Genomic DNA, 57,671 nt, shown 5'->3' on the forward strand with positions numbered 1-57,671 from the left:
GGCGCGGTGTGACGATCACCAGTTGCTGGAAACCCTGCAGACCCATCTGGCGCAGCCGGCCGCGAACGTGGAGCAGCTTGCCGAAGAAGATCGGCTCCGGCTGGCCCTCGTCCACAGCACCCTATGGGGCAAGACGCGGCCGGGGGGCGGGGACCTATCCGCCGTGGACGCCTTCGTCCGCGAACAGCGCCCCCTTTACCGGGATCTCCAGGAAGTCGCCGCCTGGAGACACGAGCGTATCGTCCCCGCCAGCGGCATCACCTTCCCGGAGCAGACGGGGCCACTGGAACTGCACGCGTCCTACACCCGCGAGCAGATCCTGCTGGCGCTGGGACTTGGCAGCCTGGAGAAGCCGATCACCCAGCAGGAGGGTGTGCGGCACGTACCGGAGCGGCGGGTGGATGCGTTGTTCGTCACCCTGGAGAAATCCGAGCAGGAGTTCTCCCCCACCACCATGTACGAGGACTACGCCCTCAACGAGCGTCGGTTCCACTGGCAGTCACAGTCCGGCACCTCCCCCACCTCGGAAACCGGGCAGCGCTACATCCACCACGAGGCACGTGGCTACACCCCCATGCTGTTCATTCGGCGGGCTAAGCGTGATGCGACGGGCCTCAGCGAGCCTTTCACCTTCTGCGGCCCGGTGCGTTACCAGCACCACGAGGGCAGCAAGCCGATGAGCATCGTCTGGGAGCTGGATTACGAACTGCCCGCGCGGCTCCTGCACCTCGCCCGCCGCACGGTCCTGTAACGCGGCTGGGGAAACGCGGATCAGGCGGTCTGTAGCGCGGTCTTCTGTTCCCAGGCGAGGGCGTGGCGGACGATCTGGTCGAGGTCGTCGTATTGCGGCTCCCAGGCGAGGGTCTGGCGGATGCGGCGGGCGTCGGCCATCAGGGCGGGCGGGTCGCCTTCGCGGCGCGGGCCGAGGGTGACGGGGAAGTCCACGCCGCTGGCGCGTTTCACCGCGTCGATGACCTCGAGCACGCTGTAGGCGTGGCCGTAGCCGCAGTTGAGCACCTGAGAGTCGCCGCCGCCGTCGAGGTGTTCCAGGGCGCGGACGTGGGCGGCGGCCAGGTCTTCCACGTGGATGTAGTCGCGTTCGCAGGTGCCGTCGCGGGTGTCGTAGTCGGTGCCGAATACGGTGATGCCGTCGCGCTGGCCGGTGGCGGCCTGGCAGGCGACCTTGATCAGGTGGGTGGCGTCGGGCGTGGCCTGCCCCAGGTGGCCGTCGGGGGCGGCGCCGGCCACGTTGAAGTAACGCAGGCTGACGTAGCGCAGGTCCGAGGCGGCGCCCAGGTCCATCAGCATGCGCTCGGACATCATCTTGGAGGCGCCGTAGGGGTTGATCGGCTGCAGCGGTGCGTCCTCCGCAACCGAGACGGTGTCGGGGATGCCGTAGACCGCGGCGGTGGAGGAGAACACGAAATCGCGCACGCCGGTGTCGGCACAGGCCTGCAGCAGATTGAGGGTGTTGCGGGTGTTGTTGCTGTAATACTTGAGCGGGTCGGCAACCGACTCGGGCACGACGATATGCGCGGCGAAGTGGAGCACGCCGTCGAACCCGCGTTCTAGGGTGTCGCGCAGGCCTTCGGTATCGGCCAGGTCGCCGACCACCAGCTCGGCATCCCCCACGGCCCAGGCGTGGCCGGTACTGAGGTTGTCGTACACGGTGACCGTGTGCCCCGCCCTGCGCAGGTGCTGCAGGACATGGCTGCCGATGTAGCCGGCCCCGCCCGTTACCAGCAGTTTCATCCATCGCCCCCGGTCGCTGTGGGTTGGGGCTGGCGGGGCGCGTCAGGGGTCGGGTGGTGCCGGGTGACGGCCGTATTGCCAGCGATACCACAGAATACCGAGGTACTCGTGCATGGCGAGCCAGCTCGTGCGCATGGCGTTAGCCTGGGGTTTGAAGGCGCCTAACGACAGCCGCGTGTCATGCGCGACGAACGCCCCGGTTGGCGCCGGGATGGGCTCCAGCCCGGCGCGTTCGAACGCGGCCGTGGCGCGCGGCAGGTGGTGGGCATGGGTGACCAGCAGCACGCGTTGCAGGCCGTGTTCCTGCAGCAGCGCGGCCGAGTGGCGGGCATTGCCCTGCGTGTCGCGCGCCTGAGGTTCCTGCCACACCGGCGATACCCCGAACTCCTCCAGCACCTCGGCCATCCAGCGGGCCTCCGGTTCCCGATCGTCCGGGCCGCCGCCGGTGGCGACCACCGGCAGGCCGGTGCGCCGGTGCAGGGCCGCGGCATAGCGCAGGCGCACCAGGGCCAGGTCGTTCACCGTCTCGCCGGAGAACTCGACGGCACCGCTGCGGTAGCCGGCGCCGAGCACGACGATCGCCTCGGCGCGTTCCAGCGCCGCCGCGTCGGGGGGTGACCACGGCGCCTGCAACGGGGCCATCAGGGCGTGGCTGACGGGCGGGAGGCTGAAGGCGTAGGTCAGCAGGAGCCCGGTGATCAGCAGCGCCTTGCCCGCGAGGGTGCGCATCAGCAGAAGGCCCGCCAGGGCCAGCAGCAGCGGCCCGCTGGGCGGGAGCAGCAGCCAGTCGGCCAGAAAACGCAGCGACAGAAAATCCACGGGGCACCCTTGTTGGCGGTAGCAGGACGGCCCGGCGGCGCCGTAACGCGAACGTTAGTCAGGAGCCGGCGGGAATGAAGGCCTTACGTGGACTCTGTTCACAACCGGGGCCTAACATCAAGTTGCTTGTGGAATCCGGTATTCCCGGTAAGCGTAGCCAGGTATCGCGGCCTTCGGGGTGCGGTGCGGGCCCGGTTCCCGGTCGGGTGAAGCCTCCAAACAACCGCCAGAAATGTCCAAGGGGGAGTCGCGATGTCCCTGATCCATGCTTCAAAGGTCGGGCCGAAGTTCGGGTTCGCCTTCCTGCTGCCGGCCCTGATCCTGGGCGGCTGCGCCACGACCGATTTTCCGGATGCCCCGACCTCCATCGAGCGCACGGTGATCGAGCAGTACATCATCGGTCCCGGGGACTCCCTGCAGGTGTCTGTGCGCGGCAACCCGGATCTCTCCACCAACGTGTCTGTGCGCCCGGACGGGCAGATCACCACCCCGCTGGTCGAGGATGTCCAGGCCAGCGGCCAGACGCCCACCGAACTGGCGCGGGCGATGGAAGAGGAGCTCTCCCGGTTCCTGCGCGATCCGATCGTCACGGTGATGGTGACCGGCTTCGCCGGGCCCTACAGCCGCCAGATCCGGGTGATCGGGCAGGCCGCCGAGCCGCAGGCGCTGCAGTACCGCGAGGAGATGAGCGTGATGGATGTGATGATCGCGGTGGGCGGTATCACCGACTTCGCGGCCGGCAATCGCGCGGTGATCGTGCGCAACGAGGACGGCGAGCGCAAGCAGTACCGGGTGCGCCTGGACGACCTGGTGAACGGCGGCGACATCTCGGCCAACGTGGACATGCTGCCCGGCGACACGCTGATCATTCCGGAACGACGCTTCTGACGAGCCCGGGGCGCGACGCGCGGCTTCCGGGCGCGCGGCGCTGAGGCGCCGCCGGGGAACCGTCGCCGCCACGCTGCGGGATCGGGGACGGTAGACATGGACCCCCTGACAAGGACGCACAACCCCGCTGCGCAAGCGCCTCGGCGAGAGGGCTAGTTGTGCGCATCTTCGGTCACTACATACGCCGCCGCGTGCTGATGCTCGCGGCCGCCGAACTGCTGGTGGCGTATCTGTGCCTGTACCTGGTGCTGACCTTGCCACCCTTTCAGCCGGAGGCCCTCAGCCTGCTGGACCCGGAGCTGGTGGCGGCGACGCTGGTCGTCCTGCTGGTGCTCACCCTGGCGGGCCTGTACGAGTCGGACTATCTGGCCACCCGCAGCACGCTGCGCTCCCTGTTGCGCCTGGTGCCGGCGCTGCTGTTCGTGGGCGGGCTGCTGCTCCTGTATGGGGCCCTGGTGCCGGCGGCGCTCTTTTCGCCAACGGCGGTCGGCGGCGGCGTGCTGCTGTTGCTGACCGGGCTGGTTGCCGAGCGCACCCTCTGGTGCAATTTCTCCGACGCCGACGCCTTCAAGCGCCGCATCCTGGTGCTGGGTACCGGCAGCCGGGCCCGCGCGATCGAGACGGTCCACGCGGACAAGGCCCCGGACGACCTGCCGTTCCGGGTGCTGGGCTACATCGCCACCGAGGGCGAGAAGGACTGCGCGCAGGATCCGGCGCGCCAGTTACAGCTGGGCTGCGATGCGAGTCTGCTGGAGATGGCGCGCGAGTTTCGGGCCCACGAGATCGTGGTCGCCATCCGCGACCGACGGGGCAACCTGCCCGTCCGGCAGCTGCTCGAGTGCAAGCTGAACGGGGTGGCTGTCACCGATGTGTCCAGTTTCTTCGAGCGTGAACAGCAGCGGGTGCAACTGGACTCGCTGAACGCCAGCTGGCTGATCTTCGGCGAGGGGTTCCGCCAGCACTGGTCCCGCAACGCCATCAAGCGGACCTTCGACGTGCTGGCCAGTTCGACGCTGCTGCTGGCCACCCTGCCGGTGATGCTGGTCACCGCCCTGGCCATCAAGCTGGAAAGCCGCGGCCCGGTGTTCTACTGGCAGACGCGCGTGGGGCTGGGGAATGTGCCATTCGAGGTCTGCAAGTTCCGCAGCATGCGCGAAGACGCCGAAGTCGATGGCGTGGCGCGCTGGGCGGTGCGCGACGACGACCGCGTGACCCGCGTGGGGCGCATCATCCGCAAGCTGCGTATCGACGAGCTGCCGCAGGTGATCAACGTGTTCCAGGGCAGCATGTCGTTCGTCGGGCCGCGCCCGGAGCGGCCCGTGTTCGTCGAGCAACTGACCGAGCAGATCCCCTATTTCCCGGCGCGCCACTCGATCCGCCCCGGCATTACCGGCTGGGCGCAGGTGCGCTACCCCTACGGGGCCTCGGTCGAGGACGCGCGGCAGAAGCTGCAGTACGACCTGTACTACGTGAAGAATCACACCCTGTTCCTGGATGTCCTGATCCTGATCGAGACGGTCAAGGTCGTCCTGTTCGGCCGCGGCGCGCGCTGATCCCGTAATGACCAGTGTTCCCCTGGCCGCGATCGGCTACCTGACAGCGGCACTGGCGTTCCTGGTGCTGGCGGTGGTGACGCTGGTGCGCTGGCGCAACCGGCCCTCGGGCCTGTGGGTGGTCCTGGCCGCGTTGCTGTCGGTGGGCTGGGCGGGCTACCTCGGTTTTCTCGCCTGGCAGTACGGGACCAGCGCGGCGATCTCCGGCGGCGTGATGGAGGTGGCGCGCAATGCCGGCTGGTTCGCACTCCTGCTGGCGTTGCTCGCGGGCAGTGGAAGCCGCCCGGGGGTCGATCCGCGCGCCCTGCGCTGGTGGGCCAGTGGTGTTGCGGCCTTTCTGCTGTTCATCCTGGTGCCGATGCTGTGGCCGCAGTTGCTGGGCGCGATCTGGCCGGGGCTGGCCACATTGCTGATGGCGATCGCCGGGCTGGTGCTGGTGGAGCAGGTCTACCGCAACACGCCGCCGCAGAATCGCTGGGAGATCAAGTTCCTGTGCCTGGGCCTGGGCGGCCTGTTCGCCTTCGACCTGTTCCTGTTCGCGGACCTGGTGCTGTTCCAGACCATCGACAGCCCGTCCTGGCAGGCCCGCGGGTTCGTGAATGCGCTGGTGGTCCCGCTACTGGCAATTTCGGTGAGCCGGCGCCTGCCGCAGCGCGAGGGGCCCACGGTTTCGCGCCACCTGCTGTTTCACACCGCGTCGCTGATCGGGGCCGGGCTGTACCTGCTGGCGGTCGGCGGCGCGGGCTACTACCTGCGCCACCACGGGGGCGACCTGGGTGCCCTGCTGCAGGTGACCCTCCTGTTCGGGGCGGTGCTGCTGCTGGCGGTGGTGCTCTTCTCCGGCAGCGTCCGCGCCCAGCTGCGGGTATGGCTGGCCAAGCACTTCTTCAACTACCGCTACGACTACCGCCAGGAATGGCTGCGCTTTACCGGAACCCTCGCGCAGACCGATGACGAGACCCCGTTCCGGCAGCGGGCGATCCAGGCCATCGGCGAGCTGGTCGAGAGCCCCGGTGGCCTGCTCTGGGTCCATCGCGACGACGGCCGCTTTGCCCTCGACGGCGTGCTGAACCTGGGCGAGCCGGAGTACCCGGCGCTGGAACCGGACGATCCCCTGGTGGTATTCCTGATGCGCTCCGGCTGGGTGATCGACATCGACGAGTTTCGCCGCGATCCGGCGTTCTATCACGGGCTGGAGCTGCCGGCCTGGCTGGTGGACAACCCGCGCCACTGGGCCGTGGTGCCGCTGCTGAAAAGCGATGGCCTGGAGGGGTTTGTCGTGCTGGCCCAGCCGCGGGCGCGGCATCGCATCGACTGGGAGGAGCGCGATCTGCTGAAGACCGCGGGTCGCCAGCTCGCGGTGTACGTGGCGCTGGTCCAGACCGACGAGGCCCTGCTGGAGGCACGCCAGTTCGAGACCTTCCATCGACTGGCGGCGTTCCTGGTCCACGACCTCAAGAACGTCTCCGCCCAGTTGTCCCTGATCAGCGCCAACGCCGAGCGCCACCGCGACAATCCCGAGTTCGTGGCGGATGCCTTCCGCACCGTGGGCCATGCCCGCGAGCGCCTGGAGCGCACCCTGGCCCAGCTGCGCAAGGCCCAGCCGGGGGCCGACAGCCCGCGTCAGGCGATCGAGGTGGACGCCCTGCTGGAGGAGGTCGCGCACGACAGCCGCGAGGTTCGGCCGGTGCCCCGGGTCACGGTCGAGGCCAGCGCCGGAGTCCTCGGAAACCGCGACGCACTGCGGAATGTGCTGCTGCACCTGGTGCGGAATGCACAGGAGGCCACGCCGGATAACGGCGATATAACCATGACCCTGAAAACCCGGGATCAATGGGCCATCATCGAAATCGAGGACAACGGGGCGGGCATGGACGAGGACTTCGTCCGGCGGCGGCTCTTCCGCCCCTTCCAGACCACCAAGGGAAACGCCGGCATGGGCATTGGCCTGTACGAGGCCCGGGACCTGGTGGTCCGGATGGGTGGGCGGATCGATGTATCCAGCCGCGTTGGCGAGGGGACCGCCTTCACGCTGCGTCTGCCACGGTACGGCACATGAGGCGTCTTCGTGCCGTTCACCATCACGTCCTCGCGGGGCCGGGTGCAAAGTAATGGAGTCGATGCTCAAGCTGCTGATTGTCGAGGATGACGCCGGCCTGCAAAGCCAGTTGCGCTGGTGCCTGGACGGCTACGAGATCCTGCAGGCCCAGGATCGCGCGAGCGCGATGGCGCACATGCGCCGGCACGAGCCCGAACTGGTCACCCTGGACCTCGGCCTGCCCCCCGACCCGGCCAACGCCACCGAGGGCCTCGCGCTGCTGGAGGAGATCCTGGCGTTCAACCCCGGGGTCAAGGTGATCGTGGTCACCGGCAATGACGATCGCGAGAACGCGCTGAAGGCCGTCGCCCTGGGGGCCTACGATTTCTACATCAAGCCCGTGGATGCCGAGCTCCTGCGCCTGATCGTGGACCGTGCCGCCCGGCTGTACGAACTCGAGGAGGAGAACCGCCGGCTGGCCCGCGGCAGCACCTCTTCGCTGTCCGGGATCATCACCTCGGATCCGCAAATGCTGCAGGTCTGCCGCATGGTGGAGCGCGTGGCGCCCTCCGACGCGACCGTCCTGCTGCTGGGCGACAGCGGGACCGGCAAAGAGGTCCTGGCGCGCGCCGTCCACGACCTCAGCAACCGTGCGAAGGAGCGCTTCGTCGCGATCAACTGCGCCGCGATCCCGGAGAACCTCCTGGAGAGCGAACTGTTCGGCTACGAGAAAGGTGCCTTCACCGGCGCCACGCGCCAGACCATTGGCAAGATCGAGCATGCCGACAAGGGCACGCTGTTCCTCGACGAGATCGGCGACCTGCCGCAGAGCCTGCAGGCCAAGCTGCTGCGCTTCCTGCAGGAGCGCACGGTCGAGCGCTTGGGCGGGCGCAACGAGATCCCGGTGGACGTCCGCATCATCGGCGCCACCAATCAGGACCTCCAGGCCCTGATCCGGGCGGGCGACTTCCGCGAAGACCTGTTCTATCGCATCAGCGAGATCAGTATCGACATCCCGCCGGTGCGCGAACGCCAGGGGGATGCGACCCTGCTGGCCCACGCCCTGCTGGAGCGCTTCGCGCGCGAGCAGGGCAAGCCGCGCCGCGGCTTTACCGCCGACGCGCTGCGCGCGATCGAGGGCCACCCCTGGCCCGGCAATGTGCGCGAGATGGAAAACCTGATCCGGCGCGCCGTGATCATGGCCGACGGCAACCTGGTGACCGCGGAGGACCTCGGGCTCGAGGACCACGACCAGGAAGCGCCGCCGGAGCGTCTGCGCGAGGCCCGCGACCGGGCCGAATACCAGTCCGTGATCAAGGCGATGGGCCGCTGCAACGGCAACATCGCCCAGGCGGCCGATACCCTCGGCATTACCCGTCCAACGCTCTACGGCCTGCTCGACAAGTACGGGCTCAGATGAGGCACACCATGGTGACTACCCGATACACGAAACAAGCATCCGGCCCGGCCCGGCCCCGTCACAATGGGATACTGCCGGGACGCCTGAAGCCGCTGGCACTGGCGGTGGTCCTGGCCACCGGCGTGGGCCTGGCGGGCTGTGACCAGATCGGGACGGCCAGCGAACAGGACTACCTCGACCGTGCCCAGGCCCTGCAGGAACAGGGGGACTACCGGGGCGCCCGCATCGAGTATCGCAACGCCCTGCAACTGAACACCGATGCCCCGGCCACGCGCCGCAGTCTCGGCGTGGTGTATCTGCAGCTGGACAACCCGGAGGAGGCCCGCCGCCAGCTGGAACGGGCGCAGTCGCTCGGTATCCCGGAGGCGCAGGTGGCGCTGCCGCTGGCCGAGGCGTGGTTCGCGACCGACCGCTTCGCGCGGATCCGGGCGCAGTCGGTGCCGGAGGATCTCGCCGCCGAGGAGCGGCCACGGCTGCACGCGCTGCGGGCGGTCGCCTTTGCCGCCGTGGGCGAGCGCGACGCCGCGGAGGCCGAGCTGGCACAGGTCGATGCGGCCGAACAGGCGCCGCTGCAGGCCCTGGCGCATGCCCATCTGGCGATGGCCGAGGGTGATGCCGAGCGGGCGATGGCGTCCCTCGAACAGGCGCTCGATCAGGACCCCGAGCTGGCGCATGCCTGGAGCCTGCTGGGCGAGTACCGCCGTATCACCGGCGATTCCGAGGGCGCGGAAGAGGCCTTCACCCGGGCCATCGAGGTGCGCCCGGCTTCCGGACGTGACTACATGGCGCGCGCGATGGTGCGCCTGAATGCCGGCGATTATGAAGGGGCGCGGGCGGACGTCGACGGCCTGATGCAGGGTGGCTCGTCGCATCCCGGCGTGCATTACCTGGACGGGATGCTCCTGATGCAGGAGGAACGCTACAGCGACGCGCGCGCGAGTTTCGAACGGGCCGTGGCCGGCAATCGCACCTACAGCCCCGCATTACTGGGGCTTGGCCTGGCGCATCGCAGCCTGGGCAATCTGGAGCAGGCCGAGCACAACCTGAACCGCCATGTGCAGGAGAGCCCGGGATCGCTGCAGGGCATCCGTACCCTGACGGCGATCTATCTGGAACAGGATCGGGTGGAGGATGCGCTGCGGTTCGTGGACCGGGTCAGCCGCGACTACACCGGCGATCCCGCCGACATGGCGGAGCTGCGCGGGCGCCTGCTGCTGGTGGCCGGCGACTCCGAAGCCGGGATCGAAGCCTTGCGCGATGCCGTGGCCGCGAGCCCCGGCTCTCAGGGCCTGCAGGAACTCCTGGCGGTGGCGCTGCTCCGGGGTGGCGAGACCGAGGAAGGCCTGGACGTGATGCGTGCCGCCGGTGGCGGCGAGGTTACGGCGCAACAGGTCGATACCACCATGGTGCTCTACCTGCTGCAGGCGGGTCGCTATGACGAGGCGCTGGAACGCGCCCAGCGCCTGCAGGAGCTGGAGCCGGAGGCCGCCGGACCGCTGAGTCTCCAGGGCGCCGCGCTGATGGGACTGGACCGGACCGACGAGGCGCGCGCCGCGTTCCGCGAAGGGGTCGAACGTGACCCGGACGATATCTCCGTGGCGATGAACCTTGCCAGCCTGGAATTGCAGGCCGGCAACCGTGGCGCGGCACGGGAGGTCCTGGAAGCGATTCAGGATCGCCACCCCGGGCATGCCCGCTCCGCGCAGCGCCTGGCCAATCTGAGTCTCCAGGACGGGGACCAGCAGGGCGCCGCCCGCTGGTTTCGGGTGGCGATCGAGTCACAGCCCGAGATGCTGCCACCGCATCTCGCGCTGGCCCAGATCCAGCTCCAGGGCGGCCGCCCCGAGCAGGCACTGGAGACGCTCGAGGCCGCGAGTGAACATCATCCGGACAATCCCGACCTGCTGTATGCGCTGGCCGATGTCCAGCAGACGCTCAATCGGCCCGATGCCGCGGTCGCCAGTCTCGAGGCGGCCGTCGAGCAGGCGCCGGACAATGTGAACCTTCGGCTTGCCCTGGCCCGCGCGCATGCGCAGGCCGGTGACGAGGCCGCCACCGAGGCCACGCTGCGCGAGCTGCTGGAACGCCAGCCGGAACATTACCGGGCCCGCGTGCTGCTGGCTCGAGGGCTGGTCAACCAGGAGCGCACGGAGGACGCCCGGCCGCATCTGCAGCGGCTGGAAGAACGCTTCGAGGATCGCAGCGAGGTCCAGGCCCTGCTGGGACGTGCGGCCCTGCAGCGGGATGATCCCGCGGCCGCCGTGCGGCACTACCGGGCCGCGCTGGCGGACCCGGGTGGCCAGCGCCGGGACTGGGTCCATGAACTGGCCCGCGCGCAACGGGAATCCGGCGAGTTCGAGGCCGGCCAGGCCACGCTGGAAGGCTGGCTCGACGAGCACCCGCAGGACCTGGCGACCCGGCACATCTATGCGGCGCAGCAGATGGGGGCCGGCGACGAGCCGGGCGCGGTGGCCTCGTACCGCCGCATCGTCGAGCAGGATGCGGACGACGTGATTGCCCTCAACAACCTGGCCTGGACCCTGCGTGAACGCGAGACCGAAGAGGCGCTCGGACACGCGCGCCGGGCCGCCGAACTGGCCCCGGAGGCGCCTCCGGTGCTGGATACGCTGGCCGTGGTGCTGATCCACGCGGGCGAGCCGGCCGAGGCCGCGGATATCCTGGGTCGCGCGCACGAGCTGGCTCCGGAGGATCCGGGCATCCAGTACCACCTGGCCTGGGCGGAAAGCGAACAGGGCGCACGCGACGCCGCCGCCGACCGCCTGCGGCAACTGCTGGAGGCGCACGAGGCATTCCCGCAGCGGGCAGACGCCGAGGCCTTGCTCGACCGCCTGTAAGCCCGAAGACGTCCGACGTTCGAAGGGGCTGCCACAGGCAGCCCCTTTTTTCATGCCTGCCCGCACGCCTGCACGGCCGGGATGACGGTGTGTGGGGGTATGAGGCCGGGAATCTGGATGCCCTGTTCCGCCCCCTGTGGGAGCCTGCTCGCAGGCGAATGCCCCTGCCCGCGTCCGGCTCTGGCAGGAGCTTCGCCTGCAAGCAGGCTCCCACAAGGATGTTTCCACCGCGCACCCCTCTGTCGTCATCCCGGAGACCGCGCAGCGGTTATCCGGGATCTGCCGGGATCTGCCGGGATCTGCCGGGATCTGCCGGGGGCTGGCGCGGCGTCGGTGGCGGGGGTGGGAGATCCCGGCTCTTCGCTTCGCTACGGCCGGGATGGCGGAGTGTGGGGGAGTGCAGCGGTGGGGAATCCGGATGTCCTGATGTGACCCCTTGACCCCTGTGGGAGCCTGCTCGCAGGCGAATGCCCCTGCCCGTGCCCGACTCTGGCAGGGGCTTCGCCTGCAAGCAGGCTCCTACAAGGATGTTTCCACCGCGCACCTCCCTGTTCGTCATCCCGGAAACCGCGTAGCGGGTATCCGGGATCTTCAGGGCTGGCGTGGCGTTGGTGGCAGCGTCGGGAGATCCCGGCTCTTCTCTTTGCTGCGGCTGGGATGACGAGGTGTGGGGGAGCGCTGGACCTGGGGTGACGCGGGTGTGTGGGGGGCGTGGTGTCCGGGGCGGATTGAAGGGCGTGGGGGAAGGCTCTGACTGGGGTGTAGATGATGGTGGTGCGTGATGGTTGGTATGCCCAGGGCTGGGCGTGGGGTTGCCGTATGGGCCGGGGCCGGGCAGAAAAAAGGGCTCCGCGGAGGGAGCCCTTAACTCGGTGACCCCACAGGGGGGAGTGGGTCACCAAGGCTGTTGGTGGTGCGTGTTATGCGGCCTGGCGGTGGGTGCTGTTGGAGCGGCGGCGCATGCCACCGACGCCGATGAAGCCCGCCAGGATCAGCAGGGACAGACCCATCAGCGCCAGGGTACCCGGCTCCGGCACCGCGAAGCGCAGGCTGCCGTCATGGGTGGACTGGGTTTCGCTGAACAGGCTTTGCCCATCGCGCTCGTCGCCGTAGACATTGTTGGCATCAGCACCGAAGAAGGTCTCCGGCGGCGGTTCCTGGATGGTGCCCGCGCTGGCAAAGGCCGAGACGATGAACGTCGGGGCGCCTTCTTCGTCTTCGATCAGGTCTGCGAAGTCGATGCCGTCAGCGGTGAACCAGAAGCCCGGCAGCACGCTGGCCACCTGGAATTCGAAGGTGAAGGTCCCTTCGATGAAAGCCCCGCCCTGGCTCTCGAATTCCAGGATGCTGTTACCCGATTTCAGGGTCATCTCCATGACCTGTTCGCCAGCGCTGAAGTGGGCCTGCGCCGCTTCATAGTCTTGGCCGAAACCGGGGTTCGGGTCGGCCATGAACAGACTAAAGCAGCACCCGACCCCGGTATAATTGGCGTTGACGACATAGTTTCCGCCCACGGTACCGGTGCCGGTAATCACGCCGCGGAGCTCGTCCCAGAGCAGCCCCATAGAGTATGTACCGCCAAGGAAGTCGGGGCCGGACTGGGGTGCGGCACCGCCAGCGGAGGTCCGGAAGGACCCGGCATCGCCGTAGCCACGGTCATAGAACACATCGCCAACCTGAACCGGGTCCAACGGATCCTGAACGTATTGGAAGGTCTGGGTGTTCAGGTCGAACTGGATACGGCGGACGTTTTCGACCGAACCGCTGTAGTTCGTGGTGGCGTCGAGGTTGATGTCGAAGTCAATGACTTCCGCTGCCGTCGCCGTACTCGCACTGGCGGCGATCATGCCGACACAGAGCGAAGCGAGAAGTACTTTTTTCGCGTTCATGGGGCTCTCCTGATGCTCAATTTACAGCGATTCAACCATCGCCGGGGTCTGGCCTGGTGGCCGTGTCTGTTGCTTTCGGTTGAATACAAAGCAGGCTCCGTGCCAATTTCCCGGCTCGGGGTGGAGGCCTCTCAAGACATTGAAAATAAAGGAGGAAAGTGGGGGTCATGTGCTGGGCCATGGGCCGCGTGATCGCAGGAGGGTCTTGTGGCCGGGGAACTGTAAAGGGTGTCGACGAGCGGGCCGGCTGGATGAGGCCGTCAGGACGCCCGAAACCGCAGAAACCGGTAAAGAATCTGCAAAAACAAAGGGTTGTGCGGATTACTTGGCTTGTAAAGCATCTCGACAGGCCGGTCGCCAGAGGCGCGGCCGGGGCGCGGTCAGGCCGTGCGGGCCCGCGCGAGCCGGTGCCCGACGACCAGCAGGGCCGGTAGTACCAGCAGGTCGAACAGCAGCGCCGCGATCAGCCCGAAGGCGGTCAACCAGCCAAAGGCGGCCGTGGGCTGGAAGTCGGACAGGGCCAGCAGCAGGAACTGGCCCACCAGCACGATGGTGGTGGCGGTGATCGCGCGCCCGCTGCGGCGGAAGCTGCGGGCGAGCGCCCAGGCAACCGGGCTGCCCCGCCCGCGCCGCTGACGATAGTTGTGCAGGATGTGGATGGTGTCGTCCACGGCGATGCCGATGGCGACACTGGCAATCATGGCCGTGGCCATGTCCAGCCAGATGCCGAGCAGGCCCATCAGGGCGAAGATCATCGCCACCGGAGCCAGGTTGGGGATCATGCTGAGGACGGTCAGCGGGATCGAGCGCCACATCAGCAGCATCAGCAGCGTGATCATCGCGGCCACGGCATACAGGCTGTGTAGCTGCCCCTCGATCAGTAACCGCTCCTGGTCCGCGAACAGTCGGGCCATCCCGGCCATGTCCCATTCCAGGTCGGCCGGCGGGTTGGCTTCCAGGTGGTCGCGCAGATCGTCCATCAGTGCGTTGATGGCCCGCGCCCCGTGGGCGTTCAGGTTGAGCAGGATGCGGCTGCGTTCGAAGTCGCGGTCGACGGCATCGAACAGGTCGCGGCCGTCGTAGATGAACAGGTACTGGGCGACCAGGTTGGGGTCGTCCGGGATGCGCCGGAAGGCCGGGTCTTCCTCGTTGAAGGCCCAGTGCATCTCGGCGACGAGATCCGGCAGGGACAGGCTGTAGTCCACCTCGGGGCGCTGGTCCAGCCAGTCCTGCACGCGCTGGATGGCCAGCATCCGTTCCGGGTCCTGCAGGCTGTCCCAGTCCGGCCCGTCGAACACCACCTCCAGCGCCATTACCCCGGAGAGTTCGTGCTCCACCGCGCGGGTCGCCTGGGTGATCGAGTGGTCGTCGTCGAAGAAGGCGTAGAGATCGGTCTCGACCTCGACATGCCGGATCTGCGGGATCGCCAGCGCCACCAGGATGGCGGTGGCCAGCAGGACCCAGCCGGCGCGGCGGATCGCCAGGTGTGCCGCCAGCGCGGTGAAGCGGTCGAGCAGGCGCAGGCCGCGCTGCGGGGCGAGCCAGTCGCCGCGATCCCAGCGCACCATGATCGCCGGCAGGAGCAGCAGCACGACCGCCGCGGCGAGCAGCACGCCGAAGGCCCCGATCAGACCGAAGGTCTCGATCGGCCGGATGCTGCTGACCTGCAGCGACGCCAGCCCCGCCGCGGTGGTCAGCGCCATGAACGCGGTGGGACGGGCCACGGCGGCCAGCGCCGCCTCCACGCGGGCGCGTCCCCGGTGGCCGCGCTGCGCGGCATGCAGCAGGGCGTTGAAGAAGTGCATCAGCATCGCCACCGTCAATGCGGTCAGCAGGGGCGGCAGGATGGCGGAGATCAGTGTGAACGGCCGGTCGAGCAGGATCAGCAGGGCGATCGCGGGCCCGGTGACCGCGCTGATTGTGGCAGCGGACAGCACGACCACCAGCGGGCGCCGGAACAGCCACCACAGCAGCAGGAGGCTGATGGTCATGGTGCCCGGAACCAGGAAGGCGAGGTCCTTGACCATGGCCCGGAGCTGCGCGACATCCAGGGCGATATGGCCGGCGATGGCGGTCAGCTCGCCTTCCAGGTCGTGCTCGGCGATCCGGTCGCGGAGCAGGCGTTCCAGCTGCAGGCGCTGCAGGCTGTTTTCCAGCGCGTGCGGGCGCACGACCACCGCCAGGACCTCGCCGTCGGGGCCGGCTACCAGGCCGGGGGCGAAGCGGTCACGCAAGACCCGCTCGCGCCATTCATCGGCCGTGCGCTCGTCCAGCGCGCGGCCGTCCACCAGGCGGTCCACGGTGAAGCCGTCGGTCGTGGCCCGGATGTGGTCCAGGGTGGTGACCGACAGGACCCGTTCGACGCTCGGATCGGCCTCCATGTCGCGCACCAGCGCGTCGATGCGTTGCAGGAAATCGGCCTCGAACAGCTCGCTGCCGGTAAACAGGCCGACCAGTACCTGATCTTGAGGGAAGCGTTCGCGCAGTTCGCGATCGAAGGTGACGGCGGCGGCGTCCTCGGGGAAATAGGACTCGGGGGCGTTATCCAGGTTGACCTGCAGGAGAACCGGGCCGGGCAGGAAGAGCAGCAGGGCCAGGATGCCCAGTGCCAGTCGCGGGCGCCCCAGCAGCCAGCGCATCAGAACTGCCCCCGCCAGCCGGTGACGAGTATGCGGTTATCGCGGTAGAAGCCCCCGGCCGTGCCCTCGGCCCCGTCCAGCCAGTGCAGGCCGATATAGAATTCCATGGGTTCGCGGGCGATCCATGCCAGTTCCGGGTTCAGATAGACGTCGCGCCGGTTGAGCCCGATCGAATAGCGCAGGCGGGCCCGCCAGTTGTAGTCGGCAAACGGGCTCTCCAGTTCTCCGGTCAGGAAGTAGCTTTCGCGCGCATCCAGCATGTCGCCGGCGTTCAGCAGGTGCTGGCCCGCCAGCTGGGTGGTCATGCGGAAGTCCCCGTCTCCGGGGAAGCCTTCGGCGCCGACCACCCAGTCGACCCCCTCCACCGTGGTCTGGCGCAGGTCATCCGCGCGAGTCACCGGTACGTCGCTCAGCCAGGCGGCCTCGGCGCGCCAGGTCCAGGCGCCAGTGGCAAAGGCGGTGTCGCCGCCCACTACCCAGGTCCGCGGGTGGACGGCCTCCAGCGTCGGGTCCCCGGGTGGCTGGCCGGCCAGGATGGCCTGGCGGGTCTCGGTATCGAAGCGGTAGTAGGGCTGCGAATGCCGGGCCCGCTGGACGGTGACGGCGAAATCGGCGCCGCGGCCGGAGCGCCCCAGGCGCACGCCGGCGCCGCCGTTGCCGGAGACATCGTCGTCCAGCGCGGCCTGCTGGATCACCGGCGCCAGCGCCGGGTCCTGTGGAAGCCCCAGCAGGCGTCCGCGGTTGCGGTCCACCGGGTGCCAGAGGTTGTCACGGTCGGGTAGCTCCGCCGGCCGGAACAGGGGCAGGAAGACCAGGTCCGCATGCCACGGCCCCTGGAAGAATTCCGCGCGGATCGCCGGGTTCGCGCGGCGCCGTTCGCCGTACGGGTCCAGGCCGAAGCGGGTCAGGTCCTTGGTGCTGAGCCGGTCGGTGGGCGGGATCTCGTCCACCCGTCCCCACAGGATGCGCTGGGTGCCCACGGTGACGCGCGTACGATCGCCCCGGTAGCGCAGGAAATTTTCGTCATAGTCGGCGCGTGCGCGGGTGGTGCTCGGGTAGTCGCCGCCCTGCTGGGCCTGGATGTCCGCGCGCGCGCCCAGGCGCAGCTCCCAGGCCTCGTTCAGGTCGCGGCGGGCACTGACCACGCCGCGACCGTGCTGCACATGGTCCACGGGACGCCCGGATGTGCCCAGCACGCCCAGTTCGATGCGGGCGTCCTTTACCCGCAGGTCCCAGGCGGCGGCGCCGGTCTGGGTGTCCGCGTCCGCATCCTCGGCCGACTCCTCGCCGAATACGAACGCGCGCTGTGCTTCGTCTTCGGCATCGTTGTTAGTGTCGCGTGACGGCGCCGAGGTGTCAGGCGCGGCGTCGTCTGCGGGAGCAGGGGACGCGTCGGCGACGGCGACGGGCGCAGCGGCGGGCCCAGCCGTGGGCATGTCCGGGACCCGCAGCACCGCGCCGGCGCGCAGGGAATGCACGTCGCCGTCGAACGCGTGCGGATTGTGTTCGAACAGGCGCTGGACCATCTCCCGGGTGGGGATGCGCGGGTCCGGGCGCAGGCGCTCGGCCACGCTCCACAGGGTGTCGCTGGCGCGCACCGTGTAGTGGTTGCCGGCGCTCGGGATGGGCGAGGGTTCGGTGCGCGCAAGCTCGTCCGGCGCGGGCGGCTGGAGCGTCGCCCCGGCCTTCAGGCCCTCGGGCCCGCCGTCAAAGGCATCCGGGTTGCGGGCATACAGCGCCTGCGCCATGGCCTGGATGCGGACGGACGGGTCGGGGCGCAGATCGCGGGCGATGCTCCAGAGGGTGTCGCCCGGCTGCACGGTATAGGGGGCCGGCGCCGCGGCGGCCAGCGGCATTGGCCCCAGCACCAGCAACCCGGCGAGCACCGTGGCGCGCCATCCCCCGGGCCGGGGCGTGGGCGCTTCATGGGCGATAGGGGCGCGCAAGGCTCGGGTCCGACAGGCCGCGGAGGGTGAATAGCTCGTCCGGGAGGCCGCTGTTGTAGGTCACGTCCTCGACCTCGAGGATGGTGGTGCGACCGCTGGCAAGATCGGTCATGGAGCTGCGGGTTACCGTCCAGTAGCCCTGGATCTCCTCGATCCGCTGTACCTCCAGGCGCTTCGCGGGCTCGTCGCCCCCTTCGTACAGGTCGATACGCAGCGGCAGGAGGGTCTCCTCGTGGATCCAGCTGACCCGCTTGCTGTAGACGGAGTTGCCGCTGTCCACGGGCACGCTCTCGAGCACGGTGACCGGGGTGCCCTCGTAGGTGTCCTCGCCCAGGATGCGATGGTGGTCCTTGTGCGGTTCGCGGTCTTCCAGGTCCTCGAAGTAGAGCTCGGACTGCACGAAGCTGCCGCCCCGGTTCTCGCTGCTGATGCGGCGCTCGCGCTGGATCGCGGGCAGGTAGAGCCACTGGTCGACATCGCCGCCCGGGTGGTTGTGGACCAGTATGGCCGTGTCGGCAATGTTGCGCGGCGACGTAAAGCGAATGAGGTTGCGGCTGGCACCGGGCTCCTCGCCATCCAGCCGATATTCGTAGCTTTCGCGCACACGCTCGCGGCGGCCGCCCCCGGTGAGTGTCATGATCCCCCGGGTGACGGCATCGTCCCCGTCCGGGCGCTCGTGGACGGCGCGTGCCAGCTCGCGCGCCGCGGATTCCTCCGCCAGCGCCGCGGCGGGCAGGGTGGCGACCGCGAGCAGGAGGCCCGCGCCGAGGAACATGGCGGTGCGGTTCATCATGGCGTCATTGTACCTCCGGGTTCGCGGCCCGCTGGTGCGCGCGCTGAGCGCGCAGTCGCCGGCGGGCGATCCGGATCAGCAGGCGGTGGAGCGGGTTGCGATTGCCCCCGGGGCGCCAGGTGCGGGCGAGGCGCTGGCGGTAGGCGTCGAAGTGCACGCCCCGCGGGGCCCAGGTCAGCGTACCGCGCCCCAGCAGCAGTTTGAGCACCTCGGTGCCCATGACCCCGGCGCACAGGTCGCAGGCCATCGGGGTGGAGGGGCCGCGGCGCGCCGCCAGGTCGACGGCTGTCGGGTCGGCCAGGTAGCCCATCTGCAGCATCGCGGGCGCCAGGCCGATCATGAATCGCAGGGCCAGTTCCTCGTCGTCCAGGTCGTCGTGCAGGTCGAAGTAGGCGTCGAAGCTCATCCCGTCGGGGCGGAAGTTCAGCAGGGCGGCCCCCATGCCGAGCGGGGCCACCGTGACGGCGGGAATGCCGCGTTCGGCGCAGGCCCGGAAGACCTGGCGCCGGATGTCGAAGGCGAAGAAGTCGAGGCCGTCCACGTAGACATCCACGCCGTCGAGGAAGGCCGCCAGGTTGTCCGCGTGGACGCCCTGCGCAAAGGCGTCGATCTCGAGTTCCGGGTTGATGTCCCGGGCCATCTCCTCCAGCACCTCGACCTTGGGGCGGTCCAGCCGCGACAGGGCCGCGCCGACCTGGCGGTTCATGTTGTGCAGCTCGAAGATGTCGGGGTCGGCGATGCGGAAATGGCCGATCCCGAGGCGCACCAGGGTCAGCAGGTGGGCGCCGCCGACCCCGCCAAGACCGGCGATCGCGATGCGGGCGCCGCGCAGCCGTTGCAGTTCGGCCGGCGTCACCCAGCCAACCGTTCGGGCGAAGGCCGTCTGGTAGTCGAACCCGGAACTCAATGCGCCAACCCGTTGAGTCCCGGTTGCGAGCGTGCCGGTAGCGGCAGGCGTGTCCGGCCGCTCGGGTGGACGACAGGGCGCCCGGGCGCGCCCGGGAAGCGGAGCATCTTCGCGGATGTCACCGCCGGGGAAACACGCGGGGCGCGCAGCAAGGTCGACTCCACGTGCCGGCACAGCTCGCTCAGGGCGCTCGATCGCTGGATGCTTTCGTGTGCCTCGCCGGAGTCGATGTAGAACGCCGCGCGTTTGCCATGATAGTGCACGACCTCGCCGATCTGGGTGAACTCCAGCCCGGTATGCCGCAGGATGCGGGCGAGGGCCGGCTCCATCATCGCGAAGGCATGCTGCTTGCGGTAGTGCACGCAGAGCAGGGTTGCGGCCACGAACAGGCTGACCGCGAGGATCGGGAACACGCGGATCTGGTCGGGCGAGAGTTTCAGGGCCTCGATGTCCCCGATGGGGGTGGCGGCCTCGCCGTTGCGGCGGCGGAACATGCTGTGCACGGCGAGCCGGGACACCTCGCAGACGTTGTCGCGCTCCAGCCGGTCCGGGCGCCAGGGGGTGTCGAAAAAGCTGTCGTGGCAATGGCGCTCCATGGGCAGCTGTCCGATCGGGTCCCGGGTGTCGACATGCACTACGCGCACACAGCCGGCGGCCATCCCGCTGGGCTTGTGTTCCAGCAGGCAGTGCCAGGCCTGGGCGTCGTACGCGTCGACCTCCTTGTGGCCCGGGCAATCCTCCTCCCGCTCGAAGCCGAACTCCTTGCAGTACACCTGGTAGCGAAGATGCTGGATGTCCTCCAGGTGTTCCCCGCTGCGCTGGGAGAGATCGAAGTACCGCTTGAAACCGCTGACGATCGAGTCGCTTTCCACGACTAGTTTCCTCCTGCTGCAAGCCCCGCCACGTCCGGTGGCGGCCCCCACGCGGCGGGCACCTCCGTCGGATGCGGCGCCCCGCCCGTGGCGGGCTCTTCCCACGCAGTGTAGTGGGGAATCTCCGCCGCTGCCGGGAGTTGCAGGCGCTCTCGCCAGGCGCGCAGGGCCGTGCCCGCGGCCTCGGTGTGCGCGAGGCACGGGATGCGGGTACCACGATGACGGTGGGGGGCGCCGCACACCTCGATGGGCAGGCCGTGGCGTCGCAGCAGTCGCACGAGTGCCGGGCGCACCAGGAAGAACATCCGGCGGTAGCCGTGGCGCCGCGCGTACTCCTGCGAGGCCTGGCACAGGTGATAGAGCACCTCGGGCGAAGCCCCGCGCACGATCAGGCGCGACACCTCCAGTGCGGGTTCCCGGGACTGGGCTGCCACCTCGGGAAACAGCCGGCAGTTCGCCGTGGTCGGCAGGGGTTGGTTCCCCGGCAGGATCAGGCGCATGGCGCCCACCCAGCGAGCGTCCGGCGGGCGGCCTTCGTGGCTGATCAGGAAATGCTCGGCATGCTCGTCGTAGGCATCGCGCTCGATGCCTTCCGGGTGCTGTTCGGCGGGTTCGAAACCGGTTTCGCGGCAGTACACCTCGTAGCGCAGGCGGAAATGGATCCGTCGGGCGGCCTCCGAGCGTGCGAGATAGGCGCGGAACCGTCCGGCCCTATTCACGCGCAGAGCCGCATCCGGAACCGGATGCGGCGGGCGGTCGAGGGGGTGTATCCGTACTTCGGTTGGGTGTCGAGTCCGTATTCGGATAATGCATGTTTCTGCTCCCATGGTCCGAGATTGAATGCCGCACCGTTCAGTGCGCGGCATTCGCGAACTGCAGACCGACCCCGCGCGGACTGGAAAACACCACCACGCCGTCGCGTACGCTGCCCTCCGCCACCATGACCCGGATGGGCGTTCCCGGGGGCAGTCGCGGCTGGTAGCGCAGCGGCATGACGCGTGCGCCGTAGCGCGAGATGTCCACCAGCCGGCAGCGCGCCGGTCGTCCCTGCACCCACATCTCGGTGAGTCGGTTGACGATCTCGCGCGGCCAGCGCCGCCGTTCCTCAGGCATCGGGGCGGTTGCCCCGTCGTCCTGTCCCTCGCCGAACTGCCATGCCATGGCCGCGCCCCAGTGCCGTTCCTCCGACGAGCTGGCGTAGATCTGTGCCTGCGCCGGATGCGTGATCGGGGGTGACCCCAGTCGGTCGATCAAGGCCGCCACGAAGCTGGCGGAGACCTGTTCATACTCGCCGACGGTCTCCAGATCCTGATACAGCTGGCCGTGGACCTCGTCCAGGATGCGCAGGCGTTCCTCCCAGGGTTGATCCGCGATCGCCGGGAACCAGAAGTCCGCGAGCTCCAGTGCCAACTTTTCGTGACTCATCAGCGATCCTTGAGGGTCGGTGCAGGGGCCGCTGCAGGCTTACGACTCTACCCAGTGACCCGGTAGCAAACCCTGTACCAGTTCACAGAACCGCCCGGGATTCATTCGCCTCCGTGCGATCGCCCGCGCCGTGATCTGCGCGTCAGTTCGCCGTGTGTAAACAATCCCGACATCTGTGGACAGGTGTGCGCAAACCCACTTGAATGAACCTGGGATTTCCCCAAACCCGGCGGGACCGGCACGACGGTGCCAGAGCCGGGTGGTCCCGGCGCAACGCAGGCGCGTCCGGGGGACAGGTATTCGCTGCAGATCGGCCCGCGGGCGCTCCCATGCGCCAGTGCGGTCGGCGGGAAGCTGGGCCGTATGGAAAAGATCGTTCAAGAGCTCTGGCAGCATGTGCGGGGCACCTGGCGCAAGCGCTGGTGGATCCTGCCGATCGCCTGGCTGATATCTATCGGTGGCTGGGCCTACGCCCACAACCTGCCGGATACCTACCAGGCGGATGCCCGAATCTACGTGAACACCCAGTCGGTGCTGGACCCGCTGCTGCGCGGGATGACGGTACGCCCGAACACCGAGCAGCGCCTGCGCATGATTACCCGCACCCTGCTCAGTCGCGACAACCTCGAGGAGATCGCCCGCGAGAGCGATCTCGATGTGCTGACCGGGAGCGCCAGCCTGGATGCCCAGGTGGCATTGCTGCGTTCGCGGCTGACCCTGGAGGGGGGCGAGCGCGACAACATTTACAGCGTCCGCTTCCGCCACAGCAACCCCGAGGTCGCCTACCGTGTGGTCCGCGAGACGGTCGACCTGTTTATGGCCCGCGGCATGGGCGACTCGCGCCTCGACCTCACCACTTCGCAGCAGTTCATCGAGCGTCAGCTGGAGAACTACGAACAGCAGCTGCAGGAGAAGGAGGCCGAGATCGAGCAGTTCAAGCGCGACAACGCGCGCTTCCTCAGTGGCGATGGCAACTTCTACTCGCGGCTCGAGCGCACCCGTGACCAGCTGCAGCAGGCCCGGCTGCAGCGCCGCGAGGCCGAGAGCCGGTTGCAGACACTGGAGCGGCGGGCCCGTGAAGGCCGGGCCAGTGGCCTGGGGGGCTACGAGAACTCGGAACTGGACCGGCGCATCAGCGAATTGCAGGAGAACATCGACGCGATGCGGCTGCGCTACACCGATGAACACCCGGACGTGGTGTCGTCGCGCCGCATCCTCGTCGAGCTGGAGGAGCGCCGGGAACGGGAGGCGCAGGAGTTCGCGCGCAACCCGCAGGCCATCCAGCGCCCGGGCAGCAGCAACGAGGCGCTGCAGAACGCGATCTCCGAAACCGAAAGCGAGATCGCCTCGCTGACCACCCGCATCGCCGAGTTCGAGGAGCGGGTGGCGCGGCTGGAGGGCGATGTGGACCGCGCGCCGGCGGTGGAATCCGAGCTGACTTCCCTGACCCGCAACTACGACGTTCTGCGCAATTCCTACCGCCAGCTGCAGGACCGTCGCGAGCAGGCGGTGATGTCCGAGGCCGTGGAGAGCCAGACCGACGCGGTCGATTTCCGGGTGCTGGAGCCGCCGCGCCAGCCCACGGCGCCGGCCTCGCCGGATCGGCCCATGCTGGCCACCGCCGTCCTGCTGGTCGGCTTGGGGGCGGGCACCGGGTTTGCCTTCCTGCTGTCCCAGCTGCGGCGAACCATCAGCAGCAGTCAGCAGCTGGCGGCGGTGACCGGCCGGCCGGTCCTCGGCAGTGTGTCGCGCGTGCGCACCCCGATGACCCGGCACCGGCGGCTGTCCGAGCTGGCCGTGTTTGCGGCGGCACTGGGGACCCTGGTGCTGGTCTACGCCGTGGTCATGGGGCTCTACGCGACCGGGTCCGAGTTCCTTCTGGACGAGCTCATGGGATGGCTGCGATGAGGGTGCCGGGCGGGTTCGCCGGGCACGTTTCCGGTCATCGCCGGGCGCACCGACTATCTTTCAGGGAACGGGCCGATTCGACGCAATCGGTTGCCAGCAGGGGGCAGACAGCGCGATGAGCATTATCGAGAAGGCACTGGACAAGAACCGGGCGCGACAGCCGGTCCCCGAAGCAAGGGCGGAACAGGCGCCGACCCCCGAAACCGCGACACCCGAGCCCGAACCTCAACGGGCGCCGGTATCACAGGAAGTCAGCATCGATTTTGCCTGGCTGCGCAAGCAGGGGCTCATCGTGCCCGGGGATCAACGCTCCAGCGTGGCGGAAGAGTTCCGCATGATGAAGCGCCCGCTGCTGAACAACGCCTTCGGGCGCCACGCGGCAATGCGCGTGCCCCGCGGTCGGCTGATCATGATCACCAGCGCCCTGCCTGGGGAAGGCAAGACCTTCACCAGTGTGAACCTGGCCCTGAGCATGGCGATGGAGCTGGAGCGCACGGTGCTGCTGGTGGATGCCGATGTCGCGCGCCCGGCCGTTCCCCGCACGCTAGGTTTCAAGGCCGACCTCGGGCTGATGGATGTGCTCAGCGAGCCGGATATCCAGATCCCCGATGTCCTGCTGCGCACCAACGTGGAGAACCTGACCGTTCTGCCCGCGGGCCGTCCGCACGGGCGTTCGACCGAGATCCTGGCGAGCGACGTGATGCGGGATCTGGTCGACGACCTGCACGATCGCTACGAGGACCGGATCATCCTGTTCGACTCCCCGCCCCTGCTGGCGACCAGCGAGCCGGGTGTGCTCGCGACCCACATGGGACAGGTGGTGATGGTGGTCGAGGCCGATCGCACGCCGGCCAGCACGGTGGAGCGGGCCATGCATCAACTGGATTCCTGCGGGGTCGTGCTCACCTCCCTCAACCGTGCGACGCCCGGTATCGGCATGGGGGGGCAGTACTACGGGGGCAGCTACTATGGCAGCGAGCGTGATCATGTCGCCGGCGCCCCGTCCCGATAGCCCCCGGGGCCCGGCGATGGCCCGTCGGTGGTGGCTCGGCGCGGCCGTGGTCGTGCTGGCGGTGCCCGGCAGTGCGCAGGCCGTCGACTGGACGTTCACTCCGCGGGTCACGGTATCCGCGGAGGTGACCGACAACGCCCGCCTGGCCCCGCGGGGGCAGGAGGAGGCCGACCTGATCGGCACGGTCGCGCCCGGGTTCACGCTGCGCGGCGAAGGCGCGCGCAGCGACACCCGCATCGACTACCGCATGAACTCGCGTTTCTATGCCGACGATACACGCCAGGACCGCACGACCCATTCCCTGCGCGGCCGCACGAACTGGGAGCTGGTGGACGACACCTTTTTCGTCGATGCCGGGGCCTCGCGTACCGAGCAGGCGGCCTCGATCCTCGGGCCGGTCGGGATCGGGGGCAGCACCCCGCGCGAGAACCTGCAGGAGACCACCACCTACAGCGTCTCGCCGATGCTGCGCACCCGCTACGGCAGTTTCGCCACTCAGGAGATCCGCTACACCTACGGCGAGAACCTCTACCACCGCAGCAACCGCCAGGACAGTGACTTCCACCGGGGTGAATACGTCCTCGACAGCGGGGCCGCCTTCAACCGCCCCTTCTGGCAGGTCGCCGGGTTCTACGAGAAGGAGCGCTTCGAGGATGGCCTGGAGGGCGAGTTCGGGGAGGTCAGTGGGACCCTGGGCTACCGGTTCGGGCGGTCCCTGCGCCTGTTCGGCGTGGTCGGCGAAGAGTTCAACGACTATGCCACCACCCGCGAGGACGATGATGGAAGTTTCTGGCAGGTAGGGGCGGGTTGGGCCCCAACCCGGGTCACCAACATCGAGGCCCGCTACGGCGAGCGCTATTTCGGCAAGAACCGGTCGCTTTCGGTGGACCACCGCAGCCGCCGCGCCACCTATCGCCTCAGCTATAACGAGGGCATCAACTCGACCCGCCAACGGGGCGGCCGGCAGTGGGATGCCCTGGCCGATGAACTGGGTGTGTCCGTTGACGAACTGTTCTTTCTGGCAGGGGTCTTCGGTCCGGACTTCATCGATCTGCTCCTGGCAGACTTCGGCCTGACCGATGAGGCATTCGTGGAAGGCTTCTACCTGACCCGAACCTGGCGCGCCGGCTGGAGTTACGACACCGGTCGCAGTGTGTTCGGCGTCAACCTGATCCAGACCGAGCGCGAATCCGAGACTCAGACCAACGTCGGCCTGTTCGAGGACAACCGCACCCAGCGCGGGGCCAGCGCGTTCTGGCAATGGCGCTACGGTCCGCGCACGACGACCCTGCTGACCACCGGCATCAGCCGGACCGACTTCACCGACAGCGATCGCGAGGATGACCTCTGGTTCCTGCGCGCCAGCGTCAGTCGTCAGCTGACGCCGGATACCAGCGCCAGCCTGGCCTACCGGCACCAGCGCCGGGATTCGAACGCCGCGGCCAACGAGTACCGCGAGAACGCGATCATCGGCACGCTGACACGGGAGTTCTGAGGCATGTACGAGGAATTCTATGGTTTCACCGGCCGGCCCTTCGCGCTGAGCCCCGATCCGCGGTTCTTCTACGCGAGCAAGGGCCACAGCCGGGCGATGGCCTATCTCGAATACGGCGTGCAGCTGGAGGAAGGCTTCATCGTCATCACCGGCGAGGTCGGGGCCGGCAAGACCACCCTGGTGCGCAGCCTGTTCGAGACCCTGAGCGACAAGCCCCTGGTGGCGGCCCAGCTGGTGAGTACACAGCTGGATGCCGAAGACCTGCTGCGCTCGGTCTGTCTCGCCTTTGGGCTGGAGGATGCCCCGAATCACAAGGCCGGTCAGTTGCGCCGCCTGGAGTCCTTCCTGCACGACACGCGGGCCCGGGGCCAGCGCGCGCTGCTGGTGGTCGACGAGGCACAGAACCTGGGCCCCGACGCCGTGGAAGAACTGCGCATGCTGTCCAACTTCCAGGGCGAGGACGGCCCCCTGCTGCAGAGCTTTCTGCTCGGTCAGCCGGAGTTCCGGCGCCTGCTGCGCAGCGAGAACATGCAGCAGCTGCGCCAGCGGGTGATCGCGACCTACCACCTCGGCCCGATGGACGAGGACGATACGCGCGCCTATGTGCAACACCGGCTCGCCCGGGTCGGGTGGAACGGCCGGCCGCATTTCGACGCCGACATCTGGCCGCGCATCCACGACTACACCGGCGGCATCCCGCGCAAGGTGAACACCTTCTGCGATCGCCTGCTGCTGATGGGGTATCTGGAGGAATGTGCCGATCTGGATGCGGCACGGGCGCAGCAGGTGATCGACGAGATTGAGGAGGACCTGGAGGGCGTGCTGCTGGACGAGACGCCCCCCGCCGCCGGTTCATCGGGGCCGCGCCGGGAGGCGCACGCGGGCACGGACGACCAGGGCGACCAGGGCGACCCGGATCAGGCCGTCGCCAGCCAGGTCTCCATGCTGCGCATCGAACAGGATCTCGAGGCGCTGGAAGAACGCCTCCAGCGGATCGAACGCAACCTCCTGGTCAACTTCCGCGTGACCCAGGAGGTGCTCAAAATCGTGCGCGACGAGGGCTACGAGCCGGAGTCCTTGTCCCCGGTTCCCAGCGCCGTACGGTCGTAGGGGCGGAGCCTCGTCATGCAGCCGAAAAACGCCCATCGGCCCAATGCCCTGACCGTCGATGTCGAAGACTACTTCCAGGTCTCCGCGCTGGCGCCGCAGATCCCGCGCGACTCCTGGGATTGTCGTGAGTGCCGTATTGAGCGGAACCTCGATCGCATCCTCGACCTGTTCGAGCGCCGTGGGGCGCACGCCACCTTCTTTACCCTGGGCTGGATTGCCGAACGTTACCCTCAGGCCATCCGGCGTATCGTCGAGGCCGGGCACGAACTCGCCAGCCATGGCTATGGCCACCAGCGGGTAACCGACCTCAGTCCCGAAGCCTTCCGCGCTGACGTTACCCGCGCGCGCGGGATACTGGAGGATCTTTCCGGTTCCCCCATCCGGGGCTATCGCGCGCCGAGCTTTTCCATTGGGGAGGGCAACCTGTGGGCGCTCAGAATTCTGGACGAGACAGGGCATGACTACAGCTCGAGCATTTATCCGGTTCGCCACGACCACTACGGCATGCCGGACGCCCCGCGCGAGCCCCATCGCCCGTTGGAAGGCGGTATCCTGGAACTGCCGCCCGCCACCCTGCGCATGGGCGGCCGAAATCTGCCGGCGGCCGGCGGCGGTTACTTTCGTCTCCTGCCCTACGCCATCTCGCGGCGCGCCCTGCGTCGGATCGAGCAGGTGGATGCGATGCCCGCGGTGTTCTATTTCCACCCCTGGGAGATCGACCCCGGCCAGCCGCGTATTCCCGGCATTACCGCCAAGACGCGTTTCCGGCACTACGTGAATCTGCACCGTATGGAGGCGCGTCTGGATCGCCTGCTGCAGGACTTCACCTGGGATCGAATGGATCGCGTATTCGCTGTCCCCCTCGATTTGCAGGCCCCCGCTCTGACGTCCTCGGAGGGCGCCCGTGTATCAGTCGCCTGAAGACCAGGAACGGATGGCGGCTACGCTGCCCATGCAAGTGTGCACACTCGACGCGACCGGGCATGGGCGCTGGGATGCCTTCGTCGATGGCTGCCCGCAGGCCACGTTCTTCCACCGCGCCGGCTGGGCAACGGTCATGCAGCGCGCCTTCGGGCATCCCGTCTGGTTTTTCTACGCGGAACAGAACGGGGTTATCCAGGGCGTGCTGCCGCTGGTGCGGGTGCGCTCGCGCCTGTTTGGCGATGCCCTGGCCTCGATCCCGTTCGGCGTTTACGGCGGCATTGCCGCGCAGACGCCCACGGCCTTCGAGGCCCTGGATCGGCGTGCCCGGGCGCTTGCCGAAGAGCTAGGGGTGGATTATCTCGAATACCGTCACCTGGAACCGCAGCACCCGGACTGGCCAACCAAGGACGATCTCTATTTCACCTTCCGCAAGGTCATGGAGCCGGAGGTCGAGGCCAACATGAATGCGATCCCCCGCAAGCAGCGCCGCATGGTGCGCAAGGGGATCAAGGCCGGGCTGACCAGTGAATTCGAGTCCGATATCGAGCGCTTCTACCCGATTTTCGCGGCCAATGTGCGCCGCATGGGGACGCCGGTCTTCAGTCGTCGCTACTTCGAGACTCTGCTCGACGTGTTCGGCGACGAATGCCGGGTGCTCACGGCGCTGCACGACGGTGATCCGGTCGCCAGCGTCGTGACCTTTTTCTTCCGCGAAGAGGTGCTGCCGTACTACGGCGCAGGTACGCCCGAGGCGCGCCAGGTCGCGGGCTATGACTTTCTCTACTGGGAGCTGATGCGCCACGCCTGCGAGGACGGTTACCGCATCTACGACTTCGGTCGCAGCAAGCGCGATACCGGCTCGTTCAGTTTCAAGAAGAACTGGGGCTTCGAGCCGCAGCCGCTGTACTACGAGTATCACCTGGTGCGAGCGCGCGAGATGCCCGACGTAAACCCGCTCAACCCCAAGTACCGCTATTTCATCAAGGCCTGGCAGCGCCTGCCACAGCCCGTCGCCAACTGGCTCGGCCCCAAACTCTCCCGCTCCCTCGGCTGAGCGAATGGAAGGTCAAGGTCAAGTACGTTTAACAGGAAGAAGGGGAGAAAAGAAGATTTATGGTGTGGGGTTCGGGGAAAAGCTTGGGTTGGGGCAGTCTTTGGCGTTGGTCTTTACCCCACGCGCCTCGACCCCAGAACTCTTCCCATCTTCTAACCTTCCTGTGAACCGCTCTTTAGCCGACGCTATGTGAGAGCTGTATCGAACCGAACAATGTTGAAGGGACGGGAGCGAAATGGAATTCGACCCGCTTTCGAAGGAAGTGATTGGCGCCGCGATCGAAGTTCATCGGGAGCTGGGCCCGGGGCTGATGGAATCCGTCTACGAGAAGTGCCTTGCCCATGAACTGCGTGAGCGAGGGATCCGTTGTACCACGCAGGTTGCGATGCCGGTTGCCTACAAGGGCGAAACCATTGATGCGGGGTATCGCATTGACGTTCTCGTTGAGGATTGCCTGATGATTGAACTGAAGAGCGTAGATGAGCTCAGTGGCCTGCACCAGGCGCAGCTTTTGACCTACATGAAACTTGCGCGAGTCGATACTGGGCTCTTGATCAACTTCAACGCCCCTGTTCTCAAGGACGGGATCCGCCGTCTTGAGCGGCGCGGTATTTCAACTGGCTCTTGAAACTCATTCCATGAACCTTCCCTTCTTCAAATCTTCCTGTGACCAACTGCAGTTGGCAGATGCCTGATGGATGATCTTCTTTATCTGGTGCATCGGATTCCGTGGCCGCCGAACAAGGGCGACAAGATTCGTTCGCACCACATCCTGCGCTATCTGGCGCAGCACTATCGTGTGCACCTGGGTACGTTCATCGATGACCCGGCGGATGCGGCGTATCTGCCCGAGCTCAAGCGTATCTGCACGACGGTCTGTGCCCGTCCGCTGCCGCGCCGGCGGGCCCAGTTGCGCGCGCTGACCGGCTTCCTGAGCGGCGAGCCGCTGACGGTGCCGTGGTATCGCGACCGCGAACTGGCACGTTGGGTTAGGACCACGCTGACCCGCCAGCCGGTCGCCTGTGCCGTGGCCTTTTCCTCGGCGATGGCCCAGTACCTGCCGGAAGGGGGCGGGCGAACCCGGGTGGTCGACTTCGTGGACGTCGATTCCGACAAGTGGACACAGTACGCCCCGACGCGGCGCTGGCCCATGAGCGCGGTGTATCGGCGCGAGGGCCGCCGGCTGCTGGACTACGAGCGCCAGGTCGCGCAGGCCAGCGATGCCAGTCTGTTCGTGTCGCCGGCCGAAGCAGACAGCTTCCGCCAGCGCGCCCCGGAGGCGGCGGACCGGGTGCATGCGCTGAACAATGGCGTCGATGCCGCCTTCTTCGCACCCGAGGCGGTGGCGGGTTCGAACCCCTATGTCGCCGGCGCCCGCACCATCGTGTTTTCGGGCGCGATGGATTACTGGCCCAACGTCGATGCGGTGGTGTGGTTCGCCGATCACGTCCTGCCCGGCTTGCGTGCGGAACACCCGGGTGTGGAGTTCTGCATCGTCGGCAGCCGGCCGGCGCCCGAGGTGGCGGCCCTGGCGGCCCGGCCCGGCGTGACGGTGACCGGCTTCGTGGACGACGTGCGTCCCTGGATCGCGCACGCCACGCTCGCGGTCGCGCCGCTGCGCATCGCGCGTGGCGTGCAGAACAAGGTCCTGGAGGCGATGGCGCTGGGGCGTCCGGTCGTGGCCAGCCCGCAGGCCCTGGAGGGGCTGACCGCGACCCCCGGGCACGAGGTCGTCGCGGCGGACGCCGAGCCGCGCGCGTTCCTGGAGGCCGTCTCCGGGTACCTGCGCGCCCCGGACCCGGCGCTGGGGCAGGCGGCCCGCGCCCGGGTGCTGGCGGACTACGACTGGGCGCGCAATCTCGCGCACCTGGGCGAGATCCTGCGGCGTCGCCCGGGCCGCGTGTCGGGTACGGTGTCGATCGAGGAGGCCGCACATGGTCGCTGACGCGCTGAATTCCCGAACACGCGCCCGCGGTTTCTCCTGGTGGTTTGCCGCGCCGGTCCTGGTGCTGGGCCTGGTCGTGCTGGGGTGGATGTTCTACCCGACGTTCGCCTCCATCGTTACGATCTGGAACCGCTCGGACACCTTTGCGCACGGGTTCCTGATCGTCCCCATCGTCCTGTTCCTGCTGTTTCTCAAGCGTCAGGAGGTGCTTGCGCTGGAGCCGCGCCCATCCTGGTGGGCGTTGTTGCCCTTGGTGGGGCTGTCCCTCGTCTGGGTGGCGGGGGAGTTGGTGGATGTGGTGTCGGTGCGCCAGTTCGCGGCCGTGCTGATGATTCCCGCGCTGTTCTGGCTGGTGCTGGGCAACGCGATCACCTGGCGCCTGCAGTTCCCCCTGGCGTATCTGCTGTTCGCGGTCCCGTTCGGCGAGTTCCTGGTGCCGCCGATGATGGATCTGACCGCGGATTTCACGGTGACCGCCGTGCAGCTGACCGGGATCCCGGTCTATCGCGACGGGCTGTATTTCGATCTGCCCACCGGCCGCTGGTCGGTGATCGAGGCCTGCAGTGGCGTGCGCTACCTGATCGCGTCGGTCGCGCTGGGCACGCTGTATGCCTATCTCATGTACCGCAGTCCCTGGCGGCGGATCGTGTTTGTCGGCGTGTCGATCGTGGTCCCGATCGTTGCCAACGGCCTGCGCGCCTACATGATCGTGATGATCGGCCACCTGAGCGACATGGAGCATGCGGCCGGGGTGGATCACCTGATCTATGGCTGGATCTTCTTCGGCGTGGTCATCGCGCTGATGTTCGCGATCGGTGCGTTGTGGCGCGAGGACATGGAGCCGTTGCCGACCCCGACGGTGCCTCCCGCGCAACCCGGGCGCTCCGCGCAGGCGGGTTCGTTCGTTGCCGCCGCGGTGCTGACGGTCGTCCTGGCCAGTGCGGCGCCGCTGTATGCCGAGTGGATGAACCAGCGTGATCTCGGCCCCGTGGCGGGCCTGGGTACGGGCCCGCTGGCACCAGCAGGCTGGCAGGTCCTGGAGGAACAGGATGCCGCCTGGGAGCCGGGGTATCGTGGCGCCCGCGACGGTCGCGGTGGCCTGGTGACGGCCGCCGACGGCGGCGAGCCGGTGGGTATGCATGTGCTGTTCTACCGCGAGCAGTACCGGCACGGGAACATGGTGGGCTGGAGCAATACCCTGGCCGGGCGCGATCGGGCGCTGGAATGGTCGCAGTCGCGTCGCGGCCGGGCCACGCTGGAGGGATACCCCAAACCGGAACGCTTCCTGCTGAACGGCCCCGGGCAGCGGTTCCTGGTGTGGCGCTGGTACTGGGTGGATGGCCGCCTGACTACCCGGCCGCATGAGGTCAAGGCGCGGGAGGCGCTGAACCGGTTATTCGGTGGTCGGGACGATGCCGCGCTGGTGGTGCTGTATGCGCCGCTCGAGTTCGACAACGGCACCGATGCGGCGGAGGCGGCATTGCGGACCTACGCCGCGGATGCCCTGCCCGAGCTGCTCGAACAGCTCGACCACGTCGCGCGGCAGTGACGGGCGCCTCCGTACCCGTGGCCCGGGAGGGTGATCAGCGCCCCTGTGTGGCCCACATCATCCATCGCCTGGATATCGGCGGGATGGAGAACGGGCTGGTCAACCTGATCAATCACATGCCGGCCGATCGCTTCCGCCACGCGATCATCTGCATGACGGACTACACCGACTTTCGCCGACGCCTCCAGCGGGACGATGTCACCCTGCACGCCCTGCACAAGCGCGAAGGCAAGGATCCGCGGGTGCACCTGCGCCTGTGGCGGCTGCTGCGCCGCCTGCAACCGGACATCGTGCATACCCGCAACTTCGGCACGCTGGAGGCGCAGGTGACCGCCGCGCTCGCCGGGGTGCGGGCGCGGGTGCACGGCGAGCACGGCTGGGATGTCGGGGACCTCGACGGCACACGTGACCGCAACCGCCGCCTGCGCCGCCTGGTGCGGCCACTGGTGGGGCATTACATCGCCCTGTCGCAGCACCAGACGGGCTATCTGCGGGAGGCCATCGCGGTGCCCGCGGCACGCCTGTCGCACATCTTCAATGGTGTGGATACCGGCCGCTTCGCGCCGCCGCACGAGGGCTTTGTGTCCCCGTTGCCGCAGGCATTTCGGGACCCCGGCACGTTCGTGATCGGTTCGGTCATGCGCATGCAGGCGGTCAAGGCGCCACTGGATCTGGCGCGGGCCTTTGTCGCGCTGCGCGAGCTCCTGCCGGAGGCCTTTCCGCGCCTGCGCCTGGTGATGATCGGGGATGGGCCTTTGCGTGCCGAGGTCGTTCAGTTCCTGGAGCAGGCCGGGGTCGCGGACCAGGCCTGGCTCCCCGGCGCCCGGGAAGACGTCGCCGACTGCCTGCGGGCGCTGGACCTGTTCGTGTTGCCGTCGCTGGCCGAGGGCATCTGCAACACCATCCTCGAGGCGATGGCGACCGGCCTGCCGGTGGTCGCGACGGATGTCGGGGGCAACCCCGATCTGGTACAGCCCGGGGTGACCGGGGCACTGGTGCCGGCGGGGGATCCCGACGCGATGGCCCGCGCGCTGATGGCCTATCCCGCCGATCCCGCGCGGACCGCACGCGAGGGACAGGCCGCCCGCGCCCGGGCTGAGGCGGCGTTCAGCATGGAGGCGATGGTCACGGGCTACATGGCGGTATACGACCGGGTACTGGCCCGGCGTTAGTTGTGGCGCTAACGCCAGCCGCCCCACGGCGCGAATCGCGGGCGCTCGGTGGCGGGGTTGTCGTTTATTCTGGATTTTCCGTGATGGTGCGAGGGCCCGGCCCGAACCGGTGTCCGCCCGGCGGCACCGCCCAGTGTCGACCTGGCCGTGGATCGCCCGAATTCGACCGACGCCCAGGCAAGGAAGCAATCAGGATCCCTACATGTGCGGCATTACCGGCATCTTCGATCTGCGCGACCGGCGGTCGGTCAATCGGGCCCTGCTGGAGGCGATGAACGAGACCCAGTTTCACCGGGGTCCGGACGAGGGCGGTGTGCATCTGGAGCCGGGTGTGGGGCTGGCGCATCGGCGCCTGTCGATCATCGATCTTGCGAGCGGGCAGCAGCCGCTGTTCAACGAGGACGAGACCGTCGTCGTGACCTACAACGGCGAGATCTACAACTTCCCCGAGTTGACCGCCGAGCTGCAGCAGGCGGGCCATCGCTTTCGCTCCCACTGCGATACCGAGGTGATCGTGCATGCCTGGGAGGAGTGGGGCGAGGCCTGTGTGCAGCGCTTTCGCGGCATGTTTGCCTTCGCCGTCTGGGACCGCAACCGGGATACTCTGTTCCTGGCCCGCGATCGTCTCGGGATCAAGCCGCTGTATTACAGCGCGCTGGCCGACGGGCAGCTAATCTTCGGTTCGGAGCTCAAGGCGCTGATGGCGCATCCGGGGCTGCCCCGGCGCATGGATCCGCATGCGGTGGAGGACTACTTCGCCTTCGGTTACGTGCCGGAGCCGCGCAGCATCTTCCGCGGCGTGCACAAGCTGCCGCCCGGCCACACGCTGACCGTGCATCGCGGGCAGGGCAACCTGAGCGAACCACGCGAATACTGGGACGTGCCGTTTACGGACAACGGCATCACGCACCTGGACACGGCCGCCGAGGAACTGACCGCCCGCCTGCGCGAGGCGGTGGACATCCGCATGGTGGCAGACGTCCCGCTGGGCGCGTTTCTCTCCGGCGGGGTCGACTCCAGCGCGGTGGTTGCGATGATGGCGGGGCTGTCCGACGACCCGGTGCGCACGAGCTCCATCGGCTTTGCCGACCCGGCCTACGACGAGTCCCGCTACGCGCGCCTGGTGGCCGAGCGCTACCACACCGATCACCACACGCAGGAGGTCGATCCCGACGACTTCGCGCTGCTGGATCGGCTGAGCGGGCTGTACGACGAGCCGTTTGCCGACAGCTCCGCGCTGCCGACCTACCGCGTCTGCGAACAGGCGCGCCAGCAGGTGGTGGTGGCCCTGTCGGGGGATGGCGGCGACGAGAACCTGGCGGGCTACCGGCGCTATCGCCACCATCTCGCCGAGGAGCGTCTGCGCGCACCGTTGCCGCTGGGGCTGCGGCGCCCGCTGTTCGGCTCGCTCGCGCATCTCTATCCCAAGGCAGACTGGGCCCCGCGCCCACTGCGCGCGAAGGCGACCTTTCAGGCGCTGGCCAGGGATTCGGTCGAAGGCTACTTCCAGGGCGTCTCTATCCTGCGCGACGACCTGCGCGCGCACCTGTTTTCCCCGGCATTCCGGCGCTCGCTGCAGGGCTACGGCGCGCTGGAAGTCCTGCGCCGGCACGCGGAACGCGCGCCCACCGAACACCCGCTGTCCCTGGTGCAGTACCTGGACATGAAGACTTACCTGCCGGGCGACATCCTGACCAAGGTCGACCGCGCGAGCATGGCGCATGCGCTGGAGGTCCGGGTCCCCATCCTCGACCACCAGCTGGTCGAGTGGATCTCGGGCCTGCCGCCGGAACTCAAGCTGCGCGGGCCCGAAGGCAAGTTCGTGTTCAAGAAGGCCATGGAGCCCTACCTGCCGGAGGAGATCCTTTACCGCCGCAAGAAGGGGTTCTCCGTGCCGGTTGCGGAATGGTTCCGCGGCCCGTTGCGCGAGCGCATGCAGGCCCAGGTCCTCGGCCCGCGCATCGCCGACTCCGGCATCTTCGACATGGATTTCCTCAAGACCCTCGTGAACCAGCACGTCAGCGGCGCCCGCGACCACAGCCCGGCCCTGTGGTCGCTGCTTATGTTCGAGAGTTTTCTGGCCCATTCGGAAAGGCGACAGCCCTCCGTGGTTGACTGGAGGTAACAATGTACGGACGTCGACCGGTCGCAGATGCCAAACGTGCCTCCAGAGCGATTCTGAGTAATCTTCTCGCAAGGGGGGCGCCGCGCTTGTATGTGCGGTTGATAGGGGAAACCGGCCGAGGACAGAAGAAAGAAACTCCCGAATCGGTTGCTGCCTATTTCCGAAACTGCTTTGAGGCGTACTTCCAGAAGCTGGACTTGAATCTGGACTCCGCAAGGGAGTGGCTCGACGGCCGCGTCCTGCTGGAGTATGGCCCTGGAGATGTTCCCGGTGTCAGTCTCCTGATGTTGGCCCACGGCGCCCGCAAGGTTTTTTGTGTCGATCGGTTTTCGCTCGATCAAAGATCCCCGTTTCAGGTAGCGGTTTTGCAGGAAATTCTTGATGGCCTGGATGGCGAAGTCCGACAACGAGGGGAAGCGTGTTTTGTTCGGGCGGGCGATCCTGCATCAGGTTTCAAGCCGGAATGTCTTGAGTACCGGGTAACGAAAGACGGATTGTCGGGCCTGACAGATAGCATCGATCTTGTTTATTCCCGTGCTGTACTCGAGCACGTGAATGATCTGGACGCCACTTTTGACGACATGGCCAGGGCTCTAAAGTGGGATGGGGTGGCAATCCATCAGGTGGACCTCAAGAGCCATGGCCTGCATCGCGAAAATCCTCTGGATTTTCTGACTTGGCCTCCCCTTCTCTGGAATCTCATGTATGAAGGCAAGGGTGTCCCGAACCGCCTTCGACTGGATCGCTATGTTCAGGCTCTGGCCAATTCGGGATTGACGACCCGAATCCTTGAGCCTACGGCTCATGCGGATCAAGAAGACATTGATGCGGTCCGCCCGTACCTGGCCAAACCTTTTCGCGATCTGGATGACGAAACGTTGCGCTGCCTGGGCTTCTGGCTAGTTGCCGAAAAGCATCCTGGCGAGAAGTGCCAAGACCGACCCGACGGATGACTGACCCATCCATGCCAGGCGCTCATGCAAGCGCGGCGCCGTTGCTGCCCCAGCCCGACTGGCCGCTGCGCATGCCGCAACGGTTGGCGGGGCGGGTGCTCTGGCCGCTGCACGAACGGCTGCGTGGGCGTGAAACGGCGTCCTACCTGCAGGCCCTGCAGCGAGGCGAGCAGGCCGGGGCCGCCGCTCTCGGGCGCTTGCATCAATCACGCATAGAGGCCCTGCTGGCGCATTGCGCGGAGCACGTGCCCTGGTACCGGGAAGCCCTGGCAGGCCGTGCTCCCGAGTTGGAGGATTTTCCGATTCTCGAACGCGATACCGTGCGCGAGAACGGGCGTGCACTGGTGGCCGACAACGCTACGGGGCCGTTATTGCCCTCCAGTACCGGGGGCTCTACCGGGCGGCCCCTGGTTTTCTGGACGGATCGCGTCAAGGAGGCGCGCCATAACGCGCAGAAGCTCCGGTTTCGGGGCTGGTTCGGCATCCGTCCGGGCGATCGTCAGGTCGACTTCTGGGGTTCCCCCATCGAGCTTGGCAAGGCGTCGCGCCTGCGCGTGATCAAGGACCGGTACTTCCTCAACCAGGTGGTGCTCTCGGCGCATGATCTGACTCCCGAACGCCTGCAGGCCTACGCGGCCTTCCTCGGGCGTTTTCGCCCGCGGCTGGTGTATGGCTATCCGACCGTCATCGTCCGCGTGGCCCAGACGCTGCGCGAGCATCCGGCGCTCGCGCGCGGCTGGAAGCCGCAGGCCGTGGTCTGTACCTCCGAGATGCTGTATCCGCAGGTGCGCGACACCATTGGCGAGATCCTGCAGTGTCCGGTCGCCAACGAATACGGATCGCGCGATGCGGGACTGATCGCCCACGAATGCCCGCACGGTCGCCTGCATATCGCGAGCGAACACGTGCACGTGGAGGTCGACGAACCGGACGCCGACGGGATCGGCGATCTGCTTGTCACCAACCTCGACGGGTATGCGATGCCGTTCGTGCGCTATCGCGTCGGCGACCGCGGCCGGCTGGGCGAGGCCGGTACCTGCCCCTGCGGCTCGCTGTTGCCGACGCTCGATCGCCTGGAAGGGCGGCGCAATGACTTCCTGGTGGGCGCCGAGGGGCGGCGGGTCCACGGCTCTGCCGCCAACTACGTGATGCGCGAGTTGCCGCAGGTCGCTCAGTACCGGCTGGTGCAGCGTGCGGACCTCTCCCTCGATATCGAGGTGATCGCCAATGGCGCCTGGGGCGAGGCGCAGACCCGCACGGTTACCGAAGGGATGCACCGCATCCTGCATGCCGATGTGCCTGTGCGCCTGGAGCTGGTCGAGTCCATCGCGCCGTCGCCTTCGGGCAAGTATCGCTGGGTCGAGAGCGAGGCGCTGGAGACGTGAAGATCCTTTACCACCATCGCACTCGCGGCGAGGATGCCCAAGGTATACATATCCAGTCCCTGTGCGACGCCTTCCGTGAGCTGGGCCATGAGGTCCACATGGTGGCGCCCCTGCAGCGCAGGGCCGAGGCGAGCAATACGCCAGTGCCCGCCAGGAACGAGGAAGGGGACGGGGATGCGAGGCCCACGCTGAAGGGCGTGCCGATCCCCTTCTGGTTCTACGAACTGCTTTCGCTGGCCTACAACGGGCCCGCCTTCGTATTGTTGCTGTGGGCGGTGCTGCGCCACCGGCCGGCCTTCATCTACGAGCGCTACAGCCTGTTCAGCTTTTCCGGTCGGCTGGTGGCCTGGCTGACCCGGCGTCCTCTCGTGCTGGAGGTGAACGCCCCGCTCAGCCTGGAACTGCAAACGCACGGGGATCTCGTGTTGCGGCGGCTGGCCCAGCGCATCGAGGACTGGCTTTGCCGCAGTGCCACCCGCACCATCGTCGTCACCCAGGCCATGGCAGATATCTTTGCCGCGCGTGGCGTCCCGCGCGAACGCCTGATGGTGATGCCCAATGGCGTGGACGGGGCCCGTTTCAACCCCCAGGTGGACGGTCGTTCCGTACGCGAGCGTTACGTACCCGCGGATGCCCGGGTGGTGGGTTTTGTCGGGTGGATCCGGCCCTGGCACGGCGTGGACGGGCTGATCCACGCCTGCGCGGCGCTAACGGGTGTGCACCCCAGCCTGCACCTGCTCATTGTGGGGGATGGCCCCGCCGTTCCTGCTCTCCAGAAGCTGGTAGTGGATCTGGACCTTGCCGAACGCGTCCATTTCACCGGGCCGGTGGAGCGCGTCGCCATCCCGACCCATATCGCGGCGCTGGATATCGCCGTACAGCCGGATGTCACCGACTACGCATCCCCGATCAAGCTGTTCGAGTATCTGGCGCTGGGTCGAGCGGTGGTCGCTCCGGACAAACCGAACATCCGGGAAGTGGTGCGCCACGACTATAGCGCCCTGTTGTTCCCGCCGCGCGATTGGGGTGCTCTCGCCGAGCGCCTGGATGCCTTGCTGGCGGACGATGCGGCCCGCGTGCGGCTGGGTCGTCAGGCCGCGACCCTGGTGGAGGAGCGTGGCTATACCTGGCAGGCCAATGCGCGACATGTAATCGCCAGCGTCTGCCCCGCGGATGCGTCGGCACGGGATACGGCATGAAGCTCCTCGTCCTGTCGCGGGTGTTCCCCAATGCCGTGCAGCCCACCTACGGGGTATTTGTGCGCGAGCGCATGTTCCGCGTGGCGCGCCACATCCCGCTGGTGGTGGTCGCGCCGGTTGCCTGGTTCCCCGGTCAGGGACTGATCCGCCGTTTCTGGAATCCGCACTACCGGCCCCCGGTGCCCTGTCACGAGGTGCAGGACGGGATCGATGTCTACCACCCGCGGTTCCTCTGCATCCCCGGCATCATGAAGTGGACCGACGGCCCGCTGCTCGCGCTCAGCCTCCTGCGGCTGGTGCGGCAGCTCAAGCGGGATGAGGCCGTCACTGCTATCGATGCCCACTTCATCTACCCGGATGGCGTGGCCGCATGGCTGCTGGGTCGATGGCTGGGCCTGACCCACACCATCACCCTTCGCGGAACCATCCTGCGCATATCGCGCACACGGCTGTCGCGCTGGATGTCCGCGCGTGCGATGCACGCCGCCGCCCGTGTGTTCTCCGTCTCCGGCGATCTGCGCCGCGTCGCGCTGGGCATGGGCATTGCCGAGAATCAGGTGCAGGTGATGCCCAATGGCATCAACCTCGACTACTTCTACCCCGAGGACCGGGTGACCTGCCGCCAGGAACTTGGCCTCCCGAAGGACGCAAAGGTCCTGATCACCGTCGGCGGGCTCAACGAGCGCAAGGGCTTCCACCGGGTGATCGAGCAGATGCCAGCCCTGTTAAGGCAGTTCCCCGGCCTTCATTACCTCTGCGTCGGTGGCGGCGGACCGGACGGCAATGGCCAGGCCTGGCTGGAAGGGCTCGCGCGTGAGCAGGGCGTGGAGGATCACGTGCACTTCACCGGGGCCGTGGCACCGGAACGTCTGCGGTTCTACTACTCTGCCGCCGATGTGTTCGTGCTGGCCACCCGCTTCGAGGGCTGGGCGAACGTCTTCCTCGAGGCGGCTGCCTGCGGCCTGCCCACGGTGACCACGCGCGTGGGGGGCAACCCGGAAGTCATCTGCTCGGATGCACTGGGCACACTGGTCGAGCTGGGCGATGGCGATGCCCTGCGCCGCGTCATCGAGGACGCGCTTACAACCGACTGGGACCGCGCGGCGATCCAGGCCTACGCCCGCGAGAACCGCTGGGAGGCCCGCATCCCGATACTGGTGGATGCTCTGCGCTCCGCCCATTCCGCACAACCGCCAGCGCACTGAACAAGGCCAGGGCGTTTTCACCACTGAGGGCACGGAGCGCACAGAGGTGAAAGATTGGATTCACCACGAAGCTCACGAAGGCACGAAGACGAGCTTGTTCACAGGAAGCGCGGGAAGAAGGGAAGATTTGTGAGGGTGGTGACGTGGCATGCCGGGTGATCGGGGTAACCCCAGCGCGGCGGATGCAGGCGACCACCGAAGCCCACAAGGACCTGAGTCCGCACTCCGCCGCCCAGATGAGGGGAGATGGAAACCGGTGCAGACGGGTGAGTTCCAGGCAGTCGACGCCGAGTCATTTCAGCCTGAGCCTTCCCTCTCTTCCCGTCTTCCTGTGACCCGCCCTTGACCTGAAGGGATTGAATTCACCACGAAGCACACGAAGGCACGAAGAAATTCTTGTGCTGTCTTTACAGCATGCCTGCGACACCCCGGTGCCGGACAGTGCCATACAGGACGCGATCACCAGACCTACCCACCTTAATCCAGCCCTTCTCCGTGCCCTCTGTGTCCTCCGTGGTGTAACCGCCCTTGACCTTGCCCTTCTTCGTGCCTTCGTGCGCTTCGTGGTGAACAAATAGCGAGCGCAGGCGGCTAGCGGGCGGCGGGGTGCGACTCCAGCCAGAGGTCCAGCATCATCAGGACCCACACCAATTCGCCGTAATACGCCGCGTGTTCCTCGCGATGCAGGCGGATCAGTTCGTCGATGAAGTCGTCGCGCAGGAAATCGCGTCCCTTCAACCGCAGCAGGCTGTCGTAGGCCAGTTCCTGTAGCGGCGCGTGTTCCTGCATCCACACCCCGAACGGCAGGCCGAAGCCATGCTTCTTCTTGTCGATGATCGCCTCCGGCAGAAAGCCGGTGAACGCCTCTTTGTAGAAGTGGCGCAGGCGTCCTTTCTTCAGCTTCAACGCGGACGGCACGCGGCAGGAGAACTCGACCAGGTCGTCGTCCAGCATAGGGAAGGTCACATCAACCTCGGCGAGCTGGCACATGCCGGTCACCTTGCGCAGGTCGTTGTCGGCCAGCGTCTGCTGCCAGTCCAGATACATCATGCGATTCAGCGTGGAGGCATCCTCCGGCTGCGTATAGATCCGGCGCATGAGTTCCCATGGCGCTTCACGATCCAGCCCCGCGAGGAAGTCCGGCGTAAACATCGATTCCTGTGACAGCCGGTGCAGGTAGTTGTAGGTCTCCAGCCGGTCCGGCAGCGGGATGCGCGCCTGTTCCACATAGCTGCGCGCCTTGCCGACCACGGGGAGCGCGCGCGGAAGGCGGGTAAACAGTGGATCCAGCAGATTTCGCCGCAAAGGCGCGGGGATGCGTCCCCAGTGCTCGAACACGCCCTGCTTGGCGTACCGCGCATTCCCGGCGAACAGCTCGTCGCCCCCGTCGCCGGCGAGCAGCCGGGTCATGCCGGCGTCTTTGGCCATGCGCGCGCAAAAATAGGCTGGCAGCGCCGAGGAATTGCCGAAGGGCTCGTCGTAGCTAGCGGCGATCCGGGGTACCGCCTCGACGACATCCTCGGGAGTTACGTAGTACTCGTGTGCCTGGGTGCCGAAGTGCTGCGCGGCGATGCGCGCGTACTCCATCTCGTCGTAGCCGGGCGCGTTGAAACCGATGCTGAAGCTGTCCGCCCCGGGCTGGATGCCGGCGAGCATGCCGGCGACCGTGGAGCTGTCCAGGCCGCCGCTCAGGAAGGCGCCGGTTCGCGGCGAGTCCGCGCGCCGGTCCACCGCGATTTGCACCCGTTCGCGAAGCTCCTGTTCCAGCGCTGCCGGCGCGGCGCTGCCGTCCTCCGCGAAGACGGGGCGCCAGTAGGCGTTCACTTCGGCCCGGTCGCCGTTGTGGATCAGGCAGTGTGCCGCGGGCAGCTTTTCCAGCCCGGCAAACAGACTGACCGGGGCTGGCAGCATGTGGAAGAAGCAGTAGTGGTAAAGCCCCTCGCGCGTTACCTCGGTGGCGACCGCTGGATGGGCAATCACGCTCCCCGCGCTGGTGCCGAAGGCTACGCCGCCATTCAACCGCGCAAAGTGCAAAGGCGTCTGGCCCAGACGATCGGTGCCGGCTACCAGGTGCCCCTGGCCTGCATCCACGATGACCAGCGCGAAGTCGCCGGTTATCTGTTCGAACAGGCCGCTGCCCTGTTGCCGCCAGGCCTCCAGCAGAGCCTGCGCGGGGTCGCGTTCGCGCGCACACTCCGCCAGCGCGGGTTTGCGCCATTGCGGGTGGCCGGTGATCGCGGCCATGACGTCCCCCTCCTGCGCGGTCCAACCGCCCCGAACCAGGCAGCCACCCAGCCGGTTCGTGCACCGGGATTCAGGGGCCCCGGGGACCCCCGTGAGGGCCGCTCCCTGGGCCTCGAGGGCGTCGCCCGGGGATGCGGCATTCACCGCGAACCATCCACAAAGTCCCGCCATCCGTCCGCCTGCTGCCTGGTCGGTCCAGGGAAACGCTGATTGATGTACGCACCCGGGCGTGGGCCCGGCGATCCGTGCCGTATGGATCACCATTCTACGTCCGGGGTCGCGCGTTCGAAGGCGGACCGGGTGCAGGAGGTTAACGAGCCGATCACGCGGGGCCCGCGGGCTGTCAGCGACGATCTGGACAGCCTGTGCAGATACGGTAACCTGCCGGGTAACCCGCATCCCCGGCCGGGCACGGATACCCGCCTTCAGGAACCTTTATATGTCGACCCTCGATCACACCCGTAATCTGCTGGACAGCGCCCTCAGCCTGAACGGACGCGCTCAGCAGTTCGACCGCAACACCACGCTGCTGGGCGGCGTCCCCGAGCTGGACTCCATGGCAGTGGTATCGCTGATCACCGCGATCGAGAGCCACTTCGACATCGTGATCGATGACGACGACGTCAGCGCCGAGACCTTCGAGACGGTCGGCACCCTCGCTGATTTCATCGACGCCAAGCTCGACTAACTCGGTCATGGAAGCCGGGTTCCTGGAGGGCAAGGCCGGACCGGTGTTCCATGTGCTGCATCGACCGGAAGGCCCTTCCGTCCGTGGTCGTGTGCTGTTTTTCCCGCCGTTTGCCGAAGAGCTCAACAAGTCCCGCCGCATGGTGAACCTGCAGGCTCGCCGCATGGCGCAGGCCGGGTATGCCGTGCTGATCCCGGATCTCTACGGATGCGGCGACAGTGGCGGCGACTTCGGCGATGCCGACTGGGACCTGTGGCTGGACGACCTTGCCCGCTGTAATGACCACCTCGAGGCCGGCTGCCCGGCCCCCCTTCTGGTCTGGGGCTTGCGCGCAGGCTGTCTGCTGGCGGGCGATTTCCTGGCCGCGCGTGCCGAACAGGCCGCCGCCGCGATCTACTGGGCGCCCGTCACCAATGGCGAACAGCACCTGACCCAGTTTCTCCGCCTGCGCATGGCCGCCGGGATGATGGGCGGGCAGAAGGAATCCACCGGTGATCTGCGTTCGCGGCTGCGGGACGGCGAGGCACTGGAGGTGGCGGGCTACACCCTGGCGCCCGCCCTGGCCGAGCGCCTTGCCATCGCCCGCCTCGAGCAGCCCCGGGCGGCATCCGTCGCCTGGCTCGACATCGCAGCACAGGACGATGCCCCGCTGCCGCCGGCGGCCGAACGCCTGATCGAGCGCTGGCGCGAAGATGAGGCGGCCGTAACCGCAACGGTCGTGGGTGGCGACGCCTTCTGGTCCACCCAGGACATCATCGAGGTGCCGCAATTGCTGGAGGCGACCACGCAGCGCCTGGAGGCCCTGGCATGAGCGAGCGCGCCGTTGTCTTCCGGGTGGGGGAGGAGGAACTGCTGGGTATCTTGCACCCCGGCGCGGAGGGCGCCCGGCGTGGTGTGCTGATTGCCGTGGGCGGGCCGCAGTACCGCGTGGGCAGCCACCGCCAGTTCCTGCTCTTGGCTCGACACCTGGCGGCGCAGGGGATACCCGTGTTCCGCTTCGACTTTCGCGGCATGGGGGACTCTTCCGGTCGTCAGCGGACGTTCAAGGAGGTCCATGACGACATGCGGGCGGCGATGGATACCTTTTCGGCCGAGGCGCCGGAGATGCGCGAGGTCGTGATTTGGGGGCTTTGTGGCGCCGCTTCGGCCGGCCTGTTCTATGCCTGGCGGGATGACCGGGTGGCAGGCCTGGTCCTGGTGAATCCCTGGGTGCGAACCAGTGACGGGCTGGCGCGGGCCTACTTGAGAACATACTACCTTCAGCGTCTGGCCAGTCGCGATTTCTGGACCGGGGCTCTGCGTGGGCGACTGAACCCATGGAACTCCGCGAAATCCCTCGCGGGCATGGCCAGGGCCGCCCTGCGTCCGCGGGCTACCGGTTCGAGTGCGCACGACACGGGTCCCGACACGGACCATGGCCCCCTGCCGGAGCGGATGGCCGCGGGCTGGAAACGCTTTCAGGGGCCGATCCTCGTGATCCTGAGTGGCGACGACCTGACCGCCGCCGAGTTTCGCGATGTGGCGACCAACGCGCCCGTCTGGAATGGGTTGCTACAGGAGTCGCGGGTAACCCTGCAGGAGCTGCCCGACGCGAACCACACCTTCTCCCGACGCGAGTGGCGCGATCAGGTGGCGAACTGGACCGATGACTGGGTACGCGGCCTTCCGGTGACAGGCACAGAACCATGACAACGCGGGACCCCGAGAAGCCGCTGGTGTCGGTCATCATGCCGGCCTACAACACGGCCGCATACATTGCCGAGTCCGTTGACAGTGTTCTGGACCAGGATTATCCCAGCGTCGAGTTGATCGTGGTGGACGACGGCTCGACCGACGGGACGATCGAGGTCCTGCGCGCATATGGCGACCGCCTGACGCTGTTGACCCAGCAGAACCAGGGCGCGGCCGTGGCCCGCAATGCGGGCATCGCCGCCGCCTCCGGCGACTACATCGCGTTCATCGATTCCGACGATGTCTGGTTGCCGGGAAAGCTCGCGGCGCAGGTGGGCTACATGGACCAGCATCCCCAGATCGGGATGACCTTCACGGCCTGGCATAACTGGAAGCCCGATCCATCCGGGACGTTTCTGAAACCCGATTCAGCCGAGGGCGTGCACCCGAAGAACCCCGATGGGAAATCGCTTGTGGAGCGCGGATCCGGCTGGTTGTACAACCGTCTGCTCTTCGGTTCGCTCCCCCATACCATTACGGTGATGATGCGGCGCGATCTGGTCGAACGCATTGGACAGTTCGACCCCGAACTCAAGAGGGGTCAGGACTACGATTACTGGCTGCGGGCTTCGAGACTGACCGAAATCCACCAGTTGAACCTCGTGACCGCCCTGTACCGCCTGCATGGCGAAGGCTGTATTACCAAGTATCCCGATACGAACTATGAATACGAGGTGGTCCGCAAGGCGCTGCGTCGTTGGGGGCGGCTTGGTCCGCGCGGAGAGAAGACATCGCTCGGTGCAATCCGTCGGCGACTTGCGCAGACATGCTTCAGTTTCGGCTATCACCACTACTGGGAGGGGGACCCGAGACTGGCACTGCGGTCTTTTCGTCAGTCGGCTCTCCGGTATCCCTGGTCCGCTTCTGCCTGGGCGTATCTTGCCCTGAGCGCCTGGAAAAGTGTCGGTCGCAAGGCCCACTGAATGACTGGATGGCTGCGCTCCGAATCGTCCGGGGGCGATTGAGAGATTTCACTCGATAGAAGAACGTTTTCTCCGGCGAACCGTCGCCGATCCAAGGAGGTGTCCCATGAATGCGGAACCCACTCCCGAACAGGCCGAGCTGATCGAGGCCGAAGCCTACGAGAGCATGATGAGGGTGGCCGAAACCGCAGGCATTCCGGGTTTTCGGGCCGTTCGTAGTCGCTCGGGCCTCGCGCTCGTTGCGCCGGGGCTGAAGAAGATCCTGGTTTTTAACCGGGTGCTGGCACTGGGTGTCGCGGAGCCGGCAAGCGAAGACTATATTGACGAACTCGCGGCCCTGTACGCGCCGCATGAGCTTCCTTGGGCAGTGGAGCTCAGCCCGCATGCCCGCCCCGAGCCCATCCCCCAATGGTTGCGGGATCGCAGGATTCGCCGTGGTGCGCCTTCGGCGGTTCTGGTGCGCTCCACCCACGATGTTCCCGAGGTCACAACCGACCTCGAGATTCGCCCCTGGCAGCCAGAAGACAACGATGCAGGCGCCGCGTTGGCCGCGCAAACCTTCTCCGTTCCCGAGGAGGTAACGGCACTTCTGGCAGCGCTTCCGTATTCTCCGAAGTGGCGCCAGTGGCTGGCACTCGATGAAGGGAAGGTTGTGGCAACCGGTCTGGTGTATCTGGGAGATGGGGTGGCCTGGACCGGCTGGGCAGCGACCCACCCGGACTATCGAGGGCGAGGGTTGCACGGGGCCCTGGTTTCCGCACGTCTCAGAGATGCGTCCCTCCATGGTTGTACTTCGGTGATCACCGATACCGCCGTGGGGACAGCGGACAAACCGGACCAGTCCTATAAAAACCACCTCCGAAAGGGCTTCGAGGTCTCGCATTTGCGGCACACATATCTTGCGGTCCCGGGCGTGGTGACCGCGTAGTCGTGCGCTCTTACCGTGATGCAGCCGCCTCAAGGTCCGAAATCAGCGCCTTGCGGTCGACCTTGCCATTGGCATTGAGTGGCAGATTTTCGAGCGAGTGAATGGTTCGCGGGACCATCACGGCGGGCAGGCGCTGGCGCAGCCGATCGCGCAGGGCTGCTTCGTCGGCGCCTTCTGCGACCACGAAGGCCACGATCCCGGAGGCGCCGCTTTCCGTTCGCGGCCATCCGACGGCCACCGCCTGGTCCGTGCCGGCGGCCTCGCGCAGCGCCGCCTCTACCTCGCCGAGCTCGATGCGTACCCCGCCGATCTTGATCTGATGGTCCAGGCGCCCGAGGAAAATGATCGGCTCGCCCGGGCCCGGGCGGCGCACCAGATCGCCGGTCCGGTAGTGCACGCGACCGTCCTCCAGGTGCACGAATGCCTGCGCCGTGCGCTCAGGATCCTTCCAGTAGCCGGGGGTCACCTGGGGGCCGCTGATCAGTAATTCGCCCTCGGACCCGACCGGCACCTCCTGCAGGGCCTCGTCCGCCACCCGCAGTTCCACCTGGTTGCCCGGATAGCCGATCGGGACCATTCCATGTTCGCACTCGGCCGGCGATTGCTCCGCGTCCCAGCGATAGAAACAGGCATCCACCGTGCACTCGGTAGGGCCGTAGGCGTTGTCGATCCAGGCGTTGGGCGCGGCAACGGCCATCGCCTCGGCCAGTTCCGCCGACAGGGCCTCGCCGCCAAAGCGGCACAGGCGCAGGTCCGGGAAACGCCCCGGCGCCCAGCCGTTGCGACGGTTCATCCCGTGCCCGGCCGAGGGGGTGATGTCGATCACCGTAAGCGCCTTGTCCGCAATGTAGCGGTTGGGATTGAACCACTCCTTCGCGGACGGGCAGCACAGGCAGGCGCCAAAGGCCCACGAGACGTACAGATCGAACATCGACGAGTCGAAGGTGATGTCGTAGAACTGCGAGAAGCGGTCGGTCTCGTTGATGCCGAAGTCCCGGTACCGCTCCAGCGACATCTCTACAAACCGGGCCACGTTGCGATGCAGCACGCCAACGCCCTTGGGTATGCCCGTGCTGCCCGAGGTGAAGAAGAGGCAGGCCAGGTCGTCCGGCTCCAATAGTGCTGGATTCCAGTCGTCAGGTCGGAGGCGGTCGCCCACCGTTACGAAGGTATGCTGGGGCCAGTGCTCACGCAGTCCTTCCAGGAGTTTGGTATCCGGCAGCACTACCACCAGACCAGCCGAGACCGACGCGAGAAGTTCCTCCAGCCGCTGCAGTGACCCGGCATCCACGAACACTGCTGCCAGACCGGCCTGCTCGACCATCGCCAGAGAACGCTCGGTGGGAAAAGAAGGGTTCAGTGGTACCAGCGTATGCCCGGCCAGCAACGTTCCCAGAATGCCCTGGTACATTGCCAGCGAACGCTGTGCCAGAACGCCCACCCGCGCGGGTCGATCCATGTCCAGCATCGCGTCCAACGCGGCGGCCGCATCGGCGCTGGTATCAAAGAGCTCGCGGTAGCTCAGAACAGCACCGTCCACGTCTAGCGCCGGTCGTTCGGGGAATTGCTTTACTGACTCCAGAAATCGGTTCAGCAATCCAGTTGTCGCAATGGCAGGGGACATGGCTACGATTTTCCTGGCACTTCACACAGGCGGCGGGGGTGGGCGGCAGAGGACAACGCAAACATCCCAGGCATCGTCGGCTCGATACTATCACCCCGCCTCTTGCCGAACAGAACCACGGTACGCAGCCACGACCGAAGGATGCTGAAACGGGGCTCTTCCGGATCCGTCGAAGCCGGCGGCGCTCCTCATGTCTTGCCTCCAACGTAAACCACACGTTTCGGCACATGAGTAAGCACTTGCGTGTCCGAACTTACAGAGAATCGACAGGGTGTATACACTTCTCGAGGCGCACACCGAAAAGAGACCCGCTACGATCCGCAAGCCGCTCCACCACGCACCTCGGGCGAGTCAGAATAGAGGACATCTAATAGATGAATATAAAAGATCGGATTGCCCGCGGAATCCTGCCCACATGCGCGGCAGCGGTGCGGATGGGCCCCTCTCCACTGAAACGGCTCGTGTGGGAGCGGGTATGTTCCCCGTATATCGCCTGGCGACATCACGAATATAACATCAAGACGAAGCTGGGTTTCCGATTCCAGGGCAACACTGGAGACATGGTCGCTCAGTACATTTATTACTTTGGAGTCTGGGAACCGGCCGTAACGGCGCTGATACGCTCCCTCCCTCTGCAAGGACGTGCATTCATCGATATCGGCGCCCATCTAGGTTGGTATTCCCTCCTCGCCTCCAGGTGCGTTGGGGAAACGGGCAGAGTCGTGTCTTTCGAGGCATCCCCAAGGACTTACGCAGGCCTGCTGGACAACCTCGCTCTGAATAACTGTACAAATGTCCGAGCTGTCCAGGCGGCCGTGTGGAGGGAACACGCGGAGCTCGACCTTTACGAAGGCCCCTCGGGGAATTCAGGTAGAACCACCCTTTCCGTGGAGTTCGCTCGCAGCTCTGGCCCGGTCGACCGCACCTATCGCGTGGACGCTGCACCCCTGAGCTCTCTGCTTCGGCCTGAAGAGGTGGCTGGCGCCGCCGTCGTAAAGATCGATGTGGAGGGCGTCGAAAATGAAGTCCTGGCGGGCATGCAGGACCTTATCGAAAGCTTTCCACGCGACGTCACATTTCTGATGGAACTCACGCCGGGCAGCCACCAGTCTGGCCCCGATATACTGGATTTTTTCCGGAACGAAGGCTTCCGCGTTTACAGAATTGAGAACCGCTACGACAAAGCGTTTTATTTGTCACCACCGAAAAGCACCGTTGCCGAATTGCACGGAGGAGTGACTCACCAGACCGACGTGATCATTCGGCGCGATCCACTACCCAATCCTTAACTGTGGCTTAACGTTGCCGGTCGAACCCGGCAGGCAGACGTTCGCCCGCTCTCCGGTCTTGAAGCAGCGAGCCTTTTCTTCTTTGATGCGATGATGCCGTGGCGCTTGCTCGGCCATGGTGAGCAGGCGCGCCGTAGGGGTGCCTCTGGTCAGAACCTGCCGCAGCCCATGGGGCACTCCGCCACTGGCCTCGAATAGCTTGCGGTATCAAAGTACTCCACCTCCGACATCCAGTTCGGGGCGTTTTTGGAATCGCTCGACCGGGCGCAGGAAGTCTGTCAGGGGCGCTTCGTTAGCCTGGCGTTTGGCATCGATGCGCTCCTCACTCTGTTCCCAAACCCTTTATGGACGCGGCTTTTGGGGGCGTCCAATGGGGTTGGTTCGGCAGTCGGTTCAGCCCGACAAGCCCGTGCGCCTTCGCGGTGCGTGCATTAGAGCACCGGCGACCTATGCATCTCGTACAATCCGGACGAGATGCAGGCCGAAAGGCCGGGTTAACGGCCGCCTGATTGCGGTTACTACAGGGCCGAGGCAAGGCCCGTCGTGTGAAGGATTCCGGGTCGGTGAAATCATGCTGGAAACCCTACGCAAGCTGAACGCCCTGCTTGACCCCCGCGATCGCGGGAAAGTCGGGCTGCTGGTGGGTCTCATGATCGTCACGGCCTTTCTGCAGACTGCGGGCATTGCGTCGGTTATGCCGTTCCTGGCGGTGCTGTCCGACCCGAACATGGTCCACGACAACGAGATGCTGCGCCTCGCCTACGAATGGCTTGGCTTCGAGTCCACCGGCAGCTTTCTCTACTTCCTGGGGGTGGCGGCATTTGTGCTCTTCGTGAGTGGGACCGCGCTCCAGGCTCTGAACCAGTGGGCCATCACGCGGTTCACCCACATGCAGCAGTACGAGCTTTCGCGGCGACTGATGGGCGACTACCTTAGCCGGCCGTTCACGTTTTTCCTCAACCGCAATTCTGGCGACCTTGCCAAGACCGTCCTGCAGGAGACGACCCAGGCCATCAATGGGGCACTGATGCCCATGTTGCGGCTGATAAGCCAGGTACTACTGGCTCTTTTTATCATTGCTTTGTTGGTCGTCGCGCAACCATGGCTCGCCTTGATTGTGGCTGTCAGCCTAGGCGGTGTTTACGCAGCCATTTACATCGTTGCGCGTACTTGGTTAAACCGCATTGGGGAAGACCGCGTCGAGGCGAACCGCGAACGCTTCACGGCCGCCGCGGAAGCGTTTGCAGGGGCCAAGGAGATTCGCCTTCTTGGTCGGGAGCGCGATTATCTGGAGCGTTATCGCCAGCCTTCCAAGCGCTTTGCGAGCCATCAGGCGAATGCCGCCTTGCTTAAGGATCTACCCCAATACGCCATTGAGGCCATCGCCTTCGGCGGGGTGCTATTGCTCATTCTCGTTCTGATGGCGGGCGAAGGCGGCTTGGCCCAAGCCTTGCCGATCATTGGCCTATATGCTCTTGCTGGACGCCAACTGATCCCTGCCTTCCAAAAGATTTTTCAGCAGGTGGCATCATTGCGCTTCAGTGCGGCCGCCGTAGACAACATTCTCAAGGACTTGGGCCCGCGTCCGGAGAGCACCCCTTTGCTTGCGCGCAATGAGCAGCCGGAGCCCCTCGTTCCAGAGCGTTCGACCAAGGTGGTCGATGTCACCTATCACTATCCGGGGCATGCGCGCCCCGCACTGGATGGAGTCTCGCTGGAGATTCCGGCTCAAACGACGGTGGGCATTGTCGGTTCGTCCGGAGCGGGTAAGAGCACGCTGGTCGACCTGCTCTTGGGATTGCTCGAGCCCCAGGCAGGCACCGTTCAGATCGACGGCCAACCCCTTACTCGGGAGAATATCCGCAACTGGCAAGCGGCTGTCGGTTATGTGCCGCAACACATTTTTTTGGCGGACCAGACCGTGACCAGCAATATCGCTCTGGGGGTGCCGGAAGACAAGATCGATCACGCCGCCGTGGAAAAGGCCGCTCGTCTGGCTAACGTGCACGAATTCGTAACCCGCGATTTGCCGGCTGGCTATAATACGGTCATTGGTGAACGCGGCACGCGGCTCTCGGGTGGTCAGCGCCAGCGTATCGGCATTGCCAGAGCCTTGTATCGCGATCCTGCCGTACTCTTTTTCGACGAAGCGACCAGTGCTCTCGACAACGCGACGGAGCATGCCGTGATGGAAGCTCTGCACAATCTATCCGGTGAAAAGACCATCATCCTGATCGCGCACCGCCTGACCACAGTACGTCCCTGCTCGCGAATCTACGTCCTGGAACAGGGTGCTTTGGCGGATTGTGGCACCTACGAAGAACTCTCGGACCGGAGTGTACCCTTCCGGCGTCTAGCTGCCGGCTCCTCATAGCGCGCGGCTTCGAGATGACTACGCCGAGAGAACCTGAAGTCATCCGAGTGGCGTTTCGTGCCCCTAAGTCTCTGGTCCTGCCTGACCACATTCTCGCACGCCCCCACAGTTGGCTCCGTATTCGCAAGCCGCGCGTTTTCCTGTGGCGCCGTTTTCTGCCTCTTTTCCCCGGACGTAATCGGCCCCGCCAACTCTTCCTTTGGAGGGCGATGCCCGTCTCTGGCCTTTACTTGAGCACGAAAAACCTGGGACAGGCGACTCTATGACCAACGTACCACCGAACAAAGCCTTTCCGATCGCGCACGATAACGCGCCGAGCGATGTCTATATCCAGCTTCAGAATCATTTCGAACAAGAAATACAATCTATCGCGCCTCTCCGGGTCGCGTCCCGGCCGAGCTCATCCGTTCATCATGTTCGGGTCCAGGTGGCGCGCCAAGAAGTTGATCTATGGATCAAGACCTTAAAAGGCCCAAGCGGTATCGAGTCTTGGAAGGCAAGGCAAACACTGCGAGATGCGGCGATCTCCGAATACTTTCTCGCCAGCCCCCACAGAGATCCACGTTTTCGGGTTCCCAGCGTGGTTATGAGCATACCGGAGACGGGGACTATCGTAACCAGACACGAACCCGGAAATCGACTTCAAGACAGCTTGAAAACCATCCCGCTCGTTCCGTGGAGACCTGTGTTCGTCGGCGACCTCGAAGAGGCCTTTTTCCGGGCAGGCGAATGGCTTCGCCATTTCCAGGTGATTACGCAAGACTTTCGCCCCTCGCAGCACGAAACTCAGGAACCCGTTCCTGTCAAGACCCTGGCGTTTCTACTGGAACAAGCCGTCATGCGGCTCACCGAGGCGCAGGCTCAAGGTACCCTCGATTTTTCATTGGCCGACATGAAGCACCTTGAGAAAGGCGCATCGAATCTACAGGTGGTGGCCAAAAGCGATCGCCCTAATTCCATCATTCACGGGGATTTCTATCCGGGTAATCTGCTCTCCGCAAAAGACAGCATGACCGGACTCGACTTGTCCAGTAACGGCTTCGGTTCGCCGCTCCTTGATGTCGGGTATTTCGTGTTTCAGACTGAAACCTTCTTCGCTCGGCGTGCTTTTCGTAGTTCGCTTCACAAAACCTTGGTTCGGGAATTCCTCCAAGGTTATGGGGCCCCATCTTCTTCTGATGAATCTTGGCGTCACGCTCCCGAGTTCAAAGCAATTCGTTTCGCTTTGATTGCCTCTCGGATCCTAGGTTTCAGTGGTCGGGGTGACGCAAACCCATTGCGGCAGCTGGAGCGGAGGAAGCATGCTCGCAAGCTAATCCAAGAGGCGAAAAATTTGGTGCAAGCCTAGATCGCCAAGCGTGGCTCGAGGATTCGGTAGGTGTGGCGTGCTGGAAGCGTATACGTCTCTCGCGGCACCTCTCACACATTTCTCTTGATTGGGCGGGAGCGGCTGCTGAGTTAGTTTTCAAAGCCTAGTTCTCAGGTCCCGGCTGGTTGGGAGTGACGATTACAGGGTATGCCGCTGGGGAAGCGGAACCTCGTTACAAGGAGAAGGGCAGCGTGGTGAGTGACAGATGGCGGGTAGCGGTCGTGATTCCGTACTTCCAGCGAGAGGCGGGGCTGTTACGGCAGTGCGTGCAGTCCGTGTTGGAAGCGAGGGGCGGTATGAGGGTCCGGGTTTTCGTCGTGGATGATGGCTCGCCCCTTCCGGCAGAAGACGAGATTGGGGATTTGGAGGATGGTGGGGCAGTTAGCATTGTCCATCAGCAGAATGCGGGGCCCGCGGCGGCACGGAATGCAGGCCTGGATCATGTGAGCGGCACACCGTTCGTGACCTTTCTGGACTCCGATGATCAGTGGACCGGGCCATTTCTGGAGGATGCGGTCCGCGCACTGGAACAGGGCTACGACCTCTTTATTGGCGATAGTCAGAGGGGAAGGGTTCCGGGTACCCGGTTCCATTGGGGGCGATCGGATGCCGAAAACATACAGCTCGGCCAACACCGACAGATACAGTCGGAATACGATCTCTATGAGTTCGTCGGGGATTTTTTCGATCTTGTGGTCCGGCGCAGTAATGTCATTGGTCCGAATACAATGGCCTATCGTGTGGATCGATTTCCGGACGTACGTTTCCCAGAAAACCTGATCCAGGGCGAAGATCGGTTGTTCAAGCTCCGATTGGCTGCGCGCTTGGATCGTGTCGCCTTCTCGCCACGCGTTTACGCGGACGAGGGGGAAGGGGTGAATATCTTCGACAAGTCAGGCTGGAATACGGAGGGGTATCTGGGACTTGCCGGCAACTACGTTGCGCTGTCGCAGATGATCCTGGACGAGATTCCACTGAGCGCCCGGCAGAAGGCTTTAGTGCGTGCCCAGCTCGGCAAATCGCGCCGAGGGTTTTTGGCCGGAGTGCTGCATCAGTTGCGGCAGGGCAAGCGCTTGGATTGGTCCGTCGTCATCAAGACGTTTCGTAATGATCCTGTCGGCGCGTTGCTGGTGGCGCCGAATATGCTGCGGCTGATGACGGACCGTCTGATGAATCGTGGTGACCGGCCATAGGACGGACAAGAGCGGTTACCGGTCGGGTTGGCGCGTTACCTGGCTCGCCAGGGCCGTCCATGTGACGATGAGCTCCGCGTGGTACTGACCCAGGGGCAGTTCAATTGGAGGCCGGCTCCGACCGATGGCGCCAGCCGTTGCGGATGGCAGCGGTGTCTCTAGCCAGGCATCGGGGGGTGGTGTCTGCCCCTGTTCGGTATGCCCGGATTCCGCCAGAAATGAGCATTCTGAGGTGGCAGTGCCAGTGACCGCGTGGCCGCCGGGATTCAGGTAGCGTATGCCCGGTTCGCCGCGATGCTCCAGGTTCAGCGTTTGTTCGATGCGCGGCAGGTCAAGGTGGATGGTCCATTCGAGATGTCCCCTGATGTGGGCGAGCTTGGGGCGGCGCAGAGCGGCTCGGCGACCCAGCGCACCGCCCAGCAGTCGCCAGTCCAGCGCGGCCAGCGCGCGTGGGCCCAGGCCGCTGGTTGCAGGGCGCACGAGCGCCCGGGGGTGGCCTGACAGGCTGATCCGTACGATTCGGTCGCCGCGCTTGATCTCGCACGAGTCGAAATCGGTCAGCCCGAACAGGATGCCCTGGGCTTCAAAGACCGGCGTCCACCCAGCCAGGGCCGCATTTGCCTCCAGCGCTTGCCTGGAAATCCGGACGGGTGCTGGGCACAAAGGGAGACCCTGCCAGGCGGCATGCAGCGGCATGCCCCCGGCATAGCGCAGCTCCACTTCGCTTCGGCTGAAGGCCTGAGGTGGTTGGCCGCAACCGGAAATAAGGAAGAAGGCTTTACCAGGGGCGCCGACACGAAACGGTACCGCATGCGGTTTGTCCGTGACAGAAGGTTCGAGTGCCCGTAGCTCGGTGGGAACGGGAGCGCGGTCTGCGCGTGTGGTCCGGTCCTTGGCCCAGGTGATGATGGCGGCCGCCCAGGCGTTGTACACCGATAGGTGCATGTAGGTGTCCCAGCCTGTACCGGGCGTTTTCCGGTCGGCTGGGTTTAGCGCGATGAAGCCGTCTGGACGGGTCTGTTCCTGCAAGCGTTGCAGAATGCTGTGCAACATCCGGCCGGGGGGAGTGTCTTGGGCCTGCGATTGGCTTGCACCCAGCAGGATCAAACTTGCCATCAGGCAGGCGTCACCGAATAGGGCGTGGCTACTCCGGCCGAGGCCGCCGACATGGCCGTGGCCATCCCACACGTGCAGGCTCCATTTCAGCAGGCGTTCGATTGTCGGTTGCCACGTCTCCGACTCGCCAAGCTCGGCGGCTGTGACGGCGACGAAAAGCGCCTTGTGGTGGTAGGCCGTGGGTGTCGCCCCGCGTTCCGGTATGCCGGGGCGGGCTGGGTAATCGACGAATGCACCAGAAGGCGTGACCCAGCGATCAAAGAGCCCCCGCAGGCGCGCATGTGCGCGGATTCTGGCGTTGCCGCTGGCTTCCTGTAGTTCGCATAACCGGGCCAGCAGGGTCCAGTTGTTGGAGGGATATCCGCGGGAAAGCTTGCACCGTTGCGCCAGGCGTCGAATGTGAAAGACCTCGCCTGGGGATGCGCCGGATTGCTCGAGATACTCTGCGAGCACATTCAGGAGGAATCGGTTGAAGGGGGCGTGCCCTCTCTGGTCCTCAGGCAGGGCCTCCCATGCATCCAGGGGGCGGTGCCAAAACCCGGAATCGGGGCCCTCCTGGATGGCGAGTGCCAGCGAGGCGGCGGTTTGTCCGTAGTGGTCCCCGGGCGTAGGGGCCTCGTCCACTGGATCGTAGAGGCCCACCCCGGGCTGGGTGTTGGCAAGCAGCGCGCCGGTCAGGTTACCGATGCATTGGTCCAGTGCGGCCGTCGTCTGGGTAAAGGGGGCGTTGATCGGGAAGGCCTCCATCAGGGCGTCATCCACAACCGAATCAGTTTCGGGATGACGATGGCCCCATCAGGGTGCCGGACATGACCGTGTCCTTGTCGGCTCCGATCTGCTCCGATTGGGAGTTCGGTTGTGGCTGGGCGGGCTTATCGGTGACTGGAGCGGTGGTGGGATGTGGGGCCGTTTCAAGTTCCCGGCGCATAATCACAGCCAAGGCAACAAAAGCGTAAAGGAGATTGAAATACGTCACATCAAGGAAGGTGCCGGCAATCAGGTATCCGAGGAGGCCAACCTGCAGCGCCCAGGCATATTCAGCCAGCCACGTCTGTCCTGTGCGGTACCGCGCGGTGCGCCGGATTCGATTGAACGTCATGAAGGTGAAAGCCATTAGAGTCAAAAACAGTCCCAGGCCCACAAAGCCGTGTTCCTGCATTAGGCCAAAGTAGACACTGTGGGGCGACAATGCGTGCCGCCATACGCCCTCGAAGTTCGCATAGGAGATGTACCAATCGTATCCGAGGTGATGCGAACGAAACCCCGCGCCAGTCACGGGGTTTTCCATAGCAATGTTCCAGGCCACCCCCCAGGACTGGATGCGCATCATCGCAGAGTTGTCTTCCTCGTAGGCCTGGAT

General features: G+C 66.2%; 44 protein-coding genes (2 of these 44 running past the window's edge). 30 read left to right on the top strand and 14 right to left on the bottom strand.

Going from position 1 to position 57,671, the window contains the following annotated elements; genetic code table 11:
* Positions 1-751 carry the final stretch of a DUF3427 domain-containing protein gene (locus tag D107_RS0106030; RefSeq protein ID WP_018880989.1) on the top strand. It extends 2,450 nt beyond the left edge of the window, so the window shows 751 of its 3,201 coding nt (coding positions 2,451-3,201); its start codon lies beyond the left edge, outside the window; it ends in the stop codon at positions 749-751.
* 20 nt (positions 752-771) lie between these two features.
* On the opposite strand, the gene galE is transcribed toward D107_RS0106030, so the two are convergent.
* Complete coding sequence (gene galE, locus D107_RS0106035; RefSeq protein ID WP_018880990.1) at positions 772-1,752, bottom strand: UDP-glucose 4-epimerase GalE; 981 nt, start codon at positions 1,750-1,752, stop codon at positions 772-774.
* A 42-nt stretch (positions 1,753-1,794) separates the two neighbouring features.
* The gene (locus D107_RS0106040; protein WP_018880991.1) at positions 1,795-2,571 is read right to left on the bottom strand and encodes a YdcF family protein; all 777 of its coding nucleotides are present in this window, start codon (positions 2,569-2,571) and stop codon (positions 1,795-1,797) included.
* A 252-nt stretch (positions 2,572-2,823) separates the two neighbouring features.
* Here D107_RS0106040 and D107_RS0106045 point away from each other — a divergent pair, with 252 nt between their 5' ends.
* The 5 genes from D107_RS0106045 to prsT all read left to right on the top strand — a co-directional run bounded on the left by D107_RS0106045 (position 2,824) and on the right by prsT (position 11,325).
* Positions 2,824-3,459 (top strand): XrtA/PEP-CTERM system exopolysaccharide export protein, encoded by a 636-nt coding sequence (locus D107_RS0106045; RefSeq protein ID WP_018880992.1) that lies wholly within the window; start codon positions 2,824-2,826, stop codon positions 3,457-3,459.
* A gap of 158 nt (positions 3,460-3,617) precedes the next feature.
* Positions 3,618-5,012 (top strand): TIGR03013 family XrtA/PEP-CTERM system glycosyltransferase, encoded by a 1,395-nt coding sequence (locus tag D107_RS0106050; RefSeq protein ID WP_018876714.1) that lies wholly within the window; start codon positions 3,618-3,620, stop codon positions 5,010-5,012.
* A gap of 7 nt (positions 5,013-5,019) precedes the next feature.
* A complete protein-coding gene (gene prsK, locus D107_RS0106055) occupies positions 5,020-7,071 on the top strand; it encodes an XrtA/PEP-CTERM system histidine kinase PrsK (protein ID WP_018880993.1) in 2,052 nt (683 codons plus the stop codon).
* 61 nt (positions 7,072-7,132) lie between these two features.
* Positions 7,133-8,470: a PEP-CTERM-box response regulator transcription factor gene (gene prsR / locus D107_RS0106060; RefSeq protein WP_018876712.1), complete on the top strand. Its 1,338-nt coding sequence runs from the start codon at positions 7,133-7,135 to the stop codon at positions 8,468-8,470.
* A gap of 8 nt (positions 8,471-8,478) precedes the next feature.
* Positions 8,479-11,325 (top strand): XrtA/PEP-CTERM system TPR-repeat protein PrsT, encoded by a 2,847-nt coding sequence (gene prsT / locus D107_RS0106065; RefSeq protein WP_231373770.1) that lies wholly within the window; start codon positions 8,479-8,481, stop codon positions 11,323-11,325.
* A 920-nt stretch (positions 11,326-12,245) separates the two neighbouring features.
* Here prsT and D107_RS0106070 read toward each other — a convergent pair.
* The 8 genes from D107_RS0106070 to D107_RS0106105 form a co-directional block, all read right to left on the bottom strand.
* Entirely contained in the window at positions 12,246-13,214 is a 969-nt protein-coding gene (locus D107_RS0106070; protein ID WP_026280656.1) for a PEP-CTERM sorting domain-containing protein, read from the bottom strand.
* A gap of 380 nt (positions 13,215-13,594) precedes the next feature.
* Entirely contained in the window at positions 13,595-15,853 is a 2,259-nt protein-coding gene (locus tag D107_RS0106075; protein ID WP_018880995.1) for an RND family transporter, read from the bottom strand.
* Positions 15,853-17,739 (bottom strand): LysM peptidoglycan-binding domain-containing protein, encoded by a 1,887-nt coding sequence (locus tag D107_RS0106080; protein ID WP_026280752.1) that lies wholly within the window; start codon positions 17,737-17,739, stop codon positions 15,853-15,855. Before D107_RS0106080 ends, D107_RS0106075 begins: the two co-directional genes overlap by 1 nt.
* Positions 17,740-17,776: 37 nt before the next feature.
* Positions 17,777-18,592, bottom strand: coding sequence for an outer membrane lipoprotein-sorting protein (locus D107_RS0106085; RefSeq protein ID WP_018880997.1), 816 nt, complete (start codon positions 18,590-18,592; stop codon positions 17,777-17,779).
* Positions 18,593-18,596: 4 nt separating this feature from the next.
* Entirely contained in the window at positions 18,597-19,499 is a 903-nt protein-coding gene (locus tag D107_RS0106090) for a ThiF family adenylyltransferase (RefSeq protein WP_018880998.1), read from the bottom strand.
* Entirely contained in the window at positions 19,496-20,371 is an 876-nt protein-coding gene (locus tag D107_RS0106095; protein WP_018880999.1) for a PEP-CTERM/exosortase system-associated acyltransferase, read from the bottom strand. Before D107_RS0106095 ends, D107_RS0106090 begins: the two co-directional genes overlap by 4 nt.
* Positions 20,372-20,373: 2 nt before the next feature.
* Entirely contained in the window at positions 20,374-21,090 is a 717-nt protein-coding gene (locus D107_RS0106100; protein ID WP_018880168.1) for an acyl-homoserine-lactone synthase, read from the bottom strand.
* A gap of 133 nt (positions 21,091-21,223) precedes the next feature.
* Positions 21,224-21,796 (bottom strand): PilZ domain-containing protein, encoded by a 573-nt coding sequence (locus D107_RS0106105; protein ID WP_018881000.1) that lies wholly within the window; start codon positions 21,794-21,796, stop codon positions 21,224-21,226.
* Positions 21,797-22,159: 363 nt separating this feature from the next.
* On the opposite strand from D107_RS0106105, the gene D107_RS0106110 reads away from it, so the two are divergent.
* From D107_RS0106110 to D107_RS0106185, 15 genes are all read left to right on the top strand, one after another.
* Positions 22,160-23,704 carry an XrtA system polysaccharide chain length determinant gene (locus D107_RS0106110; RefSeq protein WP_018881001.1) on the top strand — a complete coding sequence of 515 codons (1,545 nt, stop codon included), beginning with the start codon at positions 22,160-22,162 and terminating at the stop codon, positions 23,702-23,704.
* A gap of 115 nt (positions 23,705-23,819) precedes the next feature.
* On the top strand, positions 23,820-24,716 hold the full coding sequence (locus D107_RS0106115; protein ID WP_018881002.1) for an XrtA-associated tyrosine autokinase: 897 nt from the start codon (positions 23,820-23,822) through the stop codon (positions 24,714-24,716).
* A 16-nt stretch (positions 24,717-24,732) separates the two neighbouring features.
* The gene (locus tag D107_RS0106120; protein WP_018881003.1) at positions 24,733-26,211 is read left to right on the top strand and encodes a TIGR03016 family PEP-CTERM system-associated outer membrane protein; all 1,479 of its coding nucleotides are present in this window, start codon (positions 24,733-24,735) and stop codon (positions 26,209-26,211) included.
* A gap of 3 nt (positions 26,212-26,214) precedes the next feature.
* Positions 26,215-27,321, top strand: a complete 1,107-nt coding sequence (locus tag D107_RS0106125) for an XrtA/PEP-CTERM system-associated ATPase (RefSeq protein WP_018881004.1) — start codon at positions 26,215-26,217, stop codon at positions 27,319-27,321.
* Between the two features lie 15 nt (positions 27,322-27,336).
* Positions 27,337-28,242, top strand: coding sequence for an XrtA system polysaccharide deacetylase (locus D107_RS0106130; protein ID WP_018866607.1), 906 nt, complete (start codon positions 27,337-27,339; stop codon positions 28,240-28,242).
* A 31-nt stretch (positions 28,243-28,273) separates the two neighbouring features.
* Positions 28,274-29,299, top strand: a complete 1,026-nt coding sequence (locus D107_RS0106135) for a FemAB family XrtA/PEP-CTERM system-associated protein (RefSeq protein WP_018881005.1) — start codon at positions 28,274-28,276, stop codon at positions 29,297-29,299.
* A gap of 235 nt (positions 29,300-29,534) precedes the next feature.
* The gene (locus tag D107_RS0106140) at positions 29,535-29,927 is read left to right on the top strand and encodes a GxxExxY protein (RefSeq protein ID WP_018866609.1); all 393 of its coding nucleotides are present in this window, start codon (positions 29,535-29,537) and stop codon (positions 29,925-29,927) included.
* A 66-nt stretch (positions 29,928-29,993) separates the two neighbouring features.
* Positions 29,994-31,244 carry a TIGR03087 family PEP-CTERM/XrtA system glycosyltransferase gene (locus tag D107_RS0106145; protein WP_018881006.1) on the top strand — a complete coding sequence of 417 codons (1,251 nt, stop codon included), beginning with the start codon at positions 29,994-29,996 and terminating at the stop codon, positions 31,242-31,244.
* A complete protein-coding gene (gene xrtA / locus D107_RS0106150; RefSeq protein ID WP_018881007.1) occupies positions 31,234-32,793 on the top strand; it encodes an exosortase A in 1,560 nt (519 codons plus the stop codon). The genes D107_RS0106145 and xrtA overlap by 11 nt, the downstream gene beginning before the upstream one ends.
* A gap of 47 nt (positions 32,794-32,840) precedes the next feature.
* Entirely contained in the window at positions 32,841-33,965 is a 1,125-nt protein-coding gene (locus D107_RS0106155; RefSeq protein ID WP_018881008.1) for a TIGR03088 family PEP-CTERM/XrtA system glycosyltransferase, read from the top strand.
* 202 nt (positions 33,966-34,167) lie between these two features.
* The gene (locus tag D107_RS0106160) at positions 34,168-36,090 is read left to right on the top strand and encodes an XrtA/PEP-CTERM system amidotransferase (protein WP_018881009.1); all 1,923 of its coding nucleotides are present in this window, start codon (positions 34,168-34,170) and stop codon (positions 36,088-36,090) included.
* A gap of 2 nt (positions 36,091-36,092) precedes the next feature.
* Positions 36,093-37,043, top strand: coding sequence for a class I SAM-dependent methyltransferase (locus tag D107_RS13680; protein WP_081619363.1), 951 nt, complete (start codon positions 36,093-36,095; stop codon positions 37,041-37,043).
* A gap of 41 nt (positions 37,044-37,084) precedes the next feature.
* Positions 37,085-38,428, top strand: coding sequence for a phenylacetate--CoA ligase family protein (locus D107_RS0106175; protein WP_018881011.1), 1,344 nt, complete (start codon positions 37,085-37,087; stop codon positions 38,426-38,428).
* Positions 38,425-39,627 (top strand): glycosyltransferase family 4 protein, encoded by a 1,203-nt coding sequence (locus D107_RS0106180; RefSeq protein ID WP_018881012.1) that lies wholly within the window; start codon positions 38,425-38,427, stop codon positions 39,625-39,627. Before D107_RS0106175 ends, D107_RS0106180 begins: the two co-directional genes overlap by 4 nt.
* Entirely contained in the window at positions 39,624-40,832 is a 1,209-nt protein-coding gene (locus D107_RS0106185; protein WP_018881013.1) for a glycosyltransferase, read from the top strand. Before D107_RS0106180 ends, D107_RS0106185 begins: the two co-directional genes overlap by 4 nt.
* Positions 40,833-41,423: 591 nt before the next feature.
* On the opposite strand, the gene D107_RS0106190 is transcribed toward D107_RS0106185, so the two are convergent.
* Entirely contained in the window at positions 41,424-43,247 is a 1,824-nt protein-coding gene (locus tag D107_RS0106190; protein ID WP_026280753.1) for an asparagine synthetase B, read from the bottom strand.
* 268 nt (positions 43,248-43,515) lie between these two features.
* Between D107_RS0106190 and D107_RS0106195 the strand changes: the two genes are divergently transcribed.
* The 5 genes from D107_RS0106195 to D107_RS0106215 all read left to right on the top strand — a co-directional run bounded on the left by D107_RS0106195 (position 43,516) and on the right by D107_RS0106215 (position 47,346).
* The gene (locus D107_RS0106195; RefSeq protein WP_017941958.1) at positions 43,516-43,764 is read left to right on the top strand and encodes a phosphopantetheine-binding protein; all 249 of its coding nucleotides are present in this window, start codon (positions 43,516-43,518) and stop codon (positions 43,762-43,764) included.
* Between the two features lie 7 nt (positions 43,765-43,771).
* Positions 43,772-44,575 carry a hydrolase 2, exosortase A system-associated gene (locus D107_RS0106200; RefSeq protein WP_018881015.1) on the top strand — a complete coding sequence of 268 codons (804 nt, stop codon included), beginning with the start codon at positions 43,772-43,774 and terminating at the stop codon, positions 44,573-44,575.
* Complete coding sequence (locus tag D107_RS0106205; RefSeq protein WP_018881016.1) at positions 44,572-45,453, top strand: hydrolase 1, exosortase A system-associated; 882 nt, start codon at positions 44,572-44,574, stop codon at positions 45,451-45,453. The genes D107_RS0106200 and D107_RS0106205 overlap by 4 nt, the downstream gene beginning before the upstream one ends.
* Positions 45,450-46,418: a glycosyltransferase gene (locus D107_RS0106210; RefSeq protein WP_018881017.1), complete on the top strand. Its 969-nt coding sequence runs from the start codon at positions 45,450-45,452 to the stop codon at positions 46,416-46,418. Before D107_RS0106205 ends, D107_RS0106210 begins: the two co-directional genes overlap by 4 nt.
* Before the next feature lie 106 nt (positions 46,419-46,524).
* On the top strand, positions 46,525-47,346 hold the full coding sequence (locus D107_RS0106215; protein WP_018866626.1) for a GNAT family N-acetyltransferase: 822 nt from the start codon (positions 46,525-46,527) through the stop codon (positions 47,344-47,346).
* Positions 47,347-47,356: 10 nt separating this feature from the next.
* Here D107_RS0106215 and D107_RS0106220 read toward each other — a convergent pair whose 3' ends face one another.
* Entirely contained in the window at positions 47,357-48,970 is a 1,614-nt protein-coding gene (locus D107_RS0106220) for an amino acid adenylation domain-containing protein (RefSeq protein WP_038035189.1), read from the bottom strand.
* A 374-nt stretch (positions 48,971-49,344) separates the two neighbouring features.
* On the opposite strand from D107_RS0106220, the gene D107_RS13295 reads away from it, so the two are divergent.
* The 4 genes from D107_RS13295 to D107_RS0106245 all read left to right on the top strand — a co-directional run bounded on the left by D107_RS13295 (position 49,345) and on the right by D107_RS0106245 (position 55,195).
* Entirely contained in the window at positions 49,345-50,259 is a 915-nt protein-coding gene (locus tag D107_RS13295) for an FkbM family methyltransferase (RefSeq protein WP_081619364.1), read from the top strand.
* Positions 50,260-50,830: 571 nt separating this feature from the next.
* Positions 50,831-52,633 (top strand): ABC transporter ATP-binding protein, encoded by a 1,803-nt coding sequence (locus D107_RS0106230; RefSeq protein WP_018881020.1) that lies wholly within the window; start codon positions 50,831-50,833, stop codon positions 52,631-52,633.
* 262 nt (positions 52,634-52,895) lie between these two features.
* On the top strand, positions 52,896-53,981 hold the full coding sequence (locus tag D107_RS14165) for a phosphotransferase (protein ID WP_231373771.1): 1,086 nt from the start codon (positions 52,896-52,898) through the stop codon (positions 53,979-53,981).
* 212 nt (positions 53,982-54,193) lie between these two features.
* Positions 54,194-55,195, top strand: coding sequence for a glycosyltransferase family 2 protein (locus D107_RS0106245; RefSeq protein WP_018881023.1), 1,002 nt, complete (start codon positions 54,194-54,196; stop codon positions 55,193-55,195).
* Positions 55,196-55,210: 15 nt separating this feature from the next.
* Here the strand turns inward: D107_RS0106245 and D107_RS0106250 are convergent, their stop codons facing one another.
* A complete protein-coding gene (locus tag D107_RS0106250) occupies positions 55,211-57,073 on the bottom strand; it encodes a hypothetical protein (RefSeq protein ID WP_018881024.1) in 1,863 nt (620 codons plus the stop codon).
* 7 nt (positions 57,074-57,080) lie between these two features.
* Positions 57,081-57,671 carry the end of a putative O-glycosylation ligase, exosortase A system-associated gene (locus tag D107_RS0106255; RefSeq protein ID WP_018881025.1) on the bottom strand. It continues 834 nt past the right edge of the window, so only the last 591 of its 1,425 coding nucleotides appear in the window; the start codon falls outside the window, past its right edge; its stop codon occupies positions 57,081-57,083.

The organism is Thioalkalivibrio sp. ALE30 (genome assembly GCF_000377465.1).
In the GTDB taxonomy this organism is placed as follows: Bacteria; Pseudomonadota; Gammaproteobacteria; order Ectothiorhodospirales; family Ectothiorhodospiraceae; genus Thioalkalivibrio.

Excerpts from the sequence above, each read along its gene's own strand:
- D107_RS0106140 (WP_018866609.1), top strand. The coding sequence starts at position 29,535 with ATGGAATTCGACCCGCTTTCGAAGGAAGTGATTGGCGCCGCGATCGAA.
- D107_RS0106185 (WP_018881013.1), top strand. The coding sequence starts at position 39,624 with ATGAAGCTCCTCGTCCTGTCGCGGGTGTTCCCCAATGCCGTGCAGCCC.
- D107_RS0106160 (WP_018881009.1), top strand. The coding sequence starts at position 34,168 with ATGTGCGGCATTACCGGCATCTTCGATCTGCGCGACCGGCGGTCGGTC.
- D107_RS0106190 (WP_026280753.1), bottom strand. The coding sequence starts at position 43,247 with ATGGCGGGACTTTGTGGATGGTTCGCGGTGAATGCCGCATCCCCGGGC.
- D107_RS0106045 (WP_018880992.1), top strand. The coding sequence starts at position 2,824 with ATGTCCCTGATCCATGCTTCAAAGGTCGGGCCGAAGTTCGGGTTCGCC.
- D107_RS0106085 (WP_018880997.1), bottom strand. The coding sequence starts at position 18,592 with ATGATGAACCGCACCGCCATGTTCCTCGGCGCGGGCCTCCTGCTCGCG.
- D107_RS13295 (WP_081619364.1), top strand. The coding sequence starts at position 49,345 with ATGAATATAAAAGATCGGATTGCCCGCGGAATCCTGCCCACATGCGCG.
- D107_RS0106075 (WP_018880995.1), bottom strand. The coding sequence starts at position 15,853 with ATGCGCTGGCTGCTGGGGCGCCCGCGACTGGCACTGGGCATCCTGGCC.
- D107_RS13680 (WP_081619363.1), top strand. The coding sequence starts at position 36,093 with ATGTACGGACGTCGACCGGTCGCAGATGCCAAACGTGCCTCCAGAGCG.
- D107_RS0106105 (WP_018881000.1), bottom strand. The coding sequence starts at position 21,796 with ATGAGTCACGAAAAGTTGGCACTGGAGCTCGCGGACTTCTGGTTCCCG.
- D107_RS0106230 (WP_018881020.1), top strand. The coding sequence starts at position 50,831 with ATGCTGGAAACCCTACGCAAGCTGAACGCCCTGCTTGACCCCCGCGAT.
- D107_RS0106110 (WP_018881001.1), top strand. The coding sequence starts at position 22,160 with ATGGAAAAGATCGTTCAAGAGCTCTGGCAGCATGTGCGGGGCACCTGG.
- D107_RS0106115 (WP_018881002.1), top strand. The coding sequence starts at position 23,820 with ATGAGCATTATCGAGAAGGCACTGGACAAGAACCGGGCGCGACAGCCG.
- D107_RS0106215 (WP_018866626.1), top strand. The coding sequence starts at position 46,525 with ATGAATGCGGAACCCACTCCCGAACAGGCCGAGCTGATCGAGGCCGAA.
- D107_RS0106145 (WP_018881006.1), top strand. The coding sequence starts at position 29,994 with ATGGATGATCTTCTTTATCTGGTGCATCGGATTCCGTGGCCGCCGAAC.
- prsT (WP_231373770.1), top strand. The coding sequence starts at position 8,479 with ATGGTGACTACCCGATACACGAAACAAGCATCCGGCCCGGCCCGGCCC.
- D107_RS0106220 (WP_038035189.1), bottom strand. The coding sequence starts at position 48,970 with ATGTCCCCTGCCATTGCGACAACTGGATTGCTGAACCGATTTCTGGAG.
- D107_RS0106125 (WP_018881004.1), top strand. The coding sequence starts at position 26,215 with ATGTACGAGGAATTCTATGGTTTCACCGGCCGGCCCTTCGCGCTGAGC.
- D107_RS0106205 (WP_018881016.1), top strand. The coding sequence starts at position 44,572 with ATGAGCGAGCGCGCCGTTGTCTTCCGGGTGGGGGAGGAGGAACTGCTG.
- D107_RS0106070 (WP_026280656.1), bottom strand. The coding sequence starts at position 13,214 with ATGAACGCGAAAAAAGTACTTCTCGCTTCGCTCTGTGTCGGCATGATC.
- prsR (WP_018876712.1), top strand. The coding sequence starts at position 7,133 with ATGCTCAAGCTGCTGATTGTCGAGGATGACGCCGGCCTGCAAAGCCAG.
- D107_RS0106195 (WP_017941958.1), top strand. The coding sequence starts at position 43,516 with ATGTCGACCCTCGATCACACCCGTAATCTGCTGGACAGCGCCCTCAGC.
- D107_RS0106130 (WP_018866607.1), top strand. The coding sequence starts at position 27,337 with ATGCAGCCGAAAAACGCCCATCGGCCCAATGCCCTGACCGTCGATGTC.
- xrtA (WP_018881007.1), top strand. The coding sequence starts at position 31,234 with ATGGTCGCTGACGCGCTGAATTCCCGAACACGCGCCCGCGGTTTCTCC.
- D107_RS0106120 (WP_018881003.1), top strand. The coding sequence starts at position 24,733 with ATGGCCCGTCGGTGGTGGCTCGGCGCGGCCGTGGTCGTGCTGGCGGTG.
- D107_RS0106135 (WP_018881005.1), top strand. The coding sequence starts at position 28,274 with ATGCAAGTGTGCACACTCGACGCGACCGGGCATGGGCGCTGGGATGCC.
- prsK (WP_018880993.1), top strand. The coding sequence starts at position 5,020 with ATGACCAGTGTTCCCCTGGCCGCGATCGGCTACCTGACAGCGGCACTG.
- galE (WP_018880990.1), bottom strand. The coding sequence starts at position 1,752 with ATGAAACTGCTGGTAACGGGCGGGGCCGGCTACATCGGCAGCCATGTC.
- D107_RS14165 (WP_231373771.1), top strand. The coding sequence starts at position 52,896 with ATGACCAACGTACCACCGAACAAAGCCTTTCCGATCGCGCACGATAAC.
- D107_RS0106200 (WP_018881015.1), top strand. The coding sequence starts at position 43,772 with ATGGAAGCCGGGTTCCTGGAGGGCAAGGCCGGACCGGTGTTCCATGTG.
- D107_RS0106210 (WP_018881017.1), top strand. The coding sequence starts at position 45,450 with ATGACAACGCGGGACCCCGAGAAGCCGCTGGTGTCGGTCATCATGCCG.